The organism is Streptomyces sp. CB01635 (assembly GCF_002803065.1).
Taxonomy (GTDB): Bacteria; Actinomycetota; Actinomycetes; order Streptomycetales; family Streptomycetaceae; genus Streptomyces.
Genome location: NZ_NNBL01000008.1, coordinates 167,515 through 225,185, shown reverse-complemented (window position 1 = coordinate 225,185; position 57,671 = coordinate 167,515). Strand labels below are relative to the sequence as shown.

48 protein-coding genes, 2 pseudogenes and 1 riboswitch (2 of these 51 only partly in view) are annotated in these 57,671 nt (G+C 69.4%); of the genes and pseudogenes, 21 read left to right on the top strand and 29 right to left on the bottom strand.

What is annotated here, in order from left to right; all coding sequences use genetic code 11:
* From CG723_RS23025 to CG723_RS23005, 4 genes are all read left to right on the top strand, one after another.
* On the top strand, window positions 1–273 hold the 3' portion of the coding sequence (locus tag CG723_RS23025; protein WP_100595394.1) for a DUF4232 domain-containing protein. It extends 417 nt beyond the left edge of the window; 273 of the gene's 690 nt are visible here — the last part of the coding sequence; its start codon lies beyond the left edge, outside the window; its stop codon occupies window positions 271–273.
* 990 nt (window positions 274–1,263) lie between these two features.
* Window positions 1,264–2,724: an FG-GAP repeat protein gene (locus tag CG723_RS23015; RefSeq protein ID WP_100595353.1), complete on the top strand. Its 1,461-nt coding sequence runs from the start codon at window positions 1,264–1,266 to the stop codon at window positions 2,722–2,724.
* Window positions 2,725–3,147: 423 nt separating this feature from the next.
* Window positions 3,148–4,353, top strand: a complete 1,206-nt coding sequence (locus CG723_RS23010; RefSeq protein ID WP_100595352.1) for a cytochrome P450 — start codon at window positions 3,148–3,150, stop codon at window positions 4,351–4,353.
* Window positions 4,354–4,785: 432 nt separating this feature from the next.
* A complete protein-coding gene (locus tag CG723_RS23005; protein ID WP_100595351.1) occupies window positions 4,786–5,838 on the top strand; it encodes a type III polyketide synthase in 1,053 nt (350 codons plus the stop codon).
* 144 nt (window positions 5,839–5,982) lie between these two features.
* Here the strand turns inward: CG723_RS23005 and CG723_RS23000 are convergent, their stop codons facing one another.
* From CG723_RS23000 to CG723_RS22980, 4 genes are all read right to left on the bottom strand, one after another.
* Window positions 5,983–6,249 carry a hypothetical protein gene (locus tag CG723_RS23000; protein ID WP_100595350.1) on the bottom strand — a complete coding sequence of 89 codons (267 nt, stop codon included), beginning with the start codon at window positions 6,247–6,249 and terminating at the stop codon, window positions 5,983–5,985.
* A gap of 136 nt (window positions 6,250–6,385) precedes the next feature.
* The gene (locus CG723_RS22995) at window positions 6,386–6,646 is read right to left on the bottom strand and encodes a hypothetical protein (RefSeq protein WP_100595349.1); all 261 of its coding nucleotides are present in this window, start codon (window positions 6,644–6,646) and stop codon (window positions 6,386–6,388) included.
* A 217-nt stretch (window positions 6,647–6,863) separates the two neighbouring features.
* Window positions 6,864–8,231, bottom strand: a complete 1,368-nt coding sequence (locus CG723_RS22985) for an NAD(P)/FAD-dependent oxidoreductase (protein WP_100595348.1) — start codon at window positions 8,229–8,231, stop codon at window positions 6,864–6,866.
* Window positions 8,221–8,430, bottom strand: coding sequence for a ferredoxin (locus CG723_RS22980; protein WP_100595393.1), 210 nt, complete (start codon window positions 8,428–8,430; stop codon window positions 8,221–8,223). Before CG723_RS22980 ends, CG723_RS22985 begins: the two co-directional genes overlap by 11 nt.
* A gap of 39 nt (window positions 8,431–8,469) precedes the next feature.
* Between CG723_RS22980 and CG723_RS22975 the strand changes: the two genes are divergently transcribed.
* The 6 genes and pseudogenes from CG723_RS22975 to CG723_RS22950 all read left to right on the top strand — a co-directional run.
* Entirely contained in the window at window positions 8,470–8,748 is a 279-nt protein-coding gene (locus CG723_RS22975) for a hypothetical protein (protein ID WP_100595347.1), read from the top strand.
* Between the two features lie 292 nt (window positions 8,749–9,040).
* Window positions 9,041–9,490: a hypothetical protein gene (locus CG723_RS22970; RefSeq protein WP_100595346.1), complete on the top strand. Its 450-nt coding sequence runs from the start codon at window positions 9,041–9,043 to the stop codon at window positions 9,488–9,490.
* A gap of 539 nt (window positions 9,491–10,029) precedes the next feature.
* Entirely contained in the window at window positions 10,030–10,521 is a 492-nt protein-coding gene (locus tag CG723_RS22965; RefSeq protein WP_100595345.1) for a DUF2975 domain-containing protein, read from the top strand.
* A complete protein-coding gene (locus tag CG723_RS22960) occupies window positions 10,521–10,742 on the top strand; it encodes a helix-turn-helix domain-containing protein (RefSeq protein WP_100595344.1) in 222 nt (73 codons plus the stop codon). Before CG723_RS22965 ends, CG723_RS22960 begins: the two co-directional genes overlap by 1 nt.
* Window positions 10,743–11,140: 398 nt before the next feature.
* Entirely contained in the window at window positions 11,141–11,692 is a 552-nt protein-coding gene (locus CG723_RS22955) for a GNAT family N-acetyltransferase (protein ID WP_100595343.1), read from the top strand.
* A 63-nt stretch (window positions 11,693–11,755) separates the two neighbouring features.
* Window positions 11,756–12,204, top strand: a pseudogene (locus CG723_RS22950) (transposase); the annotation flags it as partial.
* A 114-nt stretch (window positions 12,205–12,318) separates the two neighbouring features.
* On the opposite strand, the gene CG723_RS22945 reads toward CG723_RS22950, so the two are convergent.
* Both CG723_RS22945 and CG723_RS22940 read right to left on the bottom strand, forming a co-directional pair.
* Window positions 12,319–12,681 (bottom strand): nuclear transport factor 2 family protein, encoded by a 363-nt coding sequence (locus CG723_RS22945; RefSeq protein WP_100595342.1) that lies wholly within the window; start codon window positions 12,679–12,681, stop codon window positions 12,319–12,321.
* A 26-nt stretch (window positions 12,682–12,707) separates the two neighbouring features.
* A complete protein-coding gene (locus CG723_RS22940) occupies window positions 12,708–13,493 on the bottom strand; it encodes an SDR family oxidoreductase (RefSeq protein ID WP_100595341.1) in 786 nt (261 codons plus the stop codon).
* Window positions 13,494–13,603: 110 nt separating this feature from the next.
* Here CG723_RS22940 and CG723_RS22935 point away from each other — a divergent pair, with 110 nt between their 5' ends.
* A complete protein-coding gene (locus CG723_RS22935; RefSeq protein WP_199841858.1) occupies window positions 13,604–14,122 on the top strand; it encodes a winged helix-turn-helix transcriptional regulator in 519 nt (172 codons plus the stop codon).
* Window positions 14,123–14,264: 142 nt separating this feature from the next.
* On the opposite strand, the gene CG723_RS22930 is transcribed toward CG723_RS22935, so the two are convergent.
* The 9 genes from CG723_RS22930 to CG723_RS48695 form a co-directional block, all read right to left on the bottom strand.
* Window positions 14,265–15,245 (bottom strand): SDR family NAD(P)-dependent oxidoreductase, encoded by a 981-nt coding sequence (locus CG723_RS22930; protein ID WP_100595340.1) that lies wholly within the window; start codon window positions 15,243–15,245, stop codon window positions 14,265–14,267.
* Window positions 15,246–16,634: 1,389 nt separating this feature from the next.
* Entirely contained in the window at window positions 16,635–17,396 is a 762-nt protein-coding gene (locus CG723_RS22925) for a FadR/GntR family transcriptional regulator (RefSeq protein ID WP_100595339.1), read from the bottom strand.
* Window positions 17,397–17,401: 5 nt separating this feature from the next.
* Window positions 17,402–18,436: a D-erythronate dehydrogenase gene (denD, locus tag CG723_RS22920; RefSeq protein ID WP_100595338.1), complete on the bottom strand. Its 1,035-nt coding sequence runs from the start codon at window positions 18,434–18,436 to the stop codon at window positions 17,402–17,404.
* The gene (gene otnI, locus CG723_RS22915; protein WP_100595337.1) at window positions 18,433–19,227 is read right to left on the bottom strand and encodes a 2-oxo-tetronate isomerase; all 795 of its coding nucleotides are present in this window, start codon (window positions 19,225–19,227) and stop codon (window positions 18,433–18,435) included. The genes denD and otnI overlap by 4 nt, the downstream gene beginning before the upstream one ends.
* A 31-nt stretch (window positions 19,228–19,258) precedes the next feature.
* Window positions 19,259–20,566: an MFS transporter gene (locus tag CG723_RS22910; RefSeq protein WP_100595336.1), complete on the bottom strand. Its 1,308-nt coding sequence runs from the start codon at window positions 20,564–20,566 to the stop codon at window positions 19,259–19,261.
* 60 nt (window positions 20,567–20,626) lie between these two features.
* A complete protein-coding gene (locus tag CG723_RS22905; RefSeq protein ID WP_100595335.1) occupies window positions 20,627–21,316 on the bottom strand; it encodes a class II aldolase/adducin family protein in 690 nt (229 codons plus the stop codon).
* Window positions 21,313–22,605 carry a 3-oxo-tetronate kinase gene (gene otnK, locus CG723_RS22900; protein ID WP_100595334.1) on the bottom strand — a complete coding sequence of 431 codons (1,293 nt, stop codon included), beginning with the start codon at window positions 22,603–22,605 and terminating at the stop codon, window positions 21,313–21,315. The genes CG723_RS22905 and otnK overlap by 4 nt, the downstream gene beginning before the upstream one ends.
* A 1-nt stretch (window position 22,606) precedes the next feature.
* A complete protein-coding gene (gene ltnD / locus CG723_RS22895) occupies window positions 22,607–23,557 on the bottom strand; it encodes an L-threonate dehydrogenase (protein ID WP_100595333.1) in 951 nt (316 codons plus the stop codon).
* 218 nt (window positions 23,558–23,775) lie between these two features.
* Window positions 23,776–23,898: a hypothetical protein gene (locus CG723_RS48695; RefSeq protein ID WP_267893721.1), complete on the bottom strand. Its 123-nt coding sequence runs from the start codon at window positions 23,896–23,898 to the stop codon at window positions 23,776–23,778.
* 278 nt (window positions 23,899–24,176) lie between these two features.
* On the opposite strand from CG723_RS48695, the gene CG723_RS46355 reads away from it, so the two are divergent.
* Window positions 24,177–24,350 carry a hypothetical protein gene (locus CG723_RS46355; protein WP_159032523.1) on the top strand — a complete coding sequence of 58 codons (174 nt, stop codon included), beginning with the start codon at window positions 24,177–24,179 and terminating at the stop codon, window positions 24,348–24,350.
* Between the two features lie 205 nt (window positions 24,351–24,555).
* Here CG723_RS46355 and CG723_RS22890 read toward each other — a convergent pair whose 3' ends face one another.
* Window positions 24,556–24,987: a DUF7144 family membrane protein gene (locus CG723_RS22890; protein ID WP_234374462.1), complete on the bottom strand. Its 432-nt coding sequence runs from the start codon at window positions 24,985–24,987 to the stop codon at window positions 24,556–24,558.
* Between the two features lie 363 nt (window positions 24,988–25,350).
* On the opposite strand from CG723_RS22890, the gene CG723_RS22885 reads away from it, so the two are divergent.
* The 5 genes from CG723_RS22885 (at window position 25,351) to CG723_RS22865 (ending at window position 32,507) form a co-directional block, all read left to right on the top strand.
* Window positions 25,351–26,229: a universal stress protein gene (locus tag CG723_RS22885; protein ID WP_100595332.1), complete on the top strand. Its 879-nt coding sequence runs from the start codon at window positions 25,351–25,353 to the stop codon at window positions 26,227–26,229.
* Between the two features lie 483 nt (window positions 26,230–26,712).
* Window positions 26,713–29,619 (top strand): family 20 glycosylhydrolase, encoded by a 2,907-nt coding sequence (locus tag CG723_RS22880; protein ID WP_324904003.1) that lies wholly within the window; start codon window positions 26,713–26,715, stop codon window positions 29,617–29,619.
* Window positions 29,620–29,663: 44 nt separating this feature from the next.
* On the top strand, window positions 29,664–30,164 hold the full coding sequence (locus CG723_RS22875; protein ID WP_100595330.1) for a hypothetical protein: 501 nt from the start codon (window positions 29,664–29,666) through the stop codon (window positions 30,162–30,164).
* A 117-nt stretch (window positions 30,165–30,281) separates the two neighbouring features.
* On the top strand, window positions 30,282–31,157 hold the full coding sequence (locus tag CG723_RS22870) for a glycoside hydrolase family 16 protein (protein WP_159032521.1): 876 nt from the start codon (window positions 30,282–30,284) through the stop codon (window positions 31,155–31,157).
* A gap of 333 nt (window positions 31,158–31,490) precedes the next feature.
* Window positions 31,491–32,507, top strand: coding sequence for a LacI family DNA-binding transcriptional regulator (locus CG723_RS22865; RefSeq protein ID WP_100595328.1), 1,017 nt, complete (start codon window positions 31,491–31,493; stop codon window positions 32,505–32,507).
* A 25-nt stretch (window positions 32,508–32,532) separates the two neighbouring features.
* Here the strand turns inward: CG723_RS22865 and CG723_RS22860 are convergent, their stop codons facing one another.
* From CG723_RS22860 to CG723_RS22835, 6 genes and pseudogenes are all read right to left on the bottom strand, one after another.
* Window positions 32,533–33,252, bottom strand: a complete 720-nt coding sequence (locus CG723_RS22860) for a GH12 family glycosyl hydrolase domain-containing protein (protein WP_100595327.1) — start codon at window positions 33,250–33,252, stop codon at window positions 32,533–32,535.
* Window positions 33,253–33,303: 51 nt separating this feature from the next.
* Window positions 33,304–35,512: pseudogene (locus CG723_RS22855) on the bottom strand (glycosyl hydrolase family 95 catalytic domain-containing protein).
* On the bottom strand, window positions 35,502–37,499 hold the full coding sequence (locus tag CG723_RS22850) for a beta-galactosidase (protein ID WP_100595326.1): 1,998 nt from the start codon (window positions 37,497–37,499) through the stop codon (window positions 35,502–35,504). Before CG723_RS22850 ends, CG723_RS22855 begins: the two are co-directional and overlap by 11 nt.
* Complete coding sequence (locus tag CG723_RS22845; RefSeq protein ID WP_100595325.1) at window positions 37,496–38,422, bottom strand: carbohydrate ABC transporter permease; 927 nt, start codon at window positions 38,420–38,422, stop codon at window positions 37,496–37,498. Before CG723_RS22845 ends, CG723_RS22850 begins: the two co-directional genes overlap by 4 nt.
* Complete coding sequence (locus CG723_RS22840) at window positions 38,419–39,456, bottom strand: ABC transporter permease (RefSeq protein WP_100595324.1); 1,038 nt, start codon at window positions 39,454–39,456, stop codon at window positions 38,419–38,421. Before CG723_RS22840 ends, CG723_RS22845 begins: the two co-directional genes overlap by 4 nt.
* Complete coding sequence (locus CG723_RS22835; protein WP_100595323.1) at window positions 39,456–41,132, bottom strand: extracellular solute-binding protein; 1,677 nt, start codon at window positions 41,130–41,132, stop codon at window positions 39,456–39,458. The genes CG723_RS22840 and CG723_RS22835 overlap by 1 nt, the downstream gene beginning before the upstream one ends.
* A gap of 210 nt (window positions 41,133–41,342) precedes the next feature.
* On the opposite strand from CG723_RS22835, the gene CG723_RS22830 reads away from it, so the two are divergent.
* Window positions 41,343–44,165: a glycoside hydrolase family 3 C-terminal domain-containing protein gene (locus tag CG723_RS22830; protein WP_100595322.1), complete on the top strand. Its 2,823-nt coding sequence runs from the start codon at window positions 41,343–41,345 to the stop codon at window positions 44,163–44,165.
* Window positions 44,162–46,387, top strand: a complete 2,226-nt coding sequence (gene yicI / locus CG723_RS22825; protein ID WP_100595321.1) for an alpha-xylosidase — start codon at window positions 44,162–44,164, stop codon at window positions 46,385–46,387. Before CG723_RS22830 ends, yicI begins: the two co-directional genes overlap by 4 nt.
* Before the next feature lie 18 nt (window positions 46,388–46,405).
* Here yicI and CG723_RS22820 read toward each other — a convergent pair whose 3' ends face one another.
* From CG723_RS22820 to CG723_RS22805, 5 genes are all read right to left on the bottom strand, one after another.
* Window positions 46,406–48,130, bottom strand: a complete 1,725-nt coding sequence (locus CG723_RS22820; RefSeq protein ID WP_100595320.1) for a cellulase family glycosylhydrolase — start codon at window positions 48,128–48,130, stop codon at window positions 46,406–46,408.
* 51 nt (window positions 48,131–48,181) lie between these two features.
* The gene (locus CG723_RS22815) at window positions 48,182–49,660 is read right to left on the bottom strand and encodes a glycoside hydrolase family 43 protein (RefSeq protein ID WP_100595319.1); all 1,479 of its coding nucleotides are present in this window, start codon (window positions 49,658–49,660) and stop codon (window positions 48,182–48,184) included.
* Window positions 49,661–49,837: 177 nt separating this feature from the next.
* Window positions 49,838–49,996: a hypothetical protein gene (locus tag CG723_RS46350; RefSeq protein ID WP_159032520.1), complete on the bottom strand. Its 159-nt coding sequence runs from the start codon at window positions 49,994–49,996 to the stop codon at window positions 49,838–49,840.
* 58 nt (window positions 49,997–50,054) lie between these two features.
* Window positions 50,055–50,810 carry a transglycosylase SLT domain-containing protein gene (locus tag CG723_RS22810; RefSeq protein WP_100595318.1) on the bottom strand — a complete coding sequence of 252 codons (756 nt, stop codon included), beginning with the start codon at window positions 50,808–50,810 and terminating at the stop codon, window positions 50,055–50,057.
* A gap of 2 nt (window positions 50,811–50,812) precedes the next feature.
* Window positions 50,813–50,977: riboswitch (cyclic di-AMP (ydaO/yuaA leader) on the bottom strand.
* A gap of 1,409 nt (window positions 50,978–52,386) precedes the next feature.
* A complete protein-coding gene (locus CG723_RS22805; RefSeq protein WP_100595317.1) occupies window positions 52,387–53,124 on the bottom strand; it encodes a flavodoxin family protein in 738 nt (245 codons plus the stop codon).
* An 832-nt stretch (window positions 53,125–53,956) separates the two neighbouring features.
* Between CG723_RS22805 and CG723_RS22800 the strand changes: the two genes are divergently transcribed.
* Window positions 53,957–54,706, top strand: a complete 750-nt coding sequence (locus tag CG723_RS22800) for a hypothetical protein (RefSeq protein ID WP_100595316.1) — start codon at window positions 53,957–53,959, stop codon at window positions 54,704–54,706.
* A 151-nt stretch (window positions 54,707–54,857) separates the two neighbouring features.
* Window positions 54,858–55,262, top strand: coding sequence for a nuclear transport factor 2 family protein (locus CG723_RS22795; RefSeq protein ID WP_100595315.1), 405 nt, complete (start codon window positions 54,858–54,860; stop codon window positions 55,260–55,262).
* Between the two features lie 672 nt (window positions 55,263–55,934).
* Here CG723_RS22795 and CG723_RS46345 read toward each other — a convergent pair.
* Window positions 55,935–56,519, bottom strand: a complete 585-nt coding sequence (locus CG723_RS46345; protein ID WP_159032519.1) for a hypothetical protein — start codon at window positions 56,517–56,519, stop codon at window positions 55,935–55,937.
* Between the two features lie 461 nt (window positions 56,520–56,980).
* Window positions 56,981–57,671, bottom strand: the 3' portion of a protein-coding gene (locus CG723_RS22775; RefSeq protein WP_234374460.1) for a TetR/AcrR family transcriptional regulator. It continues 35 nt past the right edge of the window; the window shows 691 of its 726 coding nt (coding positions 36–726); its start codon lies off the right edge, out of view; its stop codon occupies window positions 56,981–56,983.

Genomic DNA, 57,671 nt, shown 5'->3' with positions numbered 1-57,671 from the left:
TTCGGCTCCGGTGCCGACGGCGTCGCGTCCCCCGTCGGACAGGGTGGCGAAGACCCCATCAAGCTCACAGGCTCCGCCATCGCGTACACCGGCATCAGCCCCAAGACCACCAACAGCGACGACGGCAAGGAATTCGAGAACGTCATCATCGCCACCACCGACGACGACCCCAACCCCGCCGAACTCAAGCTCCCCGACACCGCCAACGTCGACAAGCCCATCGTCACCAACTGGTCCACCAACCGCGCCGAAACCGTCCCCGTCATCGTCTGACGGACCGCACCGGACCGGACCGGGACCGTCGACTCGCGCTCTGCACGACGACCTCCGTCGACGCGGTCATCCCCGATCACACTCAGGGGGTCGAAGGCTCCTGGTCGTGGATCATGAGGGCCCGGCGTCACTGCCGGGACCACGAGAGACTGTCACGGGTCAGCGAGGCACTGATCGCATGGGCGGCGATCTCGCTGATGACCCGCCGCCCTACCCGTTGAAATTCACAGATCCCCAACACCCGCAAGAGTCCTGTCAGGCCGGCAGCGGCATCCTCCTTCGCACCGGCAGCCTGACCCCCGCCTGGAGACCACCGTCAGAGGGGGCTATCGGCGCAGGGAGTGGAATTCTGCGTGGGTGGGATGGGGCGCGGCGCGGGAGATGATGTCGAACCCGGCTCGTTCGAGCATGCCTTCCATGATCCAGACGTGTGCAGAGAACTCCTCAGGGATGAGGGCTTCGAAGCCGGCGCTGGTGAAGTCTTCTCCTCTGGGGCGGCCGGCAGTGTCGATCCATCGCTGCAAGTGCGTTTCGGCGGTGGCCGGCTCAAAGCTGAAGATGACGTCCCACAGGTAGAAGGTGCCGCCGGGGCGGAGTATCCCGGCTGCGTTGGGGAGTGCCCGCTGTTTCCTGAAGTGCCTTGCGCAGGATCTCGGCCATCTGCTTCTGCATCAGCTGGCGGTGCACCAAGGCGGAACAGCTGGCGATCTTCTCAAAGAGGGTCTTGGCCGGGATCGCGGGCAGATCGCCGAGAGCGGGTGGTTGTCGCCGGCGCCTTCGCCGAGCCGGGCGTGAAGTTGGCCGCCATCCGCCGGAGCGGGTGAACATCACCCGTCGGGACCACTGACTGGGTCGGCTGGACTGAAGACGACGCTCCGCGGTCGCAGGCCGAACCCGCATTGCGTCCGTTCCAGCACAACCCTGGGGGCCTTTCGGGTGTCCCACAGGTGAACTCCACACCTCGGACACCTCGGACCTCTTGGAGCCCACGTGCGCACACGCATTCGGAAGTACGCCACAGCAGCCACCCTTGTCGCTGCGGCTGCTGCCGGGCTGCCCTTCCCGGCGTCGGCCTCTGTTCCCGCGCAGACCGACGGCGACTTCAACGGCGACGGGTATGCAGACCTCGCCGTCGGCGTACCCGACGGCTCGGTCGGCGGTAAGGCGAGAGCGGGCTACGTCAACATCGTCTGGGGCGGCCCGAAGGGAGTCGGCGGTCACGGCAGCATCCGCATCAGCCAGGCCACCCCGGAGGTTCCCGGGACACCGGAGACGGGCGACCGCTTCGGGGGCTCCGTGGCTCTCGTGGACACCAGCGGCGACGGCATCGCGGAACTCCTCGTCGGCGCCCCCGGCGAGGACGTCACCGGCCGTGGCACGGACGCGGGCTCGGTCACCGCAGTGGGCGGGGCAAGGGGCGGTCCGGGTCCGGGCTCCGTCGTCCTCAACGGCCCCTCGGCGTCGGCGGCGTTCGGCCTGGCGGTCGCCGCGGCCGATCTGACCGGCGACGGCAACAAGGAGATCGTGATCGGCGGCACGGACAAGGTCGTCGCTCGTGTCGCCCAGGGCGAAGACAGCATGGTCACCACCGTCGTCACCGCCCCCATGGGAGGCCACGCCCCCATCCTCGCCACCGGCGACTTCACCGAGGACGGCACGGCGGACCTCGCGGTCGGGTACTGGACGAAGACCCCGTTCACCCAGTCCCACGTACGCCTGTGGACCTGGGACGCGACTGAGCAGGCCATGGCCAACACCTGGAACACCGACAACGCCGGCGTCTCCGCCCTCGCCGCGGGCGACTTCGACGGTGACGGCCACGACGACCTGGCCCTCGGCGAGTGCCGTGAGATCGCCGACGAGAACATCGACGACCCGTGCGGCCCCGAGGAACTGGCCAAGGGCGGTGGCATCCACGTCCACTACGGCAACGCAACGCCCGGCAGCTTCGGGTTCCGCCGGCAGACCCTCAACCAGGACACGGTCGGAGTGGCGGGCGTCGCGGAGACCGGTGACCACTTCGGCGCCGCCCTTGCCGTAGCCGACGTCGACAACGACGGCCGCGACGACCTGATCGCCGGCGCTCCCGGCGAGGCGATCGGTACCCGCTCGGGCGCGGGCGCCGCGACCCTCCTGTTCGGCGGCCCGACCGGCCTCCTCGACGCTGGGGGCGAAGGTCACTCCGTCGGGTTCCAGCAGGACACCCCGCGCGTGCCGGGTGTCGCGGAAGCCGCCGACGCGTTCGGTGCCGCCGTCGCCACCGGTGACTACGACCACGACGGCAGGGCGGACGTGGCGGTCGGCTCTCCGGGCGAGAACGCCGCCTCGGGCGGCGTGTGGCTGCTGCCCCGGGCCGGCGCCAACGGCTCCTCCGCGTTCACGCCCGCCGAGCTGGGCCTGCCCTCCCCGTCGAGCGCACTCGCGTACGGCAGGTACCTCGGCGGTCAGTGATGTCCACCGGACCCGTCCGGAGGCCGGTCGGTCGCCGTCGGCGGCGCCGGTCGCGATTCACTGTCGACCAGCCAGTGATGTGCGGTCCGAGGCGAGTTCTTCGATGCCATTCCGGAGGGCATGCTGCCGACAGGTCCTTGTGCATCGTTGCGCAGGCATGCGGGGCAGTGGCGGGCAGGAGGGCACCTCCACCTACTACGACGCCGACGTCCAAGTCCAACAGGCCACGAGCAACTGCGGTCCTGTAGTTGTCTCCGAATGTCACGCCCGCATCAGATCTGCCGTGAGTGGCGTGGGTGAACTGGTGTGTGCGTGCGGGTGTATCCGGGTGCGTGCGGGTGTATCCGGGTGTGGTTGGCGGGTGGGTGGGGAACGGCTGTCGGGTCCAGAGCAGCAGTAGATGCCACTCACCTGGAGATCCGTATGACCCTCGGTTCCGACGCGCGGCAATGTCCATTCGACTTTGCCGAGGCCCTCGAGTTCGATCCGGTGCTCAGACACCTCATGAACGAGGGACCTGTCTCCCGGATCCGGCTGCCCTTCGGCGAGGGCACGGCATGGCTCGTCACCGGTTATGACGATGTCCGGACGGTGACCACCGACCGGCGTTTCAGCCGTCATGCTGTCGCCGGCCGTGACTTCCCGCGCATGACACCCGAGCCGATCGTCCAGTCCGAGGCGATCAATCTCATGGACCCCCCGGCCGGCAGCCGCCTGCGGAGCCTTGTGTCGAAGGGCTTCGCCCCAGCTCACATCGAACGCATGAGGTTGCGCACTCAGAACGTCGTCGACGAGCTGCTCGACCAGATGGCGGGCCAAGGTACACCCGCCGACATCATGGAGCACCTTGCCGGACCACTGCCGCTGATTACGATCTGCGAGGTTCTGGAGATCCCCGAGGCGGACCATGCACAGCTGCGTGCCCACGCCCGGACGATGATGGATGTCGGGGTCGGAAACCGGGACGCCGCGGTACGGGCGAAGGCCGAGTTGCGCGCCTACTTTGCGACACTGACCGGGCAGCGCCGCAAGAATCCCGGTGACGACCTGATCAGCGTGCTGGCGACGGCCCGCGACGGCGACGAGATCCTCAACGATGAGGAGTTGGCCGTCATGGCCATGGTCCTGCTGATCACAGGGCAGGATACGACGACGTACGAGATCGGCAACCTGACCTACCTGTTGCTCACCCGGCCCGATCTGCTCGCGACCGTGCGCGAGCGCCCCGAGTTGCTGCCCGGGGCGATCAACGAACTGCTGCGCTTCATCCCCTTCCGCAAGGGGGTCGGTATCCCCCGGGTGGCCGTGGAAGACGTGGTCCTGAGCGGGGTGGCAATTCAGGCGGGCGACATCGTGCACGTCTCCTACCTGACGGCAAACCGGGATCCACGCAAGTTCGACCGCCCCGACGAGGTGGACCTGGAGCGTTCCGGCCCGCCTCACATGACCTTCGGCTGGGGCGCCCATCACTGCCTGGGCGCACCACTCGCCGCCGCGGAGATCGAAATCGCCCTCGGATCGCTCTTTGAGCGCTTCCCTCGCCTCGCGCTGGCGAAGCCCGCCGAAGAACTGCAATGGAACGCGACATCGATCTGGCGCTATCCACTCGCGTTGCCCGTCACCTGGTGACTGGCCGGCACATGACCGCAGGACCGAGCGGGGACACCTCTCGCGGGTAGTACTGCGCGCCCCGCTCGGCGCGACCGCGAGCATGAGCGGCACCAGGGGGCAGCGGCCCCACGCGGTCGTCCGCAGCCGACGAGGACGGCGGCTTCACCCTGCTCACGCCGACTGCGGGGAGCAGCGGTCCGACGTGCGGCGGTGATCCATCTGGCGTACGTTGGACTGCGCTGGCCAACTCCAGCGGCGGCGACTCTGTCTGGCCTTGCCGCCCGGCCGGGACGCATTTTGTGACGGTCCGGTCGACCGTGTTCCCCTCAGGTATTCCACGTGCGCGCCGTCTTTGAGCGCCCGGGGCAGCAGGGGCTCCCTTTCCAAGCGCTGAACCGCAGGACCGGCCCCGGCTGCGCCCGGGGCCACCAACTGCAAGGAGTCACTCCCATGGCAGTTCTGTGCAAGCCGGCAATCGCGATACCCGAACACGTCATCACCAATGAGGAAACCCTCGAACTCGCGCGGAGGCTGCACCACGACCATCCGCAACTCGACCTGGCGCTGAGCCTGATCGAGAACACCGGGGTGCAGAAGCGACATCTGATCCAGCCCATCGATGTGGTCCTCAAACATCCGGGACTGGATGCGCGCAGCACCATCTATGAAAGGGAGTCCAAGGCCCGCGTCCCGCAGGTGGTTCAGCGTGCACTGGACCAGGCTCAACTCGAGCCCCCGGACATCGACTTGATCATCTACGTATCCTGCACCGGCTTCATGATGCCCTCGCTGACCGCGTGGCTCATCAACACCATGGGCTTCAAACCGCAGACCCGACAGCTGCCCATCGCCCAACTCGGTTGCGCTGCGGGCGGAGCGGCCGTGAACCGGGCGCACGACTTCTGCACGGCATACCCCGACGCCAACGTCCTGATCGTGGCCTGCGAGTTCTGCTCACTGTGCTACCAGCCGGGTGACATCGGTGTGGGATCGCTGCTCTCCAACGGCCTGTTCGGTGACGGCATCGCCTCCGTTGTCGTCCGGGGCAACGGAGGCACCGGAATGCGCCTGGAGCGCAATGGCTCGTACCTCATACCCCACACCGAGGACTGGATCTCCTACGCGGTCCGCTCGACCGGTTTCCACTTCCAGCTCGACAAGCGGGTACCGAAGACGATGGAGCCCCTCAGCCCCGCGTTGCGCGCGCTGGCGGAAGAGCACCAATGGAACGTCGGCAAACTGGACTTCTACATCGTCCACGCCGGAGGGCCACGCATCCTGGACGACCTGAGCCGCTGCCTCGACATACCGCCCGAAGCGTTCCGCTTCAGTCGGGCCACACTCACCGAGTACGGAAACATCGCCAGCGCAGTCGTCCTCGACGCCCTCGACCGCATGTTTGACGAGCAGTCGGCACTCGAGGGCCACCAGGGCCTGATAGCCGGTTTCGGTCCCGGCATCACCGCCGAGATCGCCCTGGGCACCTGGGCAACGGACAGTTAGGGCATCGCCGCCTGCCCCTCAGCCGAGAGGCACACGGAGGCGCTGGACCCGCCGTGCACCTGGTCGGCAGCCTGCCGACGGGGTGCACCGCGGCCGTCCCTGGACACCGAGATTGAGGGTGCCCCGGTCGGCCGTTGTCGCCGGCTACCGGACTTCACAGATGCGCCTCGGTGGCATCGAGATCCCCCGCGCGTCGGGGCGCCGAGCACCAGGATCGACCGGGGGCTCGTAGCGCAGCAGTTCCTTTACGGCTCGTGGCAACAGGCCGGGATTGCCGCGCAGGCGGCTCAGCTCGTCGGGATGACGCAGCAGGGTGAGCACACCATTGGCGATCGGATTGACCGTGGTCTCGTGTCCGGCGAGGAACAACAGGACGGTGGTGGACGCCAGTTGCACTTCGGTGAGCCGCAAGGCGTGTCCGGTTCGTTGATGAAGTCGGAGAGCATGTCGCTGGTGGGCCGGCCACGACCTGGTCGGGGAGGCCGACCAGGTACTGGCCCAGCTCCTGCCGGGCCTGACGGGCCGCCTGGTCTCTCTATTCGGTGTGTCACTTACGGGCCCGATGTCTGCGCCCGCGATGATCGCGGGCGCAGACATCGGGCCATGCGTGGAACAGGTGCTCGTCCTCGGGCGGGACGCCGAGCAGGCGGCAGATCACGGTGATGGGCAGCGGGTAGGCGAAGTCGTCGACGACATCGATCTGCCGGCCCTCCTGGAAACCTTCCGCCAGATCCTTCGTGAGCTGGACGATCTCGCCGCGCAAGGCAGCGACCCGGCCCGGGCTGTGCGGCGGTCCGAACGGTCGCATGGCCGCGTTGCAGCCTCTGCTGCTCGGGGTCGTCGAGTGCCACGAAGGGCGGCTGCAGGTGCACCTCATGAGCATCCATGGACTCCGAGACCCTGCTGTCACGGATCACCGACTACGCCGGCCGCCCCAACCTCTATCCGCTGTACGAGGAACTCCGCGAGGCCGGTCCGGTGGTACAGCAGGCGGATGGCAGCGACTCGGCACGTACCACCACGGGTCAGCGCATGGGTTGCACCACGGTCAGCCGGCGGTCGGGCAGGTATCCGGTGAGCGCCACGGTGGGGCCGTGGGAGAGGACGGAAGGATCCGGCACATCGGAGGGGATCGGTACCTCGGCCGCGATCGCGCGGTCCGCTGCGCCGGGTGGGGGCGGGAACGGCGCGGCCGTCTCGATCAGGTGCCGGTAGTAGTCCAGTGACTTGGCCATGTCGACGGTGACGGCGGCGGTGACCCGTCCCTGGTAGCCGTAGACCATGGCCAGGCGGCGCGCCTCCAGGGAGCCCTGGGCGATGACCACGTGGTCGGAGTAGGTGGGCACGCCGACCGATTTGATGTTGAGTCCGAACTGGGTCGACCAGAACGTCGGGATGGCCAGGTGAGGGCGCCGCAGGGGCCCTGGATTGACCATGTTGTGTGCCGCCACCTCGGCCTGCTCGACCGCGTTGCCCCAGTGTTCCAGGGAGAGCATCTGGTAGCCGAACAGCGGGTGCGGGAAGCGGGAGACGTCACCGGCCGCGAAGACGTCGTCGGTGACGATCCCGTACATGTTGAAGGCGCGGCAGCCGGCGTCGCAGGCGATTCCGCGCGGGCCCGCCGCGAGCCCGGACTCCGCCAGCCATTCGACGTTGCGGATCGCGCCCAGGGCCACGACGCAGACGTCGGCGTCGACGCGGCTGCCGTCGGACAGGTCGGCGCCGGTGAAGCTGCCGTTCCCGTGCAGGGCGGTGACTGTCACCCCGGTGCGCAGGTCGACGCCGTGGTTGCGTTGCATGGCGGCGGCGAGTTTCCCGAGGGTGCCGCCGAGCGCGCCCACCAGGGGTGCGGGGCCGCGTTCGGCGACCGTGACCTCCAGTCCCCGTTCCCGGCAGGCGGAGGCGATCTCCGAGCCGGTGAAGCCGCCGCCGATCACCAGCACCCGCTCCGGCCCGGCGGCCAGCCGCTCGGCCAGCCCTGCGCCGTCCTCGCGGGTGCGCAGGGTGAATACCCCGTCCAGGGCGCCCTCGTCCTGGTTGGGCCAGGGCCGCGCGCGGGTCCCGGTGGTGATCAGCAGCCGGTCGTACGGCAGCGACTCGCCGTCCTCCAGCAGCACCTGTTTCGCGAGCAGGTCCACGCCGGTGGCGCGTACGCCCAGCCGCCACTCGGCGTCCGGGTCCCGGCGCATCGGCAGCCCGGTGGTGTCCGCCGTCGCCTGCCCGAGCAGCACCTGCTTGGACAGGGGCGGCCGGTCATAGGGCGGGTGGGGCTCGTCCCCGACCACGGTCAGCGAGCCGGTGAAACCCTCCTCGCGCAGTGCCTCCGCGGCCCTGAGACCTGCCAGCGAGGCTCCGACGATGACGATGCGGCCGTCCTCGAGGTCACCGGGCACCGCTGCTCACCTCTTCCCCGAGGAGGATCGCCTGCACCGGGCACGCCGCCGCGGCCTGGCGCACGCGCTCGACCTGGTCGTCGGGGACGGCCGTGGCGTACAGCAGCCCCTCCTCGCCATGCAGCTCGAATACGTCCGGCGCGAGAAAGACGCACTGTGCGTAGCCCTGGCAGCGCGTGAGGTCCACCACGGTCTGCATCCCCACCACTCCCTCGGTTGTCTCACCCCTCCTTCCAGCATGGGGCCAGACCTGGGGGCCCGCACGCCAACCCCCAGGGGCGGAAATCGGCCGGGCCACGTTCAGGCCGACGTCACGCTGACCAAGTACGAGGACAACACCGAACCGTCGCGGGACATCTTCGCGGCCCCCGACGGACAGCGCCTGGTCGCGGCGGAGTTCACGATCCTCAGCACTGGCGACGCCACCTACGACGACCCCGGCAACCCGGGGGGCGAAGGTCATCGACTCGACCGGGAAGGTGTACGCCTGTATGCCCGGCGACCCCACCGTCGGTGAGTCCCTGGACCTCACCCTGATCCTCCAGCCGGGAGAGAAGACCAACGGCTGGGTGATCTCCAACGGTGCCGCAGAACTCGAGGGTCACGGCCGAGACGTGCCAGATGGACTCGCTCCTGCAGACCGACGGAGAGCACACGGCCAGGTGGAACCTCACCGCCGGAGGCGATCGCGTACCGAGCACCGTCTGCTTCCGTTGGAGTGAAGAAGTCGATGAGCCGCTGCCCTCGCCGCCTCGGCGCGTAATGGTTCCTCTGAGGCAATCCGTAACGAAGGGAGCAGGGTTGTGCGTATGAGGCATATCGGAACAATCCTGGGCGCTGCCGCGCTCACCGTGCTGACCATTCCGGCGAACGCTCAGGCCACAGCAGTCGCCTGTGGCGGTGGTGTGTCGACCGGCCGGGTGGCCGTCAACGGCTGCATCAGCGCCCAACGCGGAAAGGAAGGCCGAATCTACACTCGGGAGATCACGGCGCACGTCAAGGCGCGCAACACGGGGCCGAGGGCGGCGAACCTCTCCTACGAGGCGTTCTTTCGTGTCGTCGACGGTGGTCACTGGGTGAAGTTGGGCAGCGGTCGCACCTACGTCCCGGCGGGTGGGACCGTCGAGCCCACGGAGGTGGGAAGCTCGACTCGGGTGTGCGCGCCCGGTGTGAAGGTCGAGATTCGCGTACACGCCCGTGCCGACGGGGCCGCCTGGAGCGGCTGGTCCACCGCCGGCACGGCGCAGTGCCAGACCTGAGCGGCTGAACATGCGATGTCCGAAGGCCGGGGGTTGATCCTGGGGAACCTTCACCCGAAGTGCGCGCTGGTCCCGGCGGGCCGCGGTTCGTCTCGCCGGACCGGATGAGGAGCGCCCGGCGGGGCGACGGACATCTTGAGGGCGACGCACCGGCTGGGCCAGTCCACCTCGATCTGGCTCGCCGGTGTCCCCGCCCGCGTGTGGCGGCACATCGAGAACCAACGACTGACCGACATCACCGACCGCGCCGGCATCCCGGCCGGCGCACCGCACCGCATGGACCGACGTCGAAATCCGCTGCCACCACGAACCACGAATACTTCATCGACGAGTGAGGCCGCCGATTCGACTGCGCGGCCTTCGATCTACGGTTCGTGACTTTCGCCCTCGCTCGCCGTCGGCAAGAGCGCCGCTATTCCCTAGAGGGGCGGCGGCGTCCTCGCCACGGTGCGAAGCCGCCGCCCGCCCTCCGTCCCGGCCCTTGCGTAACCTATCGAAAGTCGATAGATTCTCATCGTAACTCGATGGAGGGATGGGTCGTGGGAAAGCTGACAGTGCGTGCGCTGCGCGCCGTGCTCGTGGTGGTGCTGACCGGCACCGTGTTCGTACAGGCATCGATGGTGTGGGTGTTGGTCAGCGGGAGCGACCCGGAGGACGGGTCGCTCCCGCTGACCCCGCTACGCGTGATCACGATCCTGGGCATGGTGTCGGCCCAGGTCGCCCTGGTCTGCGTATGGAGGCTGGTGACGATGGTGCGACGCGGAACCGTGTTCTCCCACGCCGCCTTCCGGTACGTGGACGCCGTGATCGGCGCGATCGTGGCGGCTGCCCTCCTGTGGTTCGCGGTCACGGTCCTCAATGCGCCGGGCCAGCGGGACGACCCGGGTGTCACCCTCATCATGGGCGGGGTTGCCCTGGCCATCCTGGGGGTCGCGCTCATCGTGCTCGTGCTGCGGATGCTGCTCGCCCAGGCCGTCGCCCGCGACGGCGAAGCGGCGCAGATGCAGGCCGAGTTGGACGAGGTGATCTGATGGCGATCGCCGTCGACATCGACGTGATGCTGGCCAGGCGGAAGATGTCCGTGGGCGAGCTCGCGGAGCGCGTGGGGATCACGCCCGCCAACCTGGCGGTACTCAAGAACGGCCGCGCCAAGGCGGTGCGCTTCGCGACGCTCGCCGCGCTGTGCGAGGTGCTCAAGTGTCAGCCGGGGGACCTGCTGCGCTGGGAGGCCGAGGACGCCGCTGGCGGATGATGTGCCCCGGGCCGGGCGTGAATACGCCTGGCACCGCCGGCCCGTGACACGGCACGTGGACCGCATGGACGTGGACCGCATGGACGTGGATCGCCGATCGCCCGCAGAACCGTCCCGACCCGGTTGGGTGGATGCCGGTTGACCTGCACCGCACCGTCCTGGTCGACTATCGCGGCCTGCGAGCGCCTCCACCGCAAACCCCCGTCCTTCCAGCGCGGAAGGGCGGGGGTTCGTCGTTCGGCGGGCAGTCAGGGCTTCGCCGTAGTCAGGCTGCCCTCGTTGACTATGCATGTCACGAGCCTCCGCCGCTCTGGGCGTTGATTGCCCTGGTGTTGGGGGCTGTCTGCAGCCGACGTAAATCGGGTGACCCTGGCGCACCATCTCGGTAAAGTCGGGCAATGCCTGAGCTGAAGCGGCTGCATGCCGACCACGCCTCGGCGGTCCTGGCCTTCGAGCTGGAGAACCGCGCCTACTTCGCTGCCTCGGTCTCCGACCGCGGCGACACCTTCTTCAACCAGTTCACCGACGGGTATCGCGCCTTGCTGGCTGAGCAGGAAGCCGGCATCTGCGCCTTCTACGTGCTCGTCGCCGAGGAGGGCTCGGTGCTCGGCAGGTTCAACCTGTACGACTTGGAGGACGGCACTGCCAGACTCGGCTACCGGGTCGCGGAGCGGGTCGCCGGACGCGGCGTGGCGACCGCGACCGTCCGGGAGCTGTGCCGGCTGGCGGCGGCCCGACACGGGCTGCGCACACTGCGGGCGGCCACGGCCCGCCAGAACGCCGCGTCCCAGAAGGTGCTGACCAAAGCCGAGTTCGTCCCTGTCGGCCCGGCCGACCCCGCCCACCTCGGTGGTGAGCCAGGCACCTGGTATCAGCGCGAGCTGGTGCTCCAGCCGTACAGCACGAACTTGCTGGGGGACCGGCCGCAGGGAGGCGGCGGCCACCGCTGACCATCGGTATGTGAGGACTGACGATCTTGCGATGGCCGCTGGTCACAACGCAGACCCTGCCTGGTGGCAGGAGGCGTTCGAGGTTCTGATGGCGGGATAGCGGGCCGGTTCTCGCAGGTGGAGCTCCGGCGCCCGGTGAGGGACTTGGTGCTGGGGCCGCTGTCGGACCTGCCGCGCAAGAACTGCTGGACGATTGCGGAGTGGGCCGGTGAGACGACCTCGCACGCCATGCAGCACCTGCTGTGCCGGGTCTCATGGGATGCCGACGCCGTGCCGACGCCGTGCGTGACGATGTGCGCGAGTACGTCGTCAGACATCTCTACGACGGGGCGACGGTGCCCGTTGTGGACGAGACCGGCGACGTGAAGACGGGCACCCACACCGTCGAGGTCCAGCGCCAGGGCACCGGCACCGCCGGCCGGATCGAGAACTCCCAGGCCGCCGTCCGTCTCGTCCATGCGGGCGAGCGCGGGCACGCGGCGGTGGACCGGGAACCGGGAGTTGTACGTAGCGCGCCACCGTCCGTCGCATTCGTGGGAAACCGCAGGATGGCCGCCGAGGTCACTTCCCGCTGCGGCGGCGGCCGTGCGCCGCATGTGCGCTGTCGCCCGACTTCACCTGTCGGGTCAGGGTGCGATGAGGAGGCGTTCGATGAGGTGGTCGCGGAGGGTGAATGCGTAGCGCAGGTCGACGGTGCCACCGGGGAAGTCCCCTTCGAGGTGGTGCGTGGCGGTGTAGTGGGTGGCGTCGGTCTTCTGCGTGCCGATGAGCTCGATGGTGTAGGTGAACTCGGTGGCGGACCGGCTCAGCCACTGCTCGATCGCCTCGGTGCCCCGGTAGGTGGTGCCGTCGTCGGTGACGGTGGCGTCGGGGGTGAAGGAGGAGAGGGCGGTGGCGGTGTCGTGGGCCCGGTGGGCGTTGAGGTAGCGGGTGATCGTGTCGGGCAGGGCGTCGGGGGCGGGCGCCGTGTGGGTCTGGTTGTCGTGCATGGCGGGTCCTCGGAGTGGTGGCGGGTTCAGACGGTAGGGGTGGTGCCGCCGTCGATGACGTGTTCGGTGCCGACGATGGACGAGGCGCGGTCGGAGACGAGGAAGGCGACGAGTTCGGCGACTTCCTCGGGCCGGTTGGGGCGGCCGAGGGGGATGCCGCCGAGGGAGTCCATGAGCCGGTCCAGCGCCGCTCCCTGGGTGATCCCGGCTTCCGCGGCGATCCGGGTGACCAGGTTGTCGGCGGCGGTGGTCTGGATGAATCCCGGTGAGACGGTGTTGACGCGCACCCCGTGGGGGGCGACCTCGTTGGCCAGGCCCTTGCTGTAGGTGGTCAGCGCGGCCTTGGCGGCGGCGTAGCCCAGGGTGCCGTTCCACAGGGGCATGCGGCGCTGGATCGAGGTGACGTGGACGACCGCGCCCTTGCCGGCCGTGATCATGCCGGGCAGGAGGCCGCGGTCCAGGCGGACGGCGGCCAGCAGATTGGTGTTGAGCTCCCGGGCCCAGTCGTCCTCGCCGAGCATCGCGAAGCCTCCGGCGGGCGCCTGGGAGCCGCCGAGTGTGTGGACCAGGATGTCGACGCCGCCCACCCGGGCCTCCACCTCGGCGACGACGTGGCCTGCACCGTCCGGGCTGGACAGGTCGGCGGCGACGAACGTCTTCTCCTCTACGTCGGCGGGGCGGGTGCGGGCGGTGACGAGGACCGTCGCCCCCGCCTGCGAGAGCCGCCGGGCGATGGCCGCTCCGGTGCCCTTGGTGCCGCCGGTGACGAGAGCGCGCCGGCCTTCGAGGGATTCGCTGGGCGTTGTGGTCACGATGGCTTCCGTTCCCGGGGGCGGTCGGGCGAGCACCGCCGCCCACCGTGTCAGTGCTAAAATAGAAGCTAGTGACTTCGACTTTAGCACCTACTGGGGAGAGTGCCGCGATGGCGAGCCGGATCAGGCTGGAGGACCGGGAGTGCCCGCTGTCTACGACGGTGCAGCACGTCGGCGAATGGTGGACGCTGCTACTCCTCCATGACGCCTTCGACGGCTACACCCGCTTCGACCAGTTCCAGGAGAACCTGCGTATCTCCTCCAGCATGCTCACCACCCGCCTGAAGACCCTCGTCACGGACGGGCTGCTGGAGCGCCGGCCCTATCAGACCAACCCCGTCCGCCACGAGTACGTACTGACTCCCCTGGGGCGGTCCCTGCGTCCCGTGATCGTCGCCCTGGCCGCGTGGGGCAACTCCCGCCTCGCACCGCAGGAGCGCAGCATGATCCTCGTCGACGCCGGCAGTGGACAGCCGGTCGAGCCCGTGGTCGTCGACGCCGGAACCGGCCGCCGGCTCGACGACAGCGACGCGTACGTCTTCACGGCAGGCCCCGCGGCCAGCGACGCCATGCGCGACCGCTACACGAACCGACCGACAGGTCCAGCCGACATCACTCCCGCCACTTAGCACTGCGAAAGGGGCTTGCCTCCAGGCCGCCCACAAGGCCGTCGCCGCTCTGCGCACGCTTTCATGAATCCACCCGGTCGAGATCACCCGGACCGGCACCCCGTTCGACCGCAACCGCCCTCGCGCGCCATGGAGTTCGGTATCAGGCGGTGAGCATGTGCTCGCTCAGCTCCCAGAGCCGCCGCGCGGACTTCGGGTCGATGGAGTGGGACGCGACTTCGGACGGGATGCTGTCCGCGGTGAGGGGCTTGGGCTCGTCGTCGAGCCGTGAGATGTCGCTGTCCTTGAGGTAGACGCCGCCGATGTCGGCCAGCAGGGGACTGGTCGCCGCGAACACGATGGTGGCGGCGCCCTGCTGCAGGGTCTTCTTTCCCGCCTCGGGGTCGATGATCGGCTGACCGGCCTCGTCGATGAGCCCCATGGCACGCAGACCCTCCTGGCCCGTCGCGCTGTTGAGGCTCGTGCCGACCACCACGCCCGGGTGGGTGGCGTAGCCGCGGATCCCGTCCTTGGCCCATCGGCGGTCCAGCTCGACGGCGAAGAGCACGTTGGCGGTCTTGGACTGGGCGTAGGCCGCGGTGGGCCCGTAGCCGTCGGCGAAGTGCAGGTCGTCCCACCGGATGTCGGAGAACCGCTGGGCTCCGGAGGTCACGTTGACGACGCGGGCGCCGTGCGTGGCGCGCAGCGCGGGCAACAGGCGAAGCGTCAGCTGGAAGTGGCCCAGATGGTTGGTCGCGAACTGCGCCTCGTAGCCGCGCGCATCCAGTTCGCGTTGCGCGGGAGCCGGCAGGCCCGCGCAGTTGATGAGGATGTGGAGCGGGCGGTGGGTGTCGAGCCGGCGTTCGGCGAACGTGTCGATCGAGGCCGGGTCCATCAGGTCGAGGCGGCTGACTTCGACGCCCTCGATGTCTGCCAGCGCTTCCCGTGCACGCTGCGGATTGCGTGAGCCCACAGTCACGGATGCGCCGGCGTTGACCAGTACGCGGGTGACCTCGCGGCCGAGACCGGCATGGCCGCCGGTGATGATCACGTTCTTGCCGGTCAGGTCGATGCCGGCGGCGACCTCTTCGGCTGTCGACGCGGCGGTGAATCCCGACCCGATGGGGTGCTGCTTGTGTGTCATGAGACGTCCTCTGTTCCTTCGTCGTCCGGTGGTGTGTGACGGCCGATGAGCTCGCGGTGTGTCGACTGCGGGACCCGGTGGCTGTCGGCAGACGGCTCGCTCGGCGCCTGCCGGCTGACTTGGCTTTGGCGTATGTGATGGCGTGGGACCGCAGGTCGGTTCGTCCTGCATCGCCTGTCAGGCGTTGTGGTCGCGGTGGAACCGGTGAGCAGGCAGCGGCGCAGAGTTCGTCCGAGTGCGAAGTGCACCACGGGGCTGCAGGAGAGTACGGGGGCGGACAGGCCGGCCGCGCCGGTGAAGGACATGGATGCGCTCATCCTGTGCCTTTCCCTTCGGGGGTCTGTGTCGCTGGGTCATGGGTGTGGCGGGCGTGGGAGGCGGTCGGACGCGTCGGGCTCCGACTGAAATGGAAACGGAACGTCGCTCCATTTAGAATACGGAGCATCGTTCCGGATCGCAAGCAGGGTGACGATCCGTGTCGGCAATGGCCGGAGCGAGGAGGGACGTGGTGCGCGCCGCGGGACAGTCGGGGTTGTGGGATCTCGCGCCCGGGTTTCGGATCGGCTCGTGCGGTCAGAGGTCGGATCGGGGCGTGAGGGAGCGCGCCGCGTCGCGCGGCGGTGCGGCCCAGGTCGCTTTACCCGGGGGCGTGCTGTGCAGGGTGCTGCATGCCGAGCGGTCGGCGGATCGTGACAGGAACGGTCGGTGACGTTCTCGTGCGCGAGGTGCGCGATCGTCTCGCCGTCGCGTACGGCCAGATCGGCGGCTTCCGCGAACTCGCGGGAGGGCTACCGCAGTTGGGCCCGGGAGGCCGGGAACGGGTCGCAGCTGCCGGGAGCTGCCCGCGTGTGCGGACGTGCCCGGGGGGTGCGGTACGTGGCGCTGCGTGAGGGGCCGGGTCGGCTGTCGGAGGCGGGGTCCAACTCCCACTCGGTGGCGGTCAGTTCGAGAAGGGTGAGCCTACGTTCCGGTGGTCCGCGCTGGTGCCGCTTGTTTCCACTCCGTTGCGTCGCGTCTCGATGCACGGCACCGACTGGGCGGGGTGGGCGCCCCTGTGTTGGTCAAGGTGGTGGGTCGGGATGGCGGCATGGCGATCTGGTTCCGCACCTATTACGAGGAAGGAGATCTGTGGCGGTATTTCGAGGCCGATGACGAGGGCTGGGCAGCGCGACAGATTGAGGCTGGGGGAGGACCTGCGACCGGTGACGGCGGCCTCTTTGGAAGAGATGCTGCACTTGCGTGTTCATGCCGACCTCGCGGAGGGGAAGAAAGCCCGTTTGAGCTGCTCGCTTCCCCGCCGGGACGGCTGTTCACCGCGGAGCGATGAGCCCGAACTCCGGGTCGTCTGGACGAGAGGTGGCGACGTCAATGGGCCGGGCCCCAAAGGAATTACGGAGCCGCGTCGAGCTCCACGCCCAGGTCCTGCGCCGTGTTCCAGAACTCGGGGCCCGCCTTCTGGAGCCGGGCCGCCGCGTGTTCGAGGTGGCGGCGGGCGGCCGTGCGGGCCGCTTCGGCGTTGCCCTGCTCGATGGCGGCCAGGATGGCGTGGTGCTCGTCGCGGACCGCGTCGAAGAAGTCGCCCCGGCGGGCCTCGTTGGCGCGGGTGACGCGGATGCCGCTGCGGGAGACCTCGCCGAGGTAGCGGACGGTGGAGACCAGGACCGCGTTGCCGGTCGACTCCGCGATGGAGCGGTGGAAGGCCAGGTCCTCGTCGGCGCCGTCGCCGCCGGCCGAGACCGCCGCGTCGATCGCGTCGAGGGCCTTTCGCATCCGGGCGTGGTCGGCGGCGGTGGCGCGGGTGGCGGCGAGCTCGGCCGCCTCGCCCTCCATGGCGCGGCGGACCTCGACGATCTGCAGCACCTTGGCCTTGGTGTCGGTGGTGCTGGTGGTGTCGGCCTCGAGGTCGAGTGGCCGGGTGCGCCGGGGCAGGACGAAGACGCCCCGCCCCTGGCGCGGTTCGACCAGGCCCGCATTGGCCAGCCGGGACACGGCCTCGCGGATCACGGTGCGGCTGACGCCGAGCTGCTTGACCAGCTCCACCTCGGTCGGCAGTTTGTCGCCCGTGGTCAGCCGCCCGGACTCGATCTCGTCCGCGAGCATCGCGGCTACGCGGTCCGCGAGCCGGACGGGCCCGTCCACCTTGGTAAACATGGTCGTCAGTCTATCGGCGTGGGCTTGGCCGGCGTGGCGGTGACGGCCTGCGCGTGGTCGGCGACGTACTGGTGGACCACCGCCGCGAAGTCCGCGTCGGGCTCAAGGCCGAGCCGGGCCGCGCGGGTGTTGTCGAAGGCGGCCGGCCAGGAGCCGACGATGGCCTCGACGGCCGGGTCCGGCGCGACCTTCACCAGGTCGGCGACGGCGTCCCCGGCGACCTGACGCAGCGTGTCGAGGATCTCGGCAACCGTGACCGTGAGGGCCGGGAGGTTGACCGGGAGGCCGCCGGACAGCTGCCCGGGGCCCTCGCCGCGCTCGGCCTGGGCCACGCGCAGAATGCCCTCGACGGTGCGGCGGGGGGAGGCGAGGGCGACCCGCAGGTCCGGGCTGACCGGGCAGATCGCCCCGAGGCCGGCCAGCGGCTCGCGGATGATGCCGGACAGGAATCCGGAGGCTGCTGCGTTCGGCTTGCCGGGGCGCACCGAGACCGTCATCAGGCGGGTGACGCGGCCGTCGAGGAAGCCGCGGCGGGTGTACTCGGCTATCAACTGCTCGCAGATCCGCTTCTGGACGCCGTAGCTGGACTGCGGCGTGGGCAGCGTCGACTCACTGACGACCTGCGGCAGCGCCAGCGCGGCGTCCGAGCCGTAGATGGCGACGCTGCTCGCGAAGACCACCCGTACCTTCTGAAGACCTGCGGCCGACTGTGCGCGCGCCGCCTGAAGGAGGGCGCGGGTCGTATCCAGGTTGGCGCCCATGCCGAGGTCGAAGTCGACCTCGCACTCGGCGGAGACCGCGGCAGCGAGGTGGATGACCACGTCCACGGGCTGCGCGAACAGGTCGCCGAGGCGCTCGGTCAGGTCGCCCTGGACCACGTCCACGAGCGGGTCGGCGGACAGCGGCGACTCCTGCGGTACGAAGAGGTCGGCGAGGACGAGGCGGGTGATGGGAGCGCCCTCGAACGTGCCCTGCTCCAGCAGGGCCTCGGCCACCTGGCGGCCCAGGAAGCCGAAGCCACCCGTGATGACGATCCTCATGCGTTGTCTCCTTGGAACTTGTGTCGCCAGCCGAGACCCTCGCTCGTGCCGGCCTTGGGGAAGTACTCGCAGCCGATCCAGCCGTCGAAGCCCAACTCATCGACGACGGACATGAGATGACGGAGGTTCAGTTCTCCGGCATCGGGCTCGTGACGGTCGGGCACGCCCGCGATCTGAAGGTGGGCGACGCGGCCGGTGGGCAGGTCGCGGCGGAGTGTGGCGGTCAGGTCGCCCTCGACGATCTGGCAGTGGTACAGGTCGAGCTGGACCTTCAGGTTGGGGGCTCCCACCTCCTGCACGACGGCGTGGGCGTCGGCCTGCCGACTGAGGAAGTAGCCCGGCATGTCGCGGCCGTTGATCGGCTCGATCAGGATGTCGACGCCGACGGTCGCGGCCTGCTCGGCGGCGTACGCGAGGTTCGACAGGTACGTCGCGCGGTACGGCGCCGGGTCGGCGCTCTGCGGTACCAGGCCCGCCATCATGTGCACGCGTGGGCAGTCGAGCGCGGCGGCGTACTCCAACGCCCGCTCGACGCCGTCGCGCACCTCCGTCTCGCGTCCGGGCAGCGCCGCGATCCCGCGCTCACCCGCGTCCCAGTCTCCCGGCGGCGCGTTGAACAGCACCTGCCGCAGGCCGTGCCCGTCGAGACGGCGCCGCAGGTCGGTCGCCTCGTACGCGTACGGGAAGAGGTACTCGACGGCCTCGAAGCCGTCCGCCGCGGCCGCGGCGAAGCGGTCGGGGAAGTCGTGCTCGGGATACAGGGTGGACAGGTTCGCGGCGAACCTCGGCATGGTGACTCCGTAAGGTGTGAGGCAGGCTCGGTCAGCGGTTGACGACGCTCTTCTTGGTGACGAGGACGGCCGCGGCGCCGATGACCAGGCCCAGCGCCAGCACGTACATCGGGATCGCCGTCGAGTCGGTGGCGTCCTTGAGCGAACCGATCATGTACGGGCTGACGAAGCCGGCCAGGTTGCCCACCGAGTTGATGACGGCGAGCCCGGCTGCGGCCGCGGTGCCGCTGAGGAAGGCGGTCGGCAGCGACCAGAACAGCGGCGCGCAGGTCAGCACGCCCGCGGCGGCGATGGACAGCGCGACCAGGGACAGGGCGGTCGACCCGGTCCAGCTCGCGGCCAGCGAGAAGCCGACGGCGCCCATCAGGCTCGGGATGACCAGGTGCCAGCGGCGCTCGCGCCGCTTGTCGGCGGAGCGGCCGAAGAGGTTCATCGCGACGAGCGCGGCCAGGTACGGCACGGCGCTGAGCGCGCCGATCGCGAAGCCGCCCTCGATGCCGGTGGACTCGACGAAGGTCGGCATCCAGAACGTGAGCGCGTACTGGCCCATCACGAAGAAGAAGTAGATGAGGCACATCAGCCACACCTTGGGGTCGCGGAACGCGTCCCACGTCTTGCCGTGCTCACTCTGGTGCTTGGTGTCCTCGGCGAGCGCGCGCTCGATCGTGCTCTTCTCGTCGTCACTCAGCCACTTTGCTTCGCGCACACTGTTGTCCAGGTAGAACAGCGTCATCACGCCCACCGCGATGGCGGGCAGCGCCTCGATGAGGAACAGCCACTGCCAGCCGTTCCAGCCGCCGGTGCCCTCGAAGACGTCCATGATCCAGCCCGAGAGCGGGTTGCCGAAGATGCCCGCCACGGGGATGGCCGACATGAACAGCGCGATCACCCGGGCCCGCCGCGCGGACGGGAACCAGTACGTGCAGTAGAGGATCACGCCCGGGTAGAACCCGGCCTCGGCGGCGCCGAGCAGGAACCGGAGCACGTAGAACGTCGCCTCGTTGTTGACGAAGACGAACAGCGCCGAGACCACGCCCCAGCTGATCATGATCCGGGCGATCCAGGTGCGGGCACCGACCTTCTGCAGCATCAGGTTCGAGGGGACTTCGAACAGGAAGTAGCCGATGAAGAACAGGCCGGCGCCGAGGCCGTACGCCGCCTCGCTGAAGCCGAGGTCCTCGGACATCTGCAGCTTGGCGAAGCCGACGTTGACCCGGTCCAGGTACGAGACGACGTAGCAGAGAATCAGGAAGGGGACGATGCGCCGGATGACCTTGCGGAACACGGCGTTCTCGCGGGTCAGTTCGGGGCTTTCGGCCGTGGGGACGGTCGTAGGCATGAGGGGCACTTCCTTGTGCGGCTCAGGGGTTTTCGAGCGGACGGGGACGGGAGCGGGGTTTTACCAGGAGGCGCCGAAGGCGGTCCTCAGTTCGGCGATGGCGTCGTCGGGGAGCGGCTCCGGCCTGCGGTCGGTCGTCAGCCAGAGGCGTGCGGTCTCCTCCAGCTCCTCCAGTACGGCCAGCGCGGACGCGGCGTCCGGGCCCCAGACGACGGGGCCGAGCCGGTCGAGGAGCACGGCCCGGATCGGAGTGCCGTTCGCCGCACGGGAGTTGATGCGCTCCGAGACCAGGTCGGCGACGCGCGGGTCGCCGGGACGGTGGTACGGGACCAGCGGAACGTGGCCCACCTTCATCACGTAGTACGGGGTGAGGGGCGGGAGCACGTCGTCCTGCTGCCACACGCCGGCCAGCGTCAGCGCGACCAGGTGCGTGGAGTGGGTGTGGATGACGAACCGGGCCGTGGGGTCGGCCGCGTAGATGCGCCGGTGCAGTGTGAGCGTCTTGCTGGCGCGGTCGCCCGCGATCTGCTCGCCGGCAGCGTCGACCTGTGCGAGCCGGTCGGCGTCGAGGAAGCCGAGGGCCGCATCGGTGGGCGTGATCAGGTGGCCGTGGCCGTCGTCGAGCTTCGCGCTGATGTTGCCGGCGCTGGCGTGGACGTAGCCGCGGCTGAACAGGCTGGTGCCGACGCGGACGATCTCGGCGCGGGCGGCAGCCGTCTTGAGGTCCTGTGTCTTGAGGCCCTGAGTCACTTGGACTCCTCGTTCAGGAGGGCGAAGGCTGCGGTGAAGAAGTCCGGGCCGCCGAAGTTGCCCGACTTGAGTGTGATGTGGAGGGTGTCGCCGCCGGGCAGCGGCGCCGCGCACCACGGCACCCCCGGGTCGATCTGCCCGCCGATGCGCAGGCTCGTGAGGCCGAGCGCCTGCACGACGGCGCCGGAGGTCTCGCCGCCGGCGACCACGAGTTGCCGTACGTCACGCTGGATGAGTCCTTGGGCGACGCGGGAGAGCGTTTGCTCGACCAGCTCACCCGCCTCGGCGGCGCCGAGCTGACCCTGGACGGAGCGGACCGCGTCCGGCGACTCGGTCGAGTAGACGAGCACGGGCCCGTCGGCGAGGTACTTGTCGGCGAAGGCGAGCGCCTCGGCGGCGACGTCCTCGCCGGCGGCGATCCGAAGGGGGTCGACGCTGAACGCGGGGCGGCCGGTGCTGAGGAACTCCCGTACCTGGCCGTTCGTGGCGGCGGACACCGAACCGGCGACGACGGCTTGCCGACCGGAGGCAGGCGGCAGCTGGGCTGCGGCCGGGGACGGTTCGAACCCCCAGTTCGCGGGCAGCCCGATCGCCAAGCCTGAACCTGCGGTCACCAGCGGCAGCTCCTTGACCGCCGTACCGAGCCGTAGGAGATCGTCATTGGACACGGCGTCGACGATCGCGGCGCCGACCCCGTCCGCCCGCAGTCGCGTGATCCGGGCCCGGACCGCGTCAGAGCCTTCCGCCACCACCTTGTGGTCGATGAGGCCGACCGGCCGCGTCGTCTGCGCGTCGAGCACGGACACCAGGTTGGAGTCGGTCATCGGCGTGAGCGGGTGGTGGCGCATGCCGGACTCGCCGAGCAGGACGTCGCCGACGAAGAGGTGGCCCTTGAAGACGGTGCGCCCGTTGTCGGGGAACGCGGGCGTCGCGACGGTGAAGTCGGTGCCGAGGGCGTCCATCAGGGCCTCGGTGACCTGGCCGATGTTGCCGGCCGGCGTCGAGTCGAAGGTGGAGCAGTACTTGAAGTAGATCTGCTCGGCGCCCGCGGCGCGCAGCCACTCCAGGGCGCGAAGGGACGCCTCGACGGCCTCGGCCGCCGGGACCGTACGCGACTTGAGGGCGATGACCACCGCGTCCGCGTCGACCGTGGGGTCAGTCGTGGGGTCAGTGCCTTCGGCCGGTACGTCGATCAGCTGGAGCACGCGCATGCCCGCGCGCACCAGGTTGTTGGCCAGGTCGGTGGCGCCGGTGAAGTCGTCGGCGATGCACCCGAGGCGGACGCTCACGTCAGTCCTCCTTCTTGGGCTGGTCGGTCGGCTGGGGCTGGTTCGCGGGCTGCGGCAGGTCGATGCCGGGGAAGATCTTGATGACCGCGCTGTCGTCCTCACCGCCGAGCCCTGAGGCGGACGCCTGCAGGAACATCTGGTGGGCGGTGGCGGACAGGGGCAGCGGGAACTTCTGCGGTCGGGCCGCATCCAGTACGAGCCCCAGGTCCTTGACGAAGATGTCGACGGCGGACAGCGGCGTGTAGTCGCCCGCCAGCACATGTGCCATACGGTTTTCGAACATCCATGAGTTGCCGGCGCTGTGCGTGATGACCTCGTAGAGCGCCTCGGCCGGAACCCCGGCCTTGATCCCCAGAGCCATCGCCTCGGCCGCCGCGGCGATGTGTACGCCCGCGAGCAGCTGATTCACGATCTTGACCTTCGAGCCAAGACCGGCGTGGTCGCCCAGACGGTACACGGTGGCGCTCATGGCCTCGAGTGCCGGGTCGGCGACGGCGTACGCAGCGACGGAACCCGACGTCATCATCGTCAGCTCACCGGCGGCCGCGCGGACTGCCCCGCCGGAGATGGGCGCGTCCAGGTAGAGCACGCCCAACTCGCCCAGGCGGCGCTCCAGTTCGGCCGACCAGTCCGGGTCGACCGTGGAGCACATCACGTAGACGGATCCGGGGCGCAGCCGCTCGGCCGCCGCTCCGTCGCCGAAGAGGACCGACTCGACCTGCGCCGCGTTGACCACGACGCCGATCAGGACGTCCACCTCGGCCGCCAGCTCGGCGGGTGAGGCGAACGCTGTCCCGCCGTCCCGGGCGAACCCGGCGGCCACCTCCGGCCGCAGGTCGTGGACCCCCACGTGGTATCCGGCGGTCCGCAGGCTGCTGGCCATGCCCAGGCCCATGGCCCCGAGCCCCACCACGCCCACGCGCGGCCGCACCGGCCGCTGCTGGTCGTTCATGTCCGCCCTCGTCATCGTTGACCCGTCGACTCGTACGTGTGTCGTTGTGCTGCTCCAGTCGCAAGCAGCGATCGGGTCATATGATGACCTGCGGACATCGCGGAGTACAGGGTGATGCCGGTCACACCCGAAGCGCCGCCCCCGCCGGTACCGGGTTCGGCAGCGGCAGGGGCGGCGTGGGCGGTGGACGGGGCGCCCGCCACAGGCGGGCCGTGCCGTCAGCGCACGCCCGCGGACGCAAGGCTGACGGGGCCGATCAGCACGGCAAGGGAGCCCGCGACGAACAAGGCCGTGAAGCTGTCCCCACCACCACCGCCGATCGCGAGCAGCAGCGGCGCCACGGTGGGCGCCGCCTTCCTCTGCTGGATCGCCGTCCGGGCGGGCTCGGTCCTGCTCCGGAGTCCGCGCCTCGCCCCGCTACGCCCGGGCCGCCGCGTCCATCGGCGACCGGGGTGGACTGTCCGCGCTGCGCCAACTCTGCCTGGAAGTTGTGCCGTTGGACGACATGCGACTTCGGGGGGCTGTGTGGTCATCGCCTTCGCCGAATCGCGCGCAGTACGACGCGCGGATGGCGGCCACGTACCGGACGGCGGTCGGACAGTGGAGGGAACGGATACGCATGCATCTCCGCCAGGCCCGGGTGGCCGGCGAGATCACCACCGGTAGACCGGACGTGCTCGTCGTTGACCTGCTGCAGACCACGCTCGTCGGATTCCAGACGGCGGCCGTGGCGTACCCGGGCATGTCGGCGGCACGGCAGACGGAGATTCCGGACGGGTTGTTGGGGGCGTAGACAGGGTGCCGGGGGGCCGGTTCTGCTACTGACCGGTGAACAGTTCCTCCGGTGTCGTGCAGGTCACCCCGAGCTGCCGCTGGACCGAGCGGCGGCTATGCCCTCTTACCGCCATCGTGCCCGATCGGTCACGTGCCGGATGGCCCGGACAGCGCCGACACACCATCACTCGCCCCGGGCCCTCCCGGTATGCCTCCGCCTGGGTTCACCGACCGGCGCTGGGCGTGTGAGAGAACCTGGTCAGCGACCACACGATGAGGAGATCGAGGGCCATGACGGTGATGGACCAAGCGGGGTAGTACGGAATGAACATGAATTGGGTGATCAGGCTGATCGCCGCCACGGCGATGCCTGCCCCGCGCCCCCAGGTCCTGCCGGCCGCAACCCCTAGGCCGGCGACGACGAGGGCCACGCCGATCACAAGATGAATCCAGCCCCACGCGGTCAGATCAAACCGGTAGGCGTACCGAGACGACGCGAACACGGTGTCGCCTGCGATGCCGGATGCGCCCAGCAGAATGCTCAGCGGCCCGCTCACCAACAGGGCCACCACGGCGAACAGGGTCGCTCCGGTGATCATTTCGTTGCTGTCGGGGCTCTCCGGCCCTCGCGGCACCTTGTTGGGCATTGCTGCCATGCCGTGGCCTTCCTGTCCGGCGCGGCGACTGAGGACACCGCCTGTGCGAGGCCAGCCGCGCTCCTGTGCCATCTTCACCTCAGTCCTGCGGCGTCGCGACTGCAGTCCGCCATGCGCGGACCTCGGGCTCCTACCGCCCGGTGCTCGGCCTCGGGCGGGAGCCGAAGGCGGCGAAGGCAGGCGAAGCCGGTTCGGGCTCTTCGACCTCGGCGAATGTGTGGTGGACCGTGACGGGCGATGCGGACGCCGTCGCGCATTCAACAGTTTGGGCGATGCGCCACGCGCTGCCGCCCAGTCCTGTGGCAGGCACGCGTCGGTGGGGTCAGGCTGGGAGCAGGGGCCGAGTCAATCGTGGGAGGCGCCATGGGCCTGGTCGTCGTGGGGGTGGATGGTTCGCGGTCCAGCCTCGCAGCGGCGGAGGCGGCGGCTCGAGAAGCGCAATGGCGGCGTGCTGAGCTTCGAGTCGTGTATGCCCTCTGGCCGGTGATCACGCCCGGGACCGCGTCGACTGCCGCGGCGCCCTTCGGCCCACCCGAGGGAGTGCTGCCGGACGAGGTCGAGAGCGCGCTGACCGAGGCGCTGCATCGTGCCGCCAGCGTGGCACCTCGGGTGGAGATCACCCATGACGTGGTGGCCGGCGAGGCGCTGACCGTGCTGGAGGTTCAGTCGCGGGATGCGGATCTGGTGGTCGTCGGATCCCGGGGCAGGGGAGGGTTCGTCGGGATGCTGCTGGGATCGACGGCGGTTTACCTGACTGCCCACGGCGACTGTCCGGTGATGGTGGTGCGCGGGGAACCGGACGCCGCCGGGCCGATCGTGCTGGGCGTCGACGGCTCGAGAGCCGGCGAGGAAGCGGTCGATTTCGCGTTCGCCGAGGCCGCGCTGAGGGGTGCTGAAATCGTCGCCCTGCACGCATGGACGCCGGACAATGTGCCCCTGCCGCTGGCTCCGCCGCAGTTGGCGGACGTGCCCCAGGCGGGCGCGGTCGCCGAGAACGAGGAACGTCTGCTGGCCCAGGCACTCGCGGGTCGTCAGGAGAAGTATCCGCAGGTCCCGGTCAAGCACGAACTGGTGCTCGGCGTGACCCACGAGGCATTGATCGAGGCGAGCAGGACCGCCCAGCTCGTGGTCGTCGGGGCCAGGGGGCGGGGCGGCTTCACCGGGTTGCTCCTGGGATCGGTCAGCCAGGCACTGCTGCAACAGGCTCACTGCCCTGTCACCGTCGTCCGCGGCAAGGAGTGACGCGCCTTCCCTGAATCGGCCCATCACCACGGGGAACGGGCTCATCGCCATGGGCCTGTGCCGCGGAGGCAGGCTGCGTAGGGAGCGGATGACGAGCGCGCGGGCACGGATCGAGGCGTGCCGGGTCGGCGACGGCGCGAGTCTCGCTGCGGTGGGAGAGCCCCAGGAGGTGGCACGGGAGGCGGAGCCGCCGACCGTGATCCAACCCAGCAGGGCGTTCCGCTTTGCGTAACGGCACGGCTTCTGGGGTCTGCGGTTGCCCATTGGTCACGTTGGACCGGTCCACGAACCGGAACGCGTTTTGTGGACCGGGACGTCCTGATGGCCCAGTTGTCCTGTGGGTCGACCAGGTTCTCGATGATGGGAGACCCGTTCAGCCCTTCGCTGCCCGGTCTGTCCGATTGATCGGAGGTATTGAGGAGGATTCTCTGCCTTCGCTCTGGCGCTGCCCGGGCTGACTCAGTAACCTCCCCTCCAGTTCACGTGGTCTACACCACAAGCCTCGGAGGTGGCCAAGTGCCGCGCAGGGCAAGTCGGTTGATAAGTGCGGCTGCGGCCGCACTCGCGGTCATCGGGGCGTTGTCGGCCCCCGGCGATGCCTCCGCGGCAGCTCCTGCGGAGGTCGCTGCCGCCCCCGCTGTGGTACCGCCCCTGCAGAACTGGTCGGGCGGAAGCGGCCAGTTCATGCTCACCCGGCGGTCCCGGATCGTCGTTGACGGTGCGCCCGGCTCCCGGCTGGTCACCGACGCGCGTACGTTCGCCGACGACCTGGCCGCACTGGGCGTCCGGCGGCTGCCGGTCGTCGCCGGCAGCACGGCGCGCAAGGGCGACATCGAGGTCACCGCGCGGGACAACGTCGGCGAGGGGTTCGGAATCGACGTGACCCGGGACTCGGTCCGCCTCTCCGGTGACGGCCCGGCCGGTGCCTTCTATGCGGAGCAGTCGGTCGAGCAGATGCTGAAGACCTCCGATGACCACGCTTTGCTCCCGGTCGGCGCCACCCGAGACACTCCCGCGCAGCGGACCCGAGGCCTCATGATCGACACCGCTCGCACGTACTGGTCGGTGGAGTCGATCAAGCAGACGATCCGTCAGCTGGCGTGGACGAAGTTCAACACCCTGCACTGGCACCTGACCGACTCGGAGTTCTTCCGGCTCGACCTGCCCGGCTACGAAGGGCTCGCGGCGGCGCAGTCGTACACCCCCGCCGATCTCCGCGCCGTGCAGGACTACGCGGCCCGCTTTCATGTCACCGTGCTCCCGGAGTTCGACATCCCGGCGCATGCCACCGCAATGTCGAAGTACCGGCCGAGCCTGCGCTGGGACTGCGCGTCCATGAATGCGATCATCGACACCGCCCGGGTCGACCCCGGGTTCACCGTCGACATCACCAAACCGCAGAACGTGGCCTGGCTCGACGGGCTCGCCGAGAAGATCGTGGACCTCTTCGACTCACCGGTCATCCACCTCGGAGGCGACGAGACGCCACGCGCCGCCACGCAGGACAAGTGCCCCGAACTCGCCGCGTACGCGAAGGCGCAGGGCTACTCCCGGACCCAGGACGTCTTCCTCGCGTACGAGAACCACCTGAACGCGCTGCTCGCCCGGCACGGCAAGAAGATGCAGATCTGGGGGTGGTGGCCGCAGGCCGGGGGAGCGGGCTCGGTCACCGTCGACAAGGACATCCGCATCCAGGCGTGGCTGGGCGATGAGCAGACGTTCATCGACCAGGGCTACGACGTCGTGGTGAGCAACGAGTTCTCGCGCCTGTACGTCGTCCCCAAGGCCATGCCGGGCACGGCCAACGGCCAGTACATCCCGGACGACGACGCGCTCTACCGCACGTACGCCGTGAGCACCTCGGACCGGGTGCAGGGCCTTGAGATGGCGCAGTGGGGCGACCGCCAGTACACGGCGCCGGAGGCGTACTCGCTGACGTATCTGCGGCGTCCGCTGCAGATCCTCGCCTCCACCGCGTGGGGCAGTCCGCGCAGGGCGGGCTATCTCGATTACGAGGCGATGGCCGACACCGTCGGGACCGCTCCAGGCGTCGCCGAGCCCACGGACCCCGACGCGCGGCCGGTGAGCGCCACGGCGTACGGGCCCGAGGGCGTGGCGAACGCCGCCGACGGCGACCCGACCACCGCGTTCGCCGCAGAGACCGCGGGGGCGGCCGTCGGCCTCGACCTCGGGGAACACGGCGCGGTGCGCCCGGCCGCGGTGCGGCTGCTGCCCCGCAGTACATCGACAGCCGACCTCTCCTCACTGGTCGGAGCCAGGATCGAGGGCTGCTCCGCCGGACCGGACACCGGGTGCGCGACGCTGACGAGCGTGGAGTGGACGCCTACCCGCGACTGGCAGACGCTGCCCGTGGACACCGCGCACGCCTACCGGTGGGTGCGCCTCGTCGGCGCCGCGAAGGCCAAGCCGGTCCTGGCCGAACTGGAGGTTCTCGCCGCCCCTCAGGACGTACACGTCATGGTGAGAGCACCGCGCGACCTGTCGCAGGGCCACCGCAGCGTCGTCGAGGTCGAGGTGACGAACACGACAGGCCGGGCCCTTCCCCGAGTGGAGGTGCGCCTGACTGCGCGGCACACCCGCGACAACACTGGCCTGACGCACGCGATTTCGGCGCGGCACATCACCGTACCGCCGCATCAGCGCCGCACCGTGCGGTTCACCGTCACGCCTGACGAGGCCGCGCACGCGGGCCCCTACCGGCTCGCGGCGACGGCCGACTTCGCCGTCGGCGAGGGCAGCCGAAGGGTGCGGGGCTCGGCGCTGGCAGCGCTGCCGCTGCGGGACCTGACCGAGGCCTACGACAACATCGGCATCACGCAGGACGGCAACCCGCAGCGCGGCGACATCGACGGTGCGCAGTCGAGCCTGTCCGCCGAGGGCCTCGCGGCGGCGGGCGTCGAGCGGGGCCGTACGGTCTCGGCTGACGGATTCGCCTTCGTCCTGCCGTCGCCGGATGCCACCGACCGGGACAACGCCGTGGCCGACGGTCAGTGCGTCCCGCTTACCGGCCACGCGGCCCGTGTCGGTCTCCTGGTCACCGGAACGTACGGGACGTCCGCGGGAATCACCGGCAAGGTCACGCTCGCCTACGCCGACGGCACCACCGCCACCAGCGAGGTAACCGTGCCTGACTGGGGCGCCGCGACGGGTTCGGCCGCCGTGATCGCCGCCGACGCGGGAAGGGTCAACGGCAGCGGCCGTGCCCAGAGCACCCGCCCGGCTCAGTTGTACGCCGTCCACGTCGACGCCGACCCGGCCAAGCGCCTTGTCTCCGTCACACTGCCCGCCGCGTCGGGACCTCTCGGCGCCAAGGCTCCGCTGATCCACGTGTTCGCCCTCGCCACCGACGACCGGCAAAGGACCTCCTGATGCGTCACCGCCTCATGCCAAGTCCGAGACGCGCAAGGACCGTTGTGCCCCCGGACCTTGCCGCGGTCCTCGCGGGCGTCCTGCTTCCCGCGGGCGCCGCCACGGCCGGTGAACCGCCCGCCGTCGTACTGCACGCGGCCCCTGACGGCGGCGGCAGCGCATGCTCGTCCAGGCATCCCTGTTCGGTGGGGGGCGCCGAGGACCGGGTGCGGCATCTGCTGCGGGCCGTCCCCAGCACGCCGGACGCCGCCGACCTGCCCGCCGACACCGTCGCACAGGCCGGGCTGACCGGCCGCCGGCAGCGTCAGACGACATCGACGCTGCCCGGCGTCGGCTACGCCCACAAGGCGACGGACGGCGGGGACGTCCTGGTGGCAGGCCATGGCTTCGGCCCCGGCACTCGGGTCGACTTCGACGGCGTACCCGCTGCACGGATCACCGTCCTGTCCAACGGTGTGCTCCACGCGGAACCACCGTCAGCCGCCGATCCGGTGCGGGTGACGGTGACCACGCACGCCGGCAGTGCTACGGCCGTGCTGTCGTGAAAGGCACCCGGAATGTGTCCTGAAAGGGACACCAGCCGATCCATCGATCCATGGGGCGAGGGCCGGATCTCCGCCCGTGTCTCGCAGGGCTCCAGAGCCGAAACCCAGGAGGACAGCATGCAGGACAACGGGATGTCACGCCGCAGCCTCATCCGTGCCGTTGGCGCGGCCGGGGCCGTCGCCGCACTGCCGGGAACCCTTGCCTACGCCGCCGATCCTGCCGTCGCAAGCACCCGCCCAGCTCTCGTCGACCCGGCGACCCCGCTCGACGCGCAACCACATGGCGGGCCCTTGGGGACACGGGCCGCGTCGACACTCGTCTTCAGCGACGAGTTCACCGGCACCAGCGTGGACACCAACAAGTGGAACATCCTCGATGTCGACCGCGGCGACTACTGGTACAAGGCGTCCAACGTCCGCGTGACGAACAGTGCGCTCGCCATCGACATCAGCAACGTCGGCGACGGTACCTATGGCGGCGGCCGCATCGACAGCCAGGGCCAGTTCGACTTCACGTTCGGCACCATCGAGTACAGCATCCACATCCCCCCGACTCAGGGGCACTTGGCCGCCGCGTGGCTGCAGGCCAGCAATGGGGTGACCCCCGGCGGCGTGGTGGACGGCACAGCGCGGGACGGCGCCGAGATCGACATCATGGAGACTTTCAGCACCGCCAACCAGTACGGCGTTACCGTCCACTGGGACGGATACGGAGCCGACCACCAGCAGTCCGGCACCAACGTCAGCGCCCCCGGCCTGCACGACACCACCTGGTACCACACCGTCACCCTGGACTGGACATCCACTCGAATGACGTTCAGTTACGACGGCACCGTGGTCCGCACCGTCACCGACCCCAACCTGATCAGCCAGGTTCGGGAGTTTCCCATCGCGTCCCACGAGGTCATCCCGTACGCCCAGGGCAACATTGCGGACGCCCCGCTGGACTACACCTCCACCATGTATGTGGACTACATCCGCGTCTGGCAGTAGGCACTCAGCCGATGACGAAAGTGAGTCAAGACGACTCGGTCACGAAGGAGGCAGCTTCGTCTCCGGCTCCGAACTCGGCCGTGACGACGCCTGGTTGCGCACCTGGGAGTACTGGGCGAACTGGCCTGAGAGGCGCCTGCACGACCACGGCTGGTCATTATCCTGTGTGGAGGGCTTCGGGCAGTTCCCTCTGTCGAAGCGCTTCGACAGAGTTATGGACAGGTGGCCATCGATCCCCATAGGGTCGACAGGTCGAACGGGCACGGGCAACCAACCCGTGTCCGTCGAAGCGCTTCACTTCGGCGTCCCCTCGTCACGGCTCAGGAGAACGACATGGTCACGCTCGCAGAGGTCGCCCGGCATGCCGGAGTCTCCGCCAGTACCGTGAGCTACGTCCTCAGCGGCAAGCGGTCCATCTCCGCGGCCACCCGCGAGCGCGTCGAGAACAGCGTCCGCAAGCTGGGGTACCACCCGAACGCGGGCGCCCGGGCGCTGGCCAGCAGCAGGTCGAACATCATCGCCCTGATGGTGCCGCTGCGCACCGACATGTACGTGCCGGTGATGATGGAGATCGCGATGGCCGTCGCCACCGCCGCCCGCACCCACGGCTACGACATCCTGTTGCTCACCGGCGAGGAGGGCGCCGAGGCGGTGCGCCGTATAGAAGGCAGCGCGCTCGCCGACGCCATGATCGTGATGGACGTCGAGCTGGACGACGAGAGGCTGCCGCTGCTGCGTGCCGCGAACCGGCCCGCCGTCCTCATCGGTCTGCCGTCCGACACCACCGGACTGAATTGTGTGGACCTCGACTTCGCCGCCGCCGGGGCAGTGTGCGCCGAGCACCTCGCCGACCTCGGGCACCGTGAGATCGCCGTCATCGGCGAGGCCGCCGCCGTGTACGAGCGGCACACCGGATTCGCCGAGCGGACCCTGACGGGCCTGCGGGAGCGCAGCGCCGAGCTGGGCCTGCGGCTGCTCCACCGCCCCTGCGAAGGCAGCTACGCCTCGGTCTCGGCGACGTTGTCGCGGGTCTTCGACGAGCGCCCCGGCACGACCGCGTTCGTCGTGCAGAACGAGGCGGCCACGGACCCGCTGCTCGCCCTGCTTCGCCAGTCGGGCCGCGCCGTCCCCGAGGACGTCTCCGTCGTCGCTGTCTGCCCCGAGCAGGTCGCCGCGCACGCGTCGGTGCCGCTCACCTCGGTCGCGGTGCCCGCGCAGGAGATGGGGCGGCGCGCCGTGGAGCAGGTCATCGCGAAGATCGAGGGGCGTGGTTCGGACGAGGAAGTCGTGCTGCTGGCGCCGGAGTTGACGGTGCGCGAGAGCGCGGCCCAGGCGCCGGCCGGAGCCTGAGCCGCGCGTCCCTCTGCGTGTGGGATCAGCTGCTGGAGACCTTGAAGCTGTTGGTGGTGAAGCCCAGACCGCCGGCCGACGACGTGATCTCGTAGCCGAACTGCACGTCACCGATGGTCTCGTCGCCCCACCAGCCCTTGGTGTCCTTGATCCACTTGAGGATCGGCAGGATGTCCACCGTGCCGGACGTGGAGTCCGAGGTGCGAAGGAACGAGTAGACCTCGTTGGCCCCGTTGTTGCCCTTGTAGACGGTCCAGGTGTGCCCGCCGAGCGTGACGTTGCCCTGCGAGGTGCCGAGCGGCCCGACGGCACCGTTGTAGTTGACCCAGAGCATGACCTCGTAGTCGTAGTCGCTGTCCCAGATGTCGTACGACGTGTTGTACGCGCCCGACGACGGCACCGTCACGTTGTAGCTGCTGGTGAGGGAGGACAGCGAACTGATCGACTTGTTCACGACCTTCTTCGCGTTCGGGTAGGACTTGATGCCGCCGGTGTTCGGGTGGTCGGCCCAAACACCCCAGTTCGAGGAGGAGTTGGCCCAGATCGTCTGAGCACCCGCGCCCGAGCCCCAGATGTTGTTGTAGAGGGTGTAGCCGTCCGAGGTGGTGTAGTTGCCCCACTGGTCGGAGGAGGACCAGATCGCCGCCTGTGCGGGGGAGGCGGCGAGGGCGAGCAGTGCGCCGCCCGCGAGGACGGAGCCGAGGAGCGTGCGGCGGCGCAAGGAGTGTCTTGCGGTGGGTGCCATGGTGTCCCTTCCATGGTCGGAGGAGCCCCGGTGGGGCCCCGGTGGGGGGAACTACCGCGTCATCAAGGTGAGTTCGCGATCCTCGCCCGCGGTCAGGCGCAGCCGCCCGTCACCGCCGGCCGGGGTTTTGAGGTTGATGTGCGCGTCGCGCTCCGGGCGCAGGACGGCCGTGCAGCTGCTGCCCACCCACGTCAGGTCGACGCGGGCGCCGAACCGAGTGCGCAGGCCGCGCACGGCGCCGCGTCGCCAGGCCGGCGGCAGCGCGGGCAGCAGTACGAGCCGGTCTGGCGTGGACTGCACGAGCGCCTCGGTGAGCAGGACCGGCAAGGTGTGCGCGGCGTCGGCGTTGTAGACGTCGCGGTCCGGGTAGTGCGAGCTCATCAGGGAGTGGTGGAAGTAGTCGCCGGTCAGCACCTGGCGCAGCGCCGCGGCCACCCGGTGAGGGTCGCGCAGCCGGGCCGCGATCAGGGCATGGTGCAGATGGCCGTGAGCCGAGTGGTTCTCGGCGCCGCGCAGTTCGAGCGCGCGGTGCGCCGCCTTCGCCAGCTCCGGGGTGTCGTAGGGGGTGATGTCGTGGTGCGGCCACACCGGGTAGAGGTGGCTGAGGTGCCGGTGGTCGTAGGCGTCGTCCAGGCCGGGCCAGGCCCATTCGGCAAGCGCGCCGGCGGAGTTGACCCGGTAGTCGGGCAGCCGGGTCCGCGAGCGCGTTCCAGCGGTCGCCGTCCGGTCCCGGATGCCAGGTGGCGGCGGTGCGCAGGGCGTGCCGGGCCGCCGCGATGTCCATGGTGGCGTTGAGTGTGCCCCAGCTCGCGTTCGCGGGCCGGTTCTCCGGCGAGTACGACGGCACGACCACGAGGCGGCCGTCCGGTCCTGTGCGGGTGAGGAAGTCCTCGTAGAACAGGGCGAGTTCGCAGAGCGCCGTGGCCAGCCACGCGGGCCGTACCCCGGTCGTCTCGGCCTGCTCGACTAGCGGGGTGAGCAGCCAGTCGGCGCCCGCCGTCCACAGGTGCATCGGCCACTCCCGCTGGAAGTGGTACGTGTGCCCCGACTCGCCGTCGGTGTGCGCGGGCGCGACGATTCCCCGCGCCCCGAAGATCTCCCGCGCGTTGTCCCGCCAGTCAGCCAACTGCCCTTGAATCAGGGCACCCTGCGCCTGGGCCACCTCGGGCAGGTCGCAGGCCGCCGCGGACGCCGTCTGGAGATTGAGGTTGGCGTCCGTGGTGAACGCCCCCGACCAAGCCGTGCCCCACTCGCCGGTCCACAGCCCGGTGAGCCGAGGCGGCAACGCGCCGGACGCGCTCAGCAGGTGGTAGCGGCCCGCCGCGAACAGCCGCTCCGGCAGGGCCGGGCTGTCGACCCGTTCGAGCAACTCCGAGCCGGGCAGGCCGCGTTCGGAGCGCGGCGCGTCGAGGGTGAACGTGAGCCGTTCATAAGCGGCGCGGTGCAGGGCCTCGTGCCGGGCGAGCAGGGTCTCGTAGGTCTCCTCCAGGTCCGGGCCCGCCAGTGAGGCGAGCGCCGCCGCCTCGGCGCCCGCGTCGAGCTCCCCGAGATGCCGCCGCACCCGTGTGAGCAGCAGCAGCCCGTCCGCGCCCTCGATGCGTAGCCCCGTGGTGCCCACGGAGCGCCGCCCGCCGCGCACCAGCGCGACCGTCACCCCGGTGTACGCCAGATCGCTGTCCGGGTAGCGGCAGCGCAGTGTCAACTGGGCGCCCTGGGGCGTCAGGACGACGCTGCGGCCGACCCCGAGCCCACCCGGCACACCGGCGAGGCGGGGGTCGAGGAACACATCGCCGTCGAGCCCGGACCCGGTGACGTACTGCACGACGACATCGTCGGCCCGCGACACGAACACCCGCCCGCGCCACCCGCTGCACTGCGCCTCGGCCACCCCCGTCGCGAAGGCGACCGCGCGCCGGTAGCCGCGCCACACCACGCTGTCCCGCACGAACCGCACCTGGAACGCAGGATGGAACGCCTGCACCCAGCGCAGCGCACGGCCGTCCGTGAACTGCTCGGCCGCCGTGACGTCGCCGGCCAGCAACCTGTCCTGGATGTGTGGGAGATGGGCGGCGATCGCGGGTGGCCGTGGGCGAGCTTTGCCGTCCGGCCGGACCAGCGTGTGATGGGTGACAACCACCCGGTCGTCGTGCGGGTCACCGAACACAAGAGCGCCGTGGGTGCCGTTGCCGCTGAGGAAGGCGTCCTCCCAGCGCGTGGCAGGCGCCCGCTCCCAGGTGCCGTGCGGATGGTCAGCCGGCACTGTGCCCCCGCGTCGTCGTCCCGAGAGCGAGAACCGCGACACCGAACCGCCCGAGCGTCACCGAGCCGTAGTGCTCGGCTCCCGTCAGCAGATCCCGGTACGTCGTGTCGTCCGGCAGTGCGACGGTCACCTCGCCCCGCCCATGGTGCAGCAGGAACAGCAGCTCGCCGCGGCGTACGGCCTCCACACCTGCGGGGAGGCCGGACAGCGGAGGCCGTACGCCCGCCTCGGCCGCCACGTCCTCGAGCAGTGAGCGCAGCGCCGGGGGTTCGGGAAGCGTCGACAGGTACCGGGCCCGGCCGCGCCGCAGCACGGCCGGCAGCCCGTCGAGCTCGCCACCGCGGTACACGGCACTGACCTCCGTGCCGGGTTCGGCCGTCAGCTCCTCCGACCACAGGGTGCCGGTGAACTCCCCGCAGTCCACGGTCTCGTCGGGATCGAGCGGCCACCACTCGTGCACCGTCCGGATCCCGAACAGCGCGCGCAGCCGCGCGTCCATGCCGCCCGGCCGCACCCGGTCGTCCGCGTCGGCGACCCCGGTGAAGAACCCGGACACGAGCGTGCCACCGCCGCGTACATAGGACACGAGATTCTCGATCGCCGCGTCCGTGAGCAGATACAGGTGCGGCACGACCACCAATTTGTAGGCGGACAGGTCGTGTTCGGGGTGCGCGAAGTCGGTGGCGAGATGTGCCTCCCACAGGGCACGGTGCCAGGACCGCACCACGTCCTCGTACGCGACGTGTGCCGACGGCCTGCCGTCCTGGCAGCCGGCCCACCAGGAGTGCCAGTCGTGCAGCACGGCGACATCGGCGGCAATCCGTGTGCCCGGCACCTGCGATCCCAGCTCCGCCAGTTCCGCGCCGATCTGCTTCACCTCGGCGAACGCACGGCCCTCCTCGCCCGCGTGGCCGACCATCCCCGAGTGGAACTTCTCGGCGCCCTGCCGGGACTGCCGCCACTGGAAGTAGCAGACGGCGTCGGCGCCGCGCGCCACCGTCTGCAGCGACCAGAGCCGGTTGAGGCCGCGCGGCTTGGGGTGGTTCACGCCGCGCCAGTTGACCGGTCCCGCCGCCTGCTCCATCACCATCCAAGGGCCGCGTGCCTGGCTGCGCGTCATATCGGCGATCATCGCGTTGTACTGACCGCCCAGCGGGTCCCGCGGGTCCGGGTACACGTCGACCGACACCACGTCCTCCCGCTCCGCCCATGCCCACGCGTCCTGGCCGATCCAGAACGGCATGAAGTTGGTGGTGACCGGGACGCGGGCGGGGGAGTGCCGTCGGACGATGTCTCGCTCGGCCGTGTAGCACTCCAGCAGCGCGTCCGAGGTGAAGCGGCGGAAGTCGAGGACCTGCGCCGGATTGTGCAGGTACTGGGCGCGGCGTGGCGGGATCACATCCGCCCACGTCTCCACGTGCTGACTCCAAAAGGTCGTGCCCCAGGCCTCGTTGAGGGTGTCGAGGGTGCCGTACTTCGCGCGCAGCCAGTCGCGGAAGGCGTGCGCCGCCTCGTCGCCGTAGTCGAACGTGCAGTACTCGTTGTTGATGTGCCACATCCGCAGGGCGGGGTGGTGGCCGTAGCGGATCGCGAGGTCCTCGGTGATCGCGGCGGCATGGCGGCGGTACGCGCTGGAGGAGTGCGCGAACTGCTGGCGTGAGCCCCACCACATGGTCTGCCCGTTCTCGTCGCGCGGCAGCGTCTCCGGGTGCAGCCGCCCCAGCCACGGCGGCGGTGACGCGGTCGGCGTCGCGAGGACGACACCGATGCCGTGCGAGTGCATCAGGTCCATCAGCCGGTCCAGCCAGCCGAACTCCCTTGCTCCCGGCGTCGGTTCGAGCTTCGCCCAGGAGAAGACGCCGAGCGTCACCGAGGTGACACCGGCCTCCTTCATCAGCCGGACGTCGTCGGCCCATACCTCCTCGGGCCACTGCTCGGGGTTGTAGTCGCCGCCGTACAGCAGGCGGCCGTCGTGTGCGATGGTCATCCCTTCACCGCCCCCGTGAGCATGCCCTTCTTGAAGTGGCGCTGCACGAACGGCGAGGCGATGGCGACCGGGATCAGGGCGAGCACCATGACGGCCATCTGCAGCCCGAGCGCGGAGAGTTCACCCGTGCGGACCGCTTGCTGCAGGCCGGTCGGTGCCTCGGTGTGTTTCTGGACCAGCTGGATGAGGACGTTCTGCAGCGGCATCATCTGCTGGTCGGTGAGGTAGATGGAGGCGTTGAACCAGGCGCTCCAGTACCCCACCGCGTAGAACAGGGAGATCACGGCGAGCACGGCCCGCGACAGCGGCATGATGATGGTGAGCAGGATGCGCAGGTCGCTCGCTCCGTCGATGCGGGCGGACTCGGTGAGTTCGGGGGAGATCCCCATGAAGAACCCCCGCAGTACCAGGATGTTGAAGACGCTGACGGCGCTCGGCAGGATCAGCGACAGGTAGGTGTCCGTCAGGCCGAGTGACTGCACCAGCAGATACGTCGGGATGAGTCCCGCTCCGAAGAACATGGTCGCCATCAGGATCATGAGGATGACCCGGTGCCCGAGACTCCCCGGCCGCGACAGACCGTAGGCCGCGAGGACCGAGACCGTCATCGAGAACAGGGTGCCGACGACGGTGACGCCGAACGACACCAGGAGGGCCCGGCTCACCTGCCCGCCGCCGAGCAGCTCCGTGTAGTTGACGAAGGTGATGCCCTCGGGGACGACGACGAGACCGCCGGCGCGGTCGATCACGGGCTTAGGGGAAAGGCTGGTGACGATCACGATCCACAGGGGGGCGAGCACCCCGAGGCAGCACAGGGCGAGGAAGCCGCCCTTCATGGTGAGCCCGGTCCTGCTCGGCGCCTCTTCCCACGCGGGGCGAGGCGGTGCCTGCAAGCTGCGGATCAGCTGCGTGTTGAGGCTCATTTCTGGTACACCCCCTGCTCACCGAGCAGATGAGCGAACTTGTTCGCACCGAGCACCAGACAGATGCCGATGACACCCTTGATCAGCCCGACCGCGGCCGCGTAACTGAAGTCGCCGAACTGGATACCGACGTTCCACACGTAGGTGTCGAGGACCTCGCTGGCCCCGCGGCCGACCGCGTCGCGCTGGAGCAGGAACTGCTCGAAGCCGACGGAGAGAGCGTCGCCCACCCGCAGGACCAGGAGAAGCGCGATCACCGGGCGCAGCGCGGGCAGCGTCACGTGCCACATGCGCCGCAGGCGCCCCGCGCCGTCCATGGCGGCGGCCTCGTACAGGTCGGTGGAGACGGCTGAGAGCGCGGCGAGGAACACGATGATCCCCCAGCCCGCGTCCTTCCACACGGACTGCGCGGTCACCAGGAACTTGAACAGGGACGCGTTCGTCATCAGGTCGAAGCCGCCCCAGCCGTGCTGCTCCATGGTCTGCGCGATGATGCCCGCGCCACCGAAGATCTGCTGGAAGACGGTGACGACGAGGACCCACGAGAAGAAGTGCGGCAGATACATGATCGCCTGCGCCACGGCCCGCACCCGGGGCCGGATCACGCTGTTGATGAGCAGGGCGAGGGCGATGGGGATCGGGAAGAACAGCACCAGTTGGAGCAGGAACAGCACGATGGTGTTCTTCACCGCGGTCCAGAACTCCGGGTCGTCGAGCATGCGGGAGAACTGCTCGATGCCGACCCAGGGGCTGTGGAAGATCGCGGTGATGCCGTTGCTGGAGGTGTACGGGTCGTAGTCCTGGAAGGCGACCACGTTGCCGAGCAGCGGTACGTAGTTGAAGAGCAGGAGCAGTCCGATGGCGGGCAGTGTCATCAGGATGAGCGCGCGGTCGCGGCGCAGCCGGACCCGCCACGGGACCTTGCCGGCCGCACGCTTCTCGGGAACCGCCTTCGGGGCGAGGGCGGCCGCCGGTTCCTCGACGGCCGCCGCGGGACGTGTCCCGTCGGGTCTGCTCCCGGCCGTGAGAGACATCAGTTGCCGCTGCCGTTCTTTTCGATGAGCTTCTTGTACCAGTCGCGCAGCTTCTCGCCGCCGCCGGACTTCCAGGTGGAGATGGCCTGCTGAAGGTCGGACAGCTTCTTGTTGCCGCGTACGTAGTCGATCTCCAGCTGCTCGAACGGCGAGGCCAGGTTCGCGTAGCGGGACGGTTCGACGATGTTCATGCCGTACGTGGAGGTCTTCCTCGTGAACGCGCCCATCCGCTGCTCCCACTCCACCTGCTTGCGGGTGACGTCGGGGAGGTCGGGGTGGGCCAGGTAGGGGGCGGGGGCGGCGAGCATCACCCAGGCGTTGATGGCCTCCTGGTTGCCCTGGTCCGTCTTGACGGGCAGGCCGTCCTTGACCGTGTAGTGGGTGCCCTCGACGCCGTAGTCGACGAGCATCCGTTCCTTCGTGCCGTAGGGCGCCGCCGCGAAGTTGGCGGCGGCCAGCGCGTTCTCGACCGTGGTCCTGGAGGCGCCCTTGCGGATGAACGACCAGATGGTGGCGGGCTGGTTCGCGTACAGCGTCGGGTCGCCGCCGTCGGCGCCGAAGATGTCGATGGCCTCGCAGACGAAGTCCGGGTTGGCCTTGGCCTGTTCGGCGCTCTTCACGTACCAGTTGGAGATGTCGTTGTTGTAGACGAGGATCTGGCCTGCGGTGAAGCGCTGGCCGGCGTCACCCGTGCGGGCCTTGTCGTCCGGGTGCACGACGCCCGCGTCGAACAGCTTGCGGGTCCACTCCAGCGCTTCCAGGTATTCGGGCTGCTCGATGCGGTACGTCAGCTTGCCGTCGTCCCCGATGTGCCAGCCGAGCGAACCCGAGGCGCGGACGCCGAAGATGTTGAAGGCGGTCCAGGACATGTCGCCGCAGGCGTACACCTTGGCCTTGGCGCTCGTGGCGTCCTTGGCCCAACTGGTGAACTCATCGGGCGACGTGGGGACGTCGTAGCCCTTCTTGTCGAAGAGGTCCTTGCGGTAGTAGGGCACGATGAAGGTCGCCCTGGCGGACGGCATCGGGATGCCCCGCAGGTTGCCTCCGAAGATGCTCATGCGCCAGGAGTCCGACGGGATAGCCGCGAGGTTCGGGTACTTCTTGACCTTGTCGCCCGCCAGGTAGGGGCCGAGGTCCATGAACTTCGCCGCGACCGCGTTCGGGATCTTGCCGGTCAGCTCCCAGCTCGGCACCACCACCATGTCGGGTATGGAGCTGCTCGCGAGGACGGCGCCGAGCTTCTCGCCGTAGGTGGTGCCGTCCTGGTTCTGCCAAGTGACCTTGGTGCCCGCCGCCTTGTCGACCGCCTTGTAATAGGCGCAGTCGCCCTTCGGGGCCGTGCCCCAGAGCGGGGACATGACCTTGATGGGCGCGCCGGTGCCGAGCTTGTCCGGCGCCGAGGCGACCAGCGCCGACAGGGCCACCTTCCCGGTGTAACCGGAAGCCGAGCCGTTCTTCGACGGTACGTCGGGCCTGGCGAACTTGCTGGCGACGAAAGTCGGCAGCAACTTGTCGGCGGCCTTCCCGGAGGTCGTGCCTTCCCGGTCCTTGTTCTCCGACCCGCCGCAGGCAGCGAGCAGCGGCATCCCGCCGGCCACCGCTGCGGCGGCCACGGCGGTGGAGGCGAGGAAGCTTCTCCGGCTGGGAGCGGAGGCGGAGGGCGAGTTCGGCGTCATTGCGGTAACCCTTCGGGGAACGCGTCGCGCATTTGTCGAAGCGCTTCGATGTTGCAGCGAGGCTAAGGGAGCGCTTCCACGGTCACAAGAGCGGTGCACGGAATTCCTGAACGTGCTTTCCCTGTCGGCTACTTGACACCTGCCAACCTGACTGCGGAGCATCGAAGCGCTTCGAAGATTCACTGACCTCCTTCGCCAAGGGACCCGCACGTGACCGAAAGACTCCCGCTCCACCCGGACGGGGCACTGCCCACGGACAAGCGCGTCGACGACCTGCTGTCCCGGCTCACGCTCGACGAACGCATCGCGCTGCTGCACCAGTTCACGCCCGGTGTGGAGCGGGTCGGCCTCGCCGCGTTCCGCACCGGGCAGGAGGCTCTGCACGGCGTTGCGTGGATGGGCCCGGCCACCGTGTTCCCGCAGTCCGTCGGGCTCGGCGCGACCTGGAACGACGACCTGGTGCGGCGGATCGGCGACGCCGTCTCCGCCGAGGCGCGCGCAATGCGCGAGCGCGACGACCGGATCGGCTTCAATGTCTGGGCGCCCACGGTCAACCTCCTCCGCCACCCGCTGTGGGGCCGGAACGAGGAGGGCTACTCCGAGGACCCGCACCTCACCGCGGCCATCGCCACCGCCTACACGCGCGGCCTGCGCGGCACCCACCCCACGTACTGGCGCACCGCCCCCGTCCTCAAGCACTGGCTCGCCCACAACAACGAGACGCTCAGGGACACGTCGAACTCCTCCGTCCGCCCCCGCGTCCTGCACGAGTACGACCTCAAGGCCTTCCGCGCCCCCGTCGAGGCGGGCGCCGTCGCCGGCGTCATGCCCGCCTACAACCTGGTCAACGGCCGGCCCAACCACGTATCGCCCTATCTGCGCGAGCAGTTGCGGACCTGGACCGGCCGGCATCTCCTCGTGTGCTCGGACGCGGGCGCGCCCAGCAACCTCGTCGACTCCGAGCACTACTTCGACACCCACGAGGAGGCCACCGCCGCCGCCCTCGTCGCGGGCGTCGACAGCTTCACCGACCACGGCACCGACTCCTCGACGATCACCGGGCGGATCCGCCGCGCCCTCGACCAGGGCCTGATCTCCGAGTCGGACATCGACACCGCCGTGCGCCGACAGCTCGATGTGCGGCTGCGCCTGGGTGAGTTCGAGGACCGCGACCCCCTTGAAGGCACCGCGGCCTTCGACACTGAGGAACACCGCGCCCTCGCGCAGGAGGCAGCCGAGCAGGCGGTCGTGCTGCTCAAGAACGACGATCTGCTGCCGCTGCCCGACACCGCCCACATCGCCCTGGTCGGCCTGCTCGCCGACGAGTGCAAGACGGACTGGTACAGCGGCACCCTCATCCACCGCTCCACCCCGCTCGACGGCCTCCGCGAGCGGTTCGGCACGGAGCACGTCACCTTCACGGAGGGTGCGGACCGGGTGCGGCTGCGGTGCGACGCCGGATGGCTGTACGTGCCCGAGAGCGACGCCGACGCGAGCGCGCGCGGTGCCGAAGGCACCCTCGACCCCGCCCTCCTCGCCGGCCGCACCGACCTGCCGCCGCTCACCACCGCCACCGAATCGGGCACCGAACTCGCCCTCGTCGACTGGGGGAACGACGTCCTCACCCTGCGCGCACCCGACGGCCGCTACCTGTCCGTCGCCGAGGACGGCTTCGTGCGGGCGTCCGCCGAGCAACCCGGCGGCTGGGTCGTCCAGGAGACGTACACCCTGGAACGGCAGGGAACCGCTCACCTCCTGAGGCACACGGGCACGGGCCGGTACGTCGCTGTCGCCGCCGACGGCGTGAAGGTCGCCGAGCAGGGCACGGCTTTCGACGTGGAGTACGTGGAGCGCGGCGCGGACGCCGTGGCCCGGGCAGCCGCCGACGCCGACGTGGTGATCGTCGTCGCCGGCAACGACCCGCACATCAACGGCCGCGAAACCGAGGACCGCACGACGCTCGCCCTCCCCGACCACCAGGACCGGCTGTGGCGAGCCGCCCGCGCCGCCAACCCGAACACCGCCCTGGCCGTGATCGGCGCTTACCCCTACGCCCTACCCGACGCGGACACCGAACTGCCCGCCCTGCTGTGGACCGCCCATGGCGGACAGGCCGCGGGCCGTGCCCTCGCCCGGGTCCTCGCGGGCGATGTCAGCCCCGCCGGACGCCTCCCGCAGACCTGGTACGCCGGCGACAGCGACCTGCCGGACCTGCTCGACTACGACGTCATCGGCTCCCGCCAGACCTACCTCTACTTCGAGGGCACACCGCTCTACCCCTTCGGACACGGCCTGTCCTACGCCTCGTTCGACTACGACGGACTCTTCGTGCACCGCGGCGCGGACATGCTGGAGTGCACCTTCACCGTCACCAACACCGGCACCACCCCGGCCGACGAAGTCCCGCAGCTGTACGTCCGCCCGCTCGACATGCCTGCGCCGCGCCCGCGCCGCCAGCTCCTCGCGCACCGCCGCATCGCCCTCGCGTCGGGGGCGTCGCAACACGTCACCTTCTCCGTGCCTGTCGCCGACCTCGGCCACTGGGATGTCGCCCGAGGCCGCTGGAGCGTCACCTCGGGCACGTACGAACTGCTCGTCGGCGCCTCCAGCGAGGACATCCGCCTCACCACGCGCCTGACCCTCGACGGCGACGAGCCCGCGCCCCGGCCTGTGCTCGTCGACGGCCTGGACGCCGCGTCGTACGACGAACAGCGCGGCGCGGCGATCGTCGACCGCACGAAGACGTCCGGCGACGCCGTCACCGCGACCGGGCCGGACGCCGAACTCCTCTACAGCGCCTGCGACCTGGGCGCCAACGGAGTCATCGCAGTACGCATGACGGTCGCGGGCGCGGGCACCGTCGCGATCGGGGACGGCGGCACGGTCACCGTCCCGGAAACCGGTGGCCCGTACAGCTACGTCACACTGGACGCCGATTTCACCGCCCGCGGAGTACGTGACCTGCGCGTGCGGCTCGGCGGCGAGGTCCGTCTGGCCCGGCTCACCTTCATCCCACGGGGGACCACCGTATGAAGTTCACCGACGGTTTCTGGCTGATGCGCGAAGGGGTCCACGCCGCGTACGCCACCGAGGTCCGCCAGATCCTGGCCGCCGACGACCGCTTCACCGCGTACGCCGCCGTCCGGCACGTCCGTGACCGCGGCGACACCCTCAACCAGCCTCTGATCACCATCGACTGCTTCGCCCCCGCCGAGGGCGTCATCGGCGTCCGCTTCACCCACCACGCGGGCAAGCGGCACCGGGGCCCCGACTTCGAGCTGCTGCCCTCCGAAGGCAGCGCCGGTGCGCAGGTGACCCGCGAGGGCACGGTCACCGAGCTGAAGACGGGCCCGCTCACCGTCCGCCTGGACACGGCAGGGGAGTGGGGCCTGGAATTCCTCGACTCCTCAACAGGACGCCGACTGACGGCTGTTGAACACAAGGGCACCGCCTTCGCCACCACCCCCGACGGCGCCCACCACATGGTCGCCCAGCTCGCGCTCGGCGTCGGAGAGCACATCTACGGCCTCGGCGAACGCTTCACCCCGTTCGTCAAGAACGGCCAGACGGTGGACATCTGGCAGGCCGACGGCGGCACCAGCAGCGAACAGGCCTACAAGAACGTCCCGTTCCACCTCTCCTCGCGCGGCTACGGCGTCCTCGTCAACCACCCCGGGAAGGTCGGCTACGAGATCGGCACGGAGTCCGTCGGCCAGCTCCAGTTCAGCGTCGAGGACCAATCGATCGAGTTCTACGTCGTCGCGGGCCCGACCCCGAAAGACGTGCTGCGCCGCTACACCGCGCTCACCGGCCGCCCCGCCCTCCCGCCGGCCTGGTCGTTCGGCCTGTGGCTCACCACCTCCTTCTGCACCGAGTACGACGAGGAGACGGTCACGTCGTTCGTCGACGGCATGGCCGAGCGCGACATCCCGCTCACCGTCTTCCACTTCGACTGCTTCTGGATGCGCGAGTACCAGTGGTCCGACTTCACCTGGGACCCGGACGTCTTCCCCGACCCGGTCGGCATGCTGCGCCGCCTCAAGGCGCGCGGCCTGCGCATCAGCATGTGGATCAACCCGTACATCGCCCAGAAGTCCCCACTCTTCGACGAGGGACTGGCGTCGGGCCATCTGGTCCGCAAGCCGAACGGCGACGTCTGGCAGTGGGACCTCTGGCAGCCCGGCATGGCGCTCGTCGACTTCACCAACCCGGGCGCGCGCGACTGGTACGCGGGCAAGCTGCGCGACCTGCTCGACATGGGCGTCGACAGCTTCAAGACGGACTTCGGCGAGCGCGTCCCGACCGACGTCGTCTGGCACGACGGCTCCGACCCCGAGCGCATGCACAACTATTACGCGCACCTCTACAACCGCACCGTCTTCGAGCTGTTGGAGAAGGAGCGCGGCAGCGGAGAGGCGGTCGTCTTCGCCCGCTCGGCGACGGCCGGCGGCCAGCAGTTCCCGGTGCACTGGGGCGGTGACTGCTTCGCCTCGTTCACGGCGATGGCGGAGTCGCTGCGCGGCGGCCTCTCCCTGTCCCTGTCGGGCTTCGGATTCTGGTCGCACGACATCGGCGGCTTCGAGGGCACCCCCGACCCGGCCGTCTTCAAGCGCTGGCTCGCCTTCGGCCTGCTCTCCTCGCACAGCCGCCTGCACGGCAATGTCTCGTACCGCGTGCCGTGGGCATTCGGCGAGGAAGCGGTGGAGGTGGCACGGAAGTTCACGCGTCTCAAACACCGCCTCATGCCGTACCTGTACGGGGCGGCGGTCGAGGCGCACCGCACCGGCGTCCCCGTGATGCGTCCGATGCTCCTCGACTTCCCGGACGACCCCACGTGCCGGGTCCTGGACCGCCAGTACATGCTCGGCCCCGACCTGCTCGTCGCGCCGGTGTTCTCGGCGGACGGCGACGTCGAGTTCTATCTGCCCGAGGGCACGTGGACGCGGCTGCTGACGGGGGAGCGGGTCGAGGGCGGACGCTGGCTGCGCGAGACCCACGGCTTCGACAGCCTGCCGCTGTTCGTCCGTCCCGGCGCGGTCGTCCCGCTCGGCGCGGACGACCGGCGCCCCGACGGCGACTGGACCGACGGCGTCACCCTGCTCGTCGCACCGGGCGCGCGGGACGTGACCGTGACGGTGCCGGACCACGACGGGAGCCCCGCCGCCGCGTACCGGGTGCGCCGGGGGGCCGTCGACGGGGCGGTCACGGTGGAGGTGTCGGGAGCGGAACTCTCGTACGAGGTGAGGGAGTTGTAGCCCGCTCGACGTGCTTGGTCAGGAGACGGCGGTGCCTGTCACCGTGTCTCCCGACCGCGTCACCTGGTACGTGATGGCGGCGCCGCTCCAGAAATGGAAAGTGAGAGTCACCGGCACACCGTCCCCGAGGGAGTTCAGGAAGTCGGCGGTGAGCCTGAGCGTGCCGTCGTCGTAGTCCGGGGCGAACGCCGTGCCGAACTGCTGGTACGAAGTCCAGTCGGCCGGACCCGCGTTGGTGCCGTCGGCGTATGTGGCCTCCATGGTCGCCAGGGAGTCGCCCCGGAACCGGGCGGGGGCCGCGAAGGAGCCGGTCGTCCCCGTCGCGTCCGCGAGGAGCGGCGGGTCATACGTCGTCACGTCGATCCGCCACGGCACTCCGGACGAGAACCGGGCCTGAAGCGTCGCGTTCACCCCGTACGCGCGGTCGCCCGTCAGCCGTGTCAGAGCGGCCGCCGTCAGCGTGAGCCGGTCACGGGACACGGTGTAGTCGACGCCCCGGCCGAGCTCGTTGCCGCCCTGCCAAAGCCCCCTGAACGACGTGCCGTTGAGGTTCAGGGTGAGTGACTGGTCCGTGACCGGGTCGGCCTTGCGGACGTACACCTTGTCGGACGAAGCGGTACCCGAGCGCGTCGTCCAGCTCGATTTGATGAGAGCGAAGAGAGCGGGGTCGCGCCATCGCAGCGTCTCGCGGTTCAGCAGCGAGAACGGGTCCCACAGCGCGGTGGTGACGCCGTTGACGCGGGCCGTGTGACCGAGCGCCTCGAAGTACTTCAGGGCCTCGCCGCGCTCGACGTAGTCCTGATGCGTGTAGTCGGGGTAGCTCAGGAGCCCGTACTCGCCGAGGTACACCGGAATGCCCTTGGTGACGAACGTGTCGTGCATCCGCGCGAAGGCGTCGGTCATGTCCTGCTGGACGGTGGCGTCGAAGCGGGTGTAGCCGGCGATGTTCACGCTGAACGGCCAGAAGCTGTAGTAGTGCACGGTCGCGACCAAGTTGGGGTCGTCGAGCCCGTCGATGGTGGCTGCCAGGTCGTCCATGAGGGTCTGGTCCGGGGTGGCGCCGACGGTGGGCAGGACGAGGAGGCGCTGCGCGTTCGCGCCGCCCGACGCGCGCACGATGCTGTGGAACGACGTGTTGAGCTCGTCGACCAGCTCCATCTTCCGGGCGTCGTCGGCGTTGTCGAAGGCCGGTTCGTTGATGCTCTCGAAGAGCAACGTGCGCGGTTCGTCCTTGAACGCGGTGGCGATCTGCTGCCAGGTCGCGTGGTAGCGGGCGAGCACCTGGTCGTGGTCGGTGGCCATCTTGTTGATCCACTGCCAGGAGTCGTGGTGCACGTTCAGCACGACGCGCAGACCGTCCGCCTGCGCCCGGTCGACCACCTGTCGAACCCGGCTCAGGAACGCGGCGTCGATCGTGTAAGGCGCCTGTGCCGACTGGTGGTTGCCCCAGGTGACGGGGATGCGCACGCTGCGGAAACCCTGGCTCTTGACCGTGTCGAAGAGCGCCTTGGTGGCCGGCGGGTTGCCCCAGGACGTCTCATCGGGGATGGCGTCGAGGGTGTTGCCCAGGTTCCAGCTGGGCTGCATGGCGGCGACGGTGTCCATGGCGGATCCGGTCGCGGCAGGAGCGGGGCGGGCGGCCGCCACGGCCCCGGTCCGGGAGGTGCCGACGGTGGCGAGTAAGACCAGGAAGAGGCCCGCCACCGGTCCGACGCGGCGTCTGCGGCTCCGTGCTTGTCTCATACGGGGTCCCTTTCAGTGGCTGAGTTCAGTGGTCCCGGTCAGCGGTCGAGTTCAGACGGCGAGTGGCTCGTAGCGAAACCAGTCGAAGTGGGCGGTGCCGGTCGCGGCGTACAGGCCGATGACGCGGCCGGTGAACCCGCCGGCCACCTCGGTCGACAGATAGCGGCCGTCGAGGGCCGCGAGTGCGGTGAACGTGCCGTGCGGATCCTCGACGCCGAACGCGAGCATGTCGGGGCCGGTGCGCGCGTCGCCCGGGGTGTCCGTGGGGGTCATGTCGACGCCGAGCACGAGCGGCTCGCCGGCCGTCGCCCGGGACGTCGAGGCCACCACGGTGCGCAGCGGTCCGACGCGGGCGATCACCCGTACTTCGACGGCGTCGGCCTCGATCTCGTAGTGGTGCCGCTCGTCGAGCCGGACCACAAGGCCGCCGGTGCCGTCCGCCGGGTCGAGGTGGGCGCGGACGCGGCAGGAGAGGTGCTGCTGCCGGTGGCCTACGAAGGTGACGTCGGCGGCGTCGGGGCCGCCCCCGAGGGCGTGGAGCGTCAGCCGGCCCGGCCGTTCCTTGGTGGTGCAGTGCCGCGGGGAGCGGTGGCGGAGCGAGATCCAGGAGGGCTGCAGATCGGCGTCGTCGAAGTCGTCCGTGAAGGGTTCGGCGGAGGCGGGCGCGGGCCCGGCCGTCGCCGGCGGGCCGACCACCGGCCAGCCGTCCTCCCAGGTGACCGGCGCGAGGAAGGTCTCGCGGCCGAGCACGTGCCAGCCGGGGGTGCCGCCGCGCGGCCGCACCCCGAGGAACACCATCCACCACGTGCCGTCGGGCGCTTGCACCAGATCGGCGTGGCCGGTGTTCTGGACGGGTTCGTCGGTGCCGCGGTGGGTCAGGACCGGATTGGCCGGGCAAGGTTCGAAGGGGCCGGTGGGCGCGGGGCCGCGGGCCACGGAGACGGCATGCCCGCGCTCGGTGCCGCCCTCGGAGATCAGCAGGTACCAGTGGTCGCCCACGTGGTACAGGTGCGGCGCCTCCGGGGCCTTGGCGCCCGGCGTGCCGGACCACAGCGGGCGCGGCTCGCCGAACATCTCGCCGGTGTACGGGTCGATTCGCACCTGGGAGATCCCGGCGACCGTGACCCAGCACGCGTCGTCCTCGTCCCAGGCGAGATCCGGGTCGATGCCGGGGACGCCGGGCAGCGGGACCGGGTCCGACCAGGGGCCCGCCGGGTCGGTGGCGGAGACGAGCAGGTTGCCGCCGCCCTCGCTCACATTGGTGGTGATCAGCCAGAAGCGCCCGCCGTGGTGGCGCAGCGTCGGCGCGTAGATCCCGGCGGAGGAGGGGGTGTCCCAGGGCAGCCGCAGCTGGCCGGGCCGGTCGAGGATGTTGCCGATCTGCCGCCAGCGCACCAGGTCGCGACTGTGGAAGAGCGGCACCCCGGGGACGTACTCGAAGCTCGAGCACGCGAGGTAGTAGTCGTCGCCTACGCGGCAGACGCTGGGGTCCGGGTGGAACCCGGGGATGGCCGGGCGTGGGTCTGCCATGCTGTCTCTCTCCGTGGTGTCGAAGCGCTTCGATCCGCGGGGAGAATATGTACGGGGGTGATGGCGCGCAAGGGGTTGGACAGGACGACAAAGGGCCCTGAAGTCCCTTCATGCTTACGGGACTTCAGGGCCACGGCATCATCGACGCGCTTCAATTGGCAGGCGTCGGGCTTCCGTTCAGGCGGAGTGGACCGCGACGTCCTCCGCGCTGAGACGGGGAGAGCCCTTGGAGCGCGACTGCGCAGCCGCCGGATCCGCGGGACGCCGCGTGTGCCAGTCCGTCACCGCCTGGCACGCCGCCGCGACCTCCACCAGGAGGTCCTCCTTGTCAGGCACGCACGGCGCAAGTCTGGTCTGCCTGCGACGACCGCGAGCCTCATGGCGGAACCGACTGTCAGTACGCGCCGTTCACGTTGTCGATCGAGCCGTACCGGTCGGCCGCGTAGTTACAGGCGGCGGTGATGTTGGCGACCGGGTCGTAGCTGTTCATCGACGTGCCGGGCACGTGGTACGCGGTGAACGTGGGGTCGATGACCTGCAGGAGCCCCTTGGAGGGGGTTCCTGCGACAGCGTTGGAGTCCCAGTTGTTGATGGCCAGCGGGTTGCCGGAGGACTCGCGCATGATGTTGCGGTGGATGCCCTCGTACGTGCCGGGAATGCTGTGCTTGGCCATTATGTCGAGCGACTCCTTGATCCAGCCGTCGAGGTCGTTGGTGTAGGACTTCTTCGCCGGGGCAGCGGCCGGCGTGGTCCGCTGCTCGGAGCGGTCGGCCCGCTCGGCGGACGCCCTGGTGGCTGCCGGCTTCTCTGCGGGCTTGGCCGGGCTCTTCTTGCCGAGCGTGAGCTTGACACCGGGGTGGATCAGCCCCGGGTTGTCACCGAGGGTGGCTCGGTTGTCCTCGTACAGCTTTTTCCAGCCGCCGCTCAGAGAGTGCTCTCGGGCGATCTTGGCGAGGGAGTCGCCCGCGGCGACGACGTACGTCGCGGGGACCGCGGCGCTCTTTGCGGCCGGGGCGGCCTGCGGCGCTGCGCCGGCGCTGGTCGCGCCGAGCACCGGGAGAGCGAGCACAGCGGCGCCCGTGCCTGCGGCGGCGATTCCCCGGGTGAGCGAGATGGACTTGGGGCGGCGGTGCTTTCCCTTTGAGGGCATGACGAGTTCCTCTCCGTCGCCTACGAGGTGAGCTGTCGGGTTCGGACGGGAGATGTCCGGTCGCACTGCGAATGCGACTTCACCCCGAGCCGTTCCGGAAACCGGGTCGGCGGCTTACCTGGGTCCCCCGCTCCTGCCGTGCGTAACCGAGTGGGTGGGAGGGATTCCGGATAGCGGCAGGATTCGGCGTTCCATCCGGATTGACGGTGACATTAGGCGAGAAGGCGCGGGCAGAACAAGACCAGAATTCCGATAGCGAAATGTGAGAGCCCTGTCTCTGGTGATCAGAACCCGCAGCTCTCTTTGATCGAAAAGCCCAACCTTCTTTGCGTGGAAGGGAAGTGGGCTGAGCCGAGCTCGGGGTCCGCGTCCGTCCGTGTGACACGGTTCACTGAATGGGATGTGGGTTGCAATGCTGGTCGATGACGTATCGAAGTGGGATATTTCATGTGAATATCGAGCTATATAGGCAGATCGCTCTGCATGCCCCTAATCGCTCGAAAAGGGATGTTTTATCGCAAGACGGACATAATGCTATGCCGCATTCAGTATTAAAAGGGGCGTATCGCCATCGACGCTGGCCTGGTCTCGCGGCCCGACGGATGTCCCGCTGCGCGGTTCGTGAGCGGGCGTCGATCGGGGTGATGCCTGAATGTGGCTTGCGCGGTTCGGCTGGAGGATCGGCCGAGGTGAGGCCGGCGGGTTCCATCATCGGAGTGCACTTCCCGTCGGCCTGCTGCGCTCGCGGGATACCTGGGGCGGGATAGGTGAGGCTCCGATGCTGAGCCCGGAGATATTGCCGGCTCAGGATGTGCGCGAGCTCAGAAGGCGGTCTGCATGTGATGGGGATTCAGTTGCCGATCGTCGTTGGTATGCCAGTGAAGGTCTCGGCTCGGACCGGGAGGAGGCTGCTGAAATCCTTTGCAGACTACGGGTTTCCGGGGAGTTATCTATCTGCTTGGGAGGCCTGGTCGATCCCGGGCCTCAGTGGTCGACGCGGCGAGGAACGGGAATTCCGCACGCACCTGCGCCAGGTCGGATTCGAACCGAAGGTCCCCCGCGAAGAAGCGTAGAAATAGGGGCAGTTGCTCGGGCGCATGGAACATGACGGCAACGTCGGGGTTGCGGCGCCGGTGCAGATGCGGACAGAGGAGGAACTCGGCTCGGCGCGCGACTGAAGGCCGTTCCGACATGATCCGCGAGTTCGTGAGAGTCCGGTCGTCTGTCGCCGGTGCGTGTGCTCTGTTCGGCGAGGCCGAGGTCGTGCAGCTGAGCATGGCGCGGTGCACGCTTTGGCCTTTGATTCGCCAGTCACGCGGGACACTTCAGGCCATCATCCGAGCGAAGGCGTGCTGGACGCGAGCGCGAACGCGCTTATGGGAGCGGCGCGTTGCTGATTCCAGGCAGGAGACGCCGCGTGTGGTGAGCCGTGGGGCGGGCCGCTTCCTCGGGTCCGGTTGTGCGGTGGGTCGACCGGACGCGGGCGGCTGGTGCCGGGGTGTGCGGGCGTTCGCGGCGCGCGCACCGGCATCTGACCGACGCCGGGGCGAGATGGTCCGTTTCCCTGCGGGTGCCGCTACCGGTGTTCCGGGTTTTCGTAGTCGTGGCGGCAGCCGGCGTCCCAGGCGGTGCGCTGGTTGCCGTAGGCGGGGACGCCACCGAGATCTTTCAATGCCCGGGCCAGGTGCAGCAAGTTCCAGGTCATGAACGTGGTGTTGCGGTTGGTGAAGTCGTTTTCGGGGCCGCCGGAGCCCGGGTCGAGGTAGGAGGGGCCGGGGCCGGCCTCGCCGATCCATCCGGCGTCGGCCTGGGGAGGGATGGTGTAACCCAGGTGCTGCAGGCTGTAGAGGACGTTCATCGCGCAGTGTTTGACGCCGTCCTCATTGCCGGTGATCAGGCAGCCGCCGACGCGACCGTAATAGGCGTACTGTCCTGCGTCGTTGAGAAGGCTGGAACAGGCGTAGAGGCGTTCGATCACCCGCTTCATCACGGAGCTGTTGTCGCCCAGCCAGATCGGGCCGGCCAGCACGAGGATGTCGGCGGCCATGACCTGACGGTAGAGGTCCGGCCAGGCGTCGGTCTCCCAGCCGTGCTCCGTCATGTCGGGCCACACGCCCGTGGCGATGTCGTGGTCGACGGCCCGGACGACGTCGACGTGGACTCCCTGGGCTTCCATGATCGCGGTGCTGCGGCCGATGAGGCCCTGGGTGTTGCTCGTCTCCGGCGAGCGTTTGAGGGTGCAGTTGATGACCAGCGCCCGCAGGTCGTCGTACTGGGCCGGAGGTACGTCGGTGGCGGGTGACGAAGTGGTCATACGGTCCTCCCAGAGCCGTGTCGCCACCTGGTGCGCGGTGACTTGTCCACTTTGCCCAGCGTGGGGCCCGGCCGACGGCAGCCGCCACAGCAGTGGCCTCCGAATGGCCCTGGTGGTCTGCACGCGCGGTCGGCCCGATGAGGCCCTGTGCGGCCTGCCGATACAGCTCGCGGGTACCGACGGCGAGGTCGTCAACCATCCTCGGATGAATGGCAAGCGCGCCCCGATCTCAAGATTCCGGAGAGCGCCTCCGGCAAGCTCTGGGAGGGGCGGGACTTCTCCACCCCTGAGCTGCCTGTGTCGATCTACTTCAACTCCCGGCTGATCGACGTGCGGGGCCCGACTGCCCGGCGGTGGACTGCCTGCCGCCTCAATGATTGATTCTGCTTGGAGTCGCACACTTACGAGCATGTATTGACACTCCTCGGGTGGGGCGCCATAGTCTTCCGCAGGCGATTGGGCTGCAGAGTTTTGGCGAACGAAGAATGTGCCTACTGGTGCGGCAGCTGCCTCTGCAACGCCTCTCGGGGGCAAGTGGCAGCTCGCTGCGCATTGACCTTGTCAGGTTCATGCTGATTCCTGGTCGGTGGTGGCCTTCCCCTCACTCCACGTCGATTGGAGAGAACTCGGCACTAGGGCACCGGTGCCCGGTATGCGCGTAGAACCGGGAGAGGGGGTGAGCGTCGGCCCAGGAGTTGGGGCGACGGAACCACCTCAGCCGTATCGCGGACACCGCGGCGCAGTCGTTACCGCCCGCAGCACTCATGCGAGAAGGCGGTGCCCAGACGTTCACGGCCCTGCTCACCTTCAACACCCCCTTGAGGAGCATCAGATGAAACGAGCGTTGACACGTATTGCGGTAGCGGCCCTCGCCGCACTCGTCCCGTTCATCGCGGCACCTGGCGCACAGGCGCAGACCTTCGGCGGGAACGAACTACTGTCGTGGACGGTAAGCGGGGCTCCCAGTGAGGGACTGACGTCCCTCAACTTCCCCATCACCGTGAACACCGGCACCGCCCATGTATCCGGGACCTACTTCGCGATGCAGTACGGGTTCACCGGACAGAGCGACATCGGGTACGCAGGACTGCAGCCGCGGCCGGATGCGAACGGGCACCAGCGCCTGCGTGGGGTGTTCTCCTCCTTCATCAGCGGCACGACAAGCACCCACGCCAACTGTTCGGACGGGGCTGACGGCGGCGCCGGCGTCAGCTGCGGAGTGGACTTCGACGCCGTGTACGGCCACACCTTCCGCGTCGAGATCGCCCGGGTCGGCACGGACACCTGGTCGGGCACAGTCGTCGACACCAACAACGGTCAGCGGATCCCTGTCGGCACCTACAAGTTGCCCGCCGGCTCCGGCAACCTGAAGGCCTCCCAGGCGGGTTTCATCGAGTATTACAACGTTCCGAGCTGCGACCAACAGCCGCGGTACGACGTCACGTTCGGCGGACCGTCCTCCGGGTCCCTGTCCGGCACAACGAAGTGGGTCAAGGAATACGGAGAGTGCGCCGGCTACGGCAGCACCCAGGTGACCACGGTCGGCGCAGGTGTCAACGTGACCCGCGGTAGCGCGGGTTAGCACGCCAGGGGCAGTGCTTTGGTGTCGGCTCTTGGGGCGATGTCGCGGCTGCTGGATCGACCTCGGGCTGATGGCTTGCCAGGGGCGGCCTCCCTGGGGCCGCCCCTTGTTCACGGGTCTGCCGCCGACGCAACCGGTAACGTCGACATGCATGACAGCAGAGTCACCGGCGCAGACTGTGCAACGCCTGTTCCCGCTGCTCGCCGAGGGTAAGAGTGCGGAGGCGGCGGCGCTGTTCGCCGACTCGGTGTCGTTCTCCATCCCGCACCCGCCGGGCATTCCCTGGGTACCGGACGTCGACTCGGCGGAGGGCATGCGGAGGTTCTTCGAGCTGCTGCAGACCCATGTGCAGGCCAAGGAGTTCGCCCTCGGCCAGATCATCGCCGAGGGCGACGATGTAGTGCTAGTCGGACGCATGGTCTCCGAGGTCAAGAAGACGGGCAGGGACATCGACACCGCGTTCGCCCTGCACACCACGGTCCGGGACGGACGGATCACCCGCTACCACCTCTACGAGGACAGCTACGCCGTTGCCAAGGCCTACTTCGACGACTGATCGCCAGGCGGGCTCGCTCAGCTTTTGACCTCTGGCCTCGAACGTCGCATCGCACGCGCCCACCGACGCGATGTTCTGCGAGAAGAGGCCGGTGACCTCGCCAGTCGATCTGGCGTTGCCGGCCGAACACCGGCGTGGGCCGCCTATCGTCTGCTGCCGGACTGACGGCCCGGCCTCACTTCGCAGCAGGAACTGCACCGGACTGGTGACCTGCCGGGCCTCCTCGCGCTGGGCGCGGTGCACGTGACCACGGCGAAGAAGCCGGCGGCCGAGATGCGCGGCTCGACCACCGCCGGGCGAATGCCGATGGCGGCCATCCCCGAGTACCCGACCCGGCCGCCGGTCTTGGGCAGCGAAAGTTGGGCGCCAGGGTGGTCCGCCATTCCGGGACCGGCGACGAGGCCTACGGCGGTAGTCCGAAGCTGCGCACTACCGTGGAGGAACGAGGTACTGGCTACGTCCTCGCGGTGGCCCGCACCCACGAAGGCACCACCCAGGCAGGGAAGTTCCGCGCAGACGACCTTGCCGACTAGCCTCCCGAGCGGGCCTGGCAGAACCTGTCCGCCGGGGCTGGTGCAAACGGCCAGCGCTTCTACGACGGGACCCACATCGACCTGCATCGCCGGCCCGATTCCGACGGGCCGGCGATCCAGCGTGCTCGGGATGGTGGTGTCACCACTCGTCGTGGTCGCAGATCACCCGGAAACTGCCCACGACCGCGTCCTCGACGAAGACGCCTCCCTGGCCGCTCCCATGGCCGGTCCGGGGCGCGACACCATAAGTAGCGCCGTAGGGGCCGACCGTGGCCACCGGCGCACCGTTGTCGCAGTTGAACCCGCGGTAGACCTCGACGGTCGCGTCGCTGTCGTTGTCGATGCTGAAACTGCTTGAGCCCAGCCCACTGGCAGCGGGGATGCAGCCCTCCGTGCGGGCGGAGTACGTCCGTTCGTTGAAGTGGATTCTTCCCTCCTTCTTGCCGCCGTAGCCACGGTCACGGCCCTCGTGGCCACGGCCCTCGTCCCCCCTGCCGTCAGCGCTGTCGGTACCGACGGGAGCTGCCGCGGGGGCGGCCTTCTTGACGGGCGGGGCCGCTTTCTTGACGGGTGGGGCGGCCCGCTTGGCCGGCGGCGCGGCTTGTTGGGCCGCCGGGGCAGCGGCCTGGGTCGATTCGGATTGCGCGGCATAGGTGATGCCGGCGGCGGCAAGGACCGCTGCGCCTACCATGGCGGCGGATACGGCGAAGATTCGCGTGGGCATGTCAATCCTCCCTGTCTCGGAGACGCCAGCTGAGCAGCCGACATGCAATGAACGTAATAATCGGCTCATCGGCTGTCATTTCAGGGCAACTCAAGGTGTGACATCAGGCTGCTGATCGAGTGGAATCATGTATTTAGTGCATATCTCGGGGTTTTCTGACATCGCGCCAGAATCCGGGTCCAGGCGAGGCCGCAGTGCAGCCGGGGATGACAGCGGTGCGGCCAGGCTGCCGCGCATCTGACGGCAGCAGGCCACGCGGGGACCGGGATGTCGGCCGGCTGCAGAGCCAGGTGTGCCAGAAGTACGCAGGTCAGGATGCTCAGCGCGTCGACCCGGCAGCACGCTTCCGCTACTCACGCCGAGTTGTCGGCAGGGTCCGGCCGCACTCGGATCGCGGCAGGTCCGGGCGTCTGATCAACGCGCATCGGCTTCCAGCCTGCCGCTGGCCGCAGAGCCGTCGGTCACGTGCGGGGTCGGCTGGTGATGCCGTCCAAGACAGTGGTCAGGTTGTGGTTGAAGGTTTCCGCGGCATTGAGGTGGGCCCCGTCGATGACGAGCCGGGCGATGGTGGGGTACCTGCCGGTATTCAACATGCGTGTGAGGTAAGGGCCGAGGCTGGCCTGAAAGGCGGCTTCATCGGTGCCGGTGGAACGGGCGGTGCGTCGCTCGGTGACCTCTCTGCGGACCGCTCCGATGATGAACGCGTTGAGGGCGCCCAAAGTCCGCTGGAGATCGTCGATGCCGCGCACGCCGGGGGCCTGGCTCAGCGCCGCCGCGGTCGCTTCGCCCACGGCGAGCGCGTGAGGTCCCAAGTGCGGCCTTCCGCCGAGCAGGTCGGAGAACCACTCATGATCAAGGGCGGCATCGCGGGTCGCGTGGGCGATGGCCAGCACCGTGGCGCGCCACGCAGAGTGCTGGCCGACCTCGGCGATCCGGGCATAGACGACGTCGACCATCAGATCGAGCAGTTCGGATCTGTTGATCACGTAGTCGTAGAGCCGCATCGGACCGACACCGAGTTCTTTGGCGATTTTGCGCACCGACAGGCCGTCGAGGCCGTGCGTGTCGGCAAGCCGGATCGCCGTAGCGGCGATCTTCTCGCGGCTCAACGGCACTGGCGCCGCACGCGGCTGAGGTTCGGGCCGTTCCCAA

Excerpts from the sequence above, each read along its gene's own strand:
- CG723_RS22850 (WP_100595326.1), bottom strand. The coding sequence starts at position 37,499 with ATGACCATCGCACACGACGGCCGCCTGCTGTACGGCGGCGACTACAAC.
- yicI (WP_100595321.1), top strand. The coding sequence starts at position 44,162 with ATGAAGTTCACCGACGGTTTCTGGCTGATGCGCGAAGGGGTCCACGCC.
- CG723_RS22815 (WP_100595319.1), bottom strand. The coding sequence starts at position 49,660 with ATGGCAGACCCACGCCCGGCCATCCCCGGGTTCCACCCGGACCCCAGC.
- CG723_RS22795 (WP_100595315.1), top strand. The coding sequence starts at position 54,858 with ATGACAGCAGAGTCACCGGCGCAGACTGTGCAACGCCTGTTCCCGCTG.
- CG723_RS22870 (WP_159032521.1), top strand. The coding sequence starts at position 30,282 with ATGCAGGACAACGGGATGTCACGCCGCAGCCTCATCCGTGCCGTTGGC.
- CG723_RS22955 (WP_100595343.1), top strand. The coding sequence starts at position 11,141 with ATGCCTGAGCTGAAGCGGCTGCATGCCGACCACGCCTCGGCGGTCCTG.
- CG723_RS22930 (WP_100595340.1), bottom strand. The coding sequence starts at position 15,245 with ATGACACACAAGCAGCACCCCATCGGGTCGGGATTCACCGCCGCGTCG.
- CG723_RS23005 (WP_100595351.1), top strand. The coding sequence starts at position 4,786 with ATGGCAGTTCTGTGCAAGCCGGCAATCGCGATACCCGAACACGTCATC.
- otnI (WP_100595337.1), bottom strand. The coding sequence starts at position 19,227 with ATGCCGAGGTTCGCCGCGAACCTGTCCACCCTGTATCCCGAGCACGAC.
- CG723_RS22810 (WP_100595318.1), bottom strand. The coding sequence starts at position 50,810 with ATGCCCTCAAAGGGAAAGCACCGCCGCCCCAAGTCCATCTCGCTCACC.
- CG723_RS22935 (WP_199841858.1), top strand. The coding sequence starts at position 13,604 with ATGGCGAGCCGGATCAGGCTGGAGGACCGGGAGTGCCCGCTGTCTACG.
- denD (WP_100595338.1), bottom strand. The coding sequence starts at position 18,436 with ATGAGGATCGTCATCACGGGTGGCTTCGGCTTCCTGGGCCGCCAGGTG.
- CG723_RS22865 (WP_100595328.1), top strand. The coding sequence starts at position 31,491 with ATGGTCACGCTCGCAGAGGTCGCCCGGCATGCCGGAGTCTCCGCCAGT.
- CG723_RS22975 (WP_100595347.1), top strand. The coding sequence starts at position 8,470 with ATGGGGCCAGACCTGGGGGCCCGCACGCCAACCCCCAGGGGCGGAAAT.
- CG723_RS22845 (WP_100595325.1), bottom strand. The coding sequence starts at position 38,422 with ATGAGCCTCAACACGCAGCTGATCCGCAGCTTGCAGGCACCGCCTCGC.
- CG723_RS22890 (WP_234374462.1), bottom strand. The coding sequence starts at position 24,987 with ATGGCAGCAATGCCCAACAAGGTGCCGCGAGGGCCGGAGAGCCCCGAC.
- CG723_RS22805 (WP_100595317.1), bottom strand. The coding sequence starts at position 53,124 with ATGACCACTTCGTCACCCGCCACCGACGTACCTCCGGCCCAGTACGAC.
- CG723_RS22980 (WP_100595393.1), bottom strand. The coding sequence starts at position 8,430 with ATGCAGACCGTGGTGGACCTCACGCGCTGCCAGGGCTACGCACAGTGC.
- CG723_RS22860 (WP_100595327.1), bottom strand. The coding sequence starts at position 33,252 with ATGGCACCCACCGCAAGACACTCCTTGCGCCGCCGCACGCTCCTCGGC.
- CG723_RS46355 (WP_159032523.1), top strand. The coding sequence starts at position 24,177 with ATGCATCTCCGCCAGGCCCGGGTGGCCGGCGAGATCACCACCGGTAGA.
- CG723_RS22885 (WP_100595332.1), top strand. The coding sequence starts at position 25,351 with ATGGGCCTGGTCGTCGTGGGGGTGGATGGTTCGCGGTCCAGCCTCGCA.
- CG723_RS22835 (WP_100595323.1), bottom strand. The coding sequence starts at position 41,132 with ATGACGCCGAACTCGCCCTCCGCCTCCGCTCCCAGCCGGAGAAGCTTC.
- CG723_RS46345 (WP_159032519.1), bottom strand. The coding sequence starts at position 56,519 with ATGCCCACGCGAATCTTCGCCGTATCCGCCGCCATGGTAGGCGCAGCG.
- CG723_RS22800 (WP_100595316.1), top strand. The coding sequence starts at position 53,957 with ATGAAACGAGCGTTGACACGTATTGCGGTAGCGGCCCTCGCCGCACTC.
- CG723_RS22840 (WP_100595324.1), bottom strand. The coding sequence starts at position 39,456 with ATGTCTCTCACGGCCGGGAGCAGACCCGACGGGACACGTCCCGCGGCG.
- CG723_RS22970 (WP_100595346.1), top strand. The coding sequence starts at position 9,041 with ATGAGGCATATCGGAACAATCCTGGGCGCTGCCGCGCTCACCGTGCTG.
- CG723_RS23010 (WP_100595352.1), top strand. The coding sequence starts at position 3,148 with ATGACCCTCGGTTCCGACGCGCGGCAATGTCCATTCGACTTTGCCGAG.
- CG723_RS22945 (WP_100595342.1), bottom strand. The coding sequence starts at position 12,681 with ATGCACGACAACCAGACCCACACGGCGCCCGCCCCCGACGCCCTGCCC.
- CG723_RS22960 (WP_100595344.1), top strand. The coding sequence starts at position 10,521 with ATGGCGATCGCCGTCGACATCGACGTGATGCTGGCCAGGCGGAAGATG.
- ltnD (WP_100595333.1), bottom strand. The coding sequence starts at position 23,557 with ATGAACGACCAGCAGCGGCCGGTGCGGCCGCGCGTGGGCGTGGTGGGG.
- CG723_RS22820 (WP_100595320.1), bottom strand. The coding sequence starts at position 48,130 with ATGAGACAAGCACGGAGCCGCAGACGCCGCGTCGGACCGGTGGCGGGC.
- CG723_RS22925 (WP_100595339.1), bottom strand. The coding sequence starts at position 17,396 with ATGTTTACCAAGGTGGACGGGCCCGTCCGGCTCGCGGACCGCGTAGCC.
- CG723_RS22910 (WP_100595336.1), bottom strand. The coding sequence starts at position 20,566 with ATGCCTACGACCGTCCCCACGGCCGAAAGCCCCGAACTGACCCGCGAG.
- CG723_RS22995 (WP_100595349.1), bottom strand. The coding sequence starts at position 6,646 with ATGCGACCGTTCGGACCGCCGCACAGCCCGGGCCGGGTCGCTGCCTTG.